Origin of the sequence: Microbacterium nymphoidis, from assembly GCF_021044885.1 — a bacterium.
GTDB lineage: Bacteria > Actinomycetota > Actinomycetes > Actinomycetales > Microbacteriaceae > Microbacterium > Microbacterium nymphoidis.
This window is the reverse complement of record NZ_JAJNOD010000001.1, coordinates 1-57,536: the sequence shown is the minus strand read 5'-3', so window position 1 is coordinate 57,536 and position 57,536 is coordinate 1. Positions and strand designations below refer to the sequence as shown.

The 57,536-nt window shown below is 69.1% G+C and carries 51 protein-coding genes (1 of these 51 running past the window's edge); 15 read left to right on the top strand and 36 right to left on the bottom strand.

Annotated features, from left to right (window positions below; translation table 11 throughout):
• A protein-coding gene (locus LQ566_RS00255; RefSeq protein ID WP_231089545.1) for a serine hydrolase domain-containing protein crosses the window boundary here: on the top strand, positions 1–1,118 show its 3' portion. Its footprint begins 394 nt before the window's first position; the window shows 1,118 of its 1,512 coding nt (coding positions 395–1,512); its start codon lies off the left edge, out of view; the stop codon is at positions 1,116–1,118.
• A 65-nt stretch (positions 1,119–1,183) separates the two neighbouring features.
• On the opposite strand, the gene LQ566_RS00250 is transcribed toward LQ566_RS00255, so the two are convergent.
• Together LQ566_RS00250 and LQ566_RS00245 are read right to left on the bottom strand one after the other, a co-directional pair.
• Complete coding sequence (locus LQ566_RS00250; RefSeq protein ID WP_231089544.1) at positions 1,184–1,552, bottom strand: FKBP-type peptidyl-prolyl cis-trans isomerase; 369 nt, start codon at positions 1,550–1,552, stop codon at positions 1,184–1,186.
• A gap of 145 nt (positions 1,553–1,697) precedes the next feature.
• The gene (locus LQ566_RS00245) at positions 1,698–2,954 is read right to left on the bottom strand and encodes a PrsW family intramembrane metalloprotease (RefSeq protein WP_231089543.1); all 1,257 of its coding nucleotides are present in this window, start codon (positions 2,952–2,954) and stop codon (positions 1,698–1,700) included.
• Between the two features lie 140 nt (positions 2,955–3,094).
• Between LQ566_RS00245 and LQ566_RS00240 the strand changes: the two genes are divergently transcribed.
• Positions 3,095–3,958 carry a fumarylacetoacetate hydrolase family protein gene (locus LQ566_RS00240; protein ID WP_231089542.1) on the top strand — a complete coding sequence of 288 codons (864 nt, stop codon included), beginning with the start codon at positions 3,095–3,097 and terminating at the stop codon, positions 3,956–3,958.
• Between the two features lie 86 nt (positions 3,959–4,044).
• Here the strand turns inward: LQ566_RS00240 and LQ566_RS00235 are convergent, their stop codons facing one another.
• Positions 4,045–4,716 (bottom strand): GntR family transcriptional regulator, encoded by a 672-nt coding sequence (locus LQ566_RS00235; protein ID WP_231089541.1) that lies wholly within the window; start codon positions 4,714–4,716, stop codon positions 4,045–4,047.
• A gap of 119 nt (positions 4,717–4,835) precedes the next feature.
• Here LQ566_RS00235 and LQ566_RS00230 point away from each other — a divergent pair, with 119 nt between their 5' ends.
• Positions 4,836–5,453 carry an ankyrin repeat domain-containing protein gene (locus LQ566_RS00230; RefSeq protein WP_231089540.1) on the top strand — a complete coding sequence of 206 codons (618 nt, stop codon included), beginning with the start codon at positions 4,836–4,838 and terminating at the stop codon, positions 5,451–5,453.
• 47 nt (positions 5,454–5,500) lie between these two features.
• Here LQ566_RS00230 and LQ566_RS00225 read toward each other — a convergent pair whose 3' ends face one another.
• The 5 genes from LQ566_RS00225 to LQ566_RS00205 all read right to left on the bottom strand — a co-directional run bounded on the left by LQ566_RS00225 (position 5,501) and on the right by LQ566_RS00205 (position 11,363).
• A complete protein-coding gene (locus tag LQ566_RS00225) occupies positions 5,501–6,967 on the bottom strand; it encodes an aspartate ammonia-lyase (RefSeq protein ID WP_231091336.1) in 1,467 nt (488 codons plus the stop codon).
• A gap of 140 nt (positions 6,968–7,107) precedes the next feature.
• Positions 7,108–8,004, bottom strand: coding sequence for a phosphodiesterase (locus tag LQ566_RS00220; protein WP_231089539.1), 897 nt, complete (start codon positions 8,002–8,004; stop codon positions 7,108–7,110).
• A 77-nt stretch (positions 8,005–8,081) separates the two neighbouring features.
• Positions 8,082–8,423, bottom strand: a complete 342-nt coding sequence (locus LQ566_RS00215) for a peptidase (protein ID WP_231089538.1) — start codon at positions 8,421–8,423, stop codon at positions 8,082–8,084.
• Positions 8,420–9,931, bottom strand: a complete 1,512-nt coding sequence (locus LQ566_RS00210) for an inorganic phosphate transporter (RefSeq protein ID WP_231089537.1) — start codon at positions 9,929–9,931, stop codon at positions 8,420–8,422. Before LQ566_RS00210 ends, LQ566_RS00215 begins: the two co-directional genes overlap by 4 nt.
• A 208-nt stretch (positions 9,932–10,139) precedes the next feature.
• Positions 10,140–11,363, bottom strand: coding sequence for an OmpA family protein (locus LQ566_RS00205; RefSeq protein WP_231089536.1), 1,224 nt, complete (start codon positions 11,361–11,363; stop codon positions 10,140–10,142).
• A 181-nt stretch (positions 11,364–11,544) separates the two neighbouring features.
• On the opposite strand from LQ566_RS00205, the gene LQ566_RS00200 reads away from it, so the two are divergent.
• Entirely contained in the window at positions 11,545–13,668 is a 2,124-nt protein-coding gene (locus LQ566_RS00200) for a S9 family peptidase (protein ID WP_372459766.1), read from the top strand.
• A 62-nt stretch (positions 13,669–13,730) separates the two neighbouring features.
• Positions 13,731–14,411, top strand: coding sequence for a DMP19 family protein (locus LQ566_RS00195; RefSeq protein ID WP_231089535.1), 681 nt, complete (start codon positions 13,731–13,733; stop codon positions 14,409–14,411).
• Between the two features lie 76 nt (positions 14,412–14,487).
• Here LQ566_RS00195 and LQ566_RS00190 read toward each other — a convergent pair whose 3' ends face one another.
• Both LQ566_RS00190 and LQ566_RS00185 read right to left on the bottom strand, forming a co-directional pair.
• Positions 14,488–15,516, bottom strand: a complete 1,029-nt coding sequence (locus tag LQ566_RS00190) for an ATP-dependent 6-phosphofructokinase (RefSeq protein WP_231089534.1) — start codon at positions 15,514–15,516, stop codon at positions 14,488–14,490.
• Between the two features lie 256 nt (positions 15,517–15,772).
• The gene (locus LQ566_RS00185) at positions 15,773–17,917 is read right to left on the bottom strand and encodes a DEAD/DEAH box helicase (RefSeq protein ID WP_231089533.1); all 2,145 of its coding nucleotides are present in this window, start codon (positions 17,915–17,917) and stop codon (positions 15,773–15,775) included.
• Positions 17,918–18,209: 292 nt separating this feature from the next.
• Here LQ566_RS00185 and LQ566_RS00180 point away from each other — a divergent pair, with 292 nt between their 5' ends.
• The gene (locus LQ566_RS00180; protein WP_231089532.1) at positions 18,210–18,668 is read left to right on the top strand and encodes a carboxymuconolactone decarboxylase family protein; all 459 of its coding nucleotides are present in this window, start codon (positions 18,210–18,212) and stop codon (positions 18,666–18,668) included.
• A 25-nt stretch (positions 18,669–18,693) separates the two neighbouring features.
• Positions 18,694–19,569 carry a sigma-70 family RNA polymerase sigma factor gene (locus tag LQ566_RS00175; RefSeq protein ID WP_231089531.1) on the top strand — a complete coding sequence of 292 codons (876 nt, stop codon included), beginning with the start codon at positions 18,694–18,696 and terminating at the stop codon, positions 19,567–19,569.
• Between the two features lie 58 nt (positions 19,570–19,627).
• Here the strand turns inward: LQ566_RS00175 and LQ566_RS00170 are convergent, their stop codons facing one another.
• The 9 genes from LQ566_RS00170 to LQ566_RS00130 form a co-directional block, all read right to left on the bottom strand.
• Positions 19,628–20,491 carry an aldehyde dehydrogenase family protein gene (locus LQ566_RS00170; RefSeq protein ID WP_231089530.1) on the bottom strand — a complete coding sequence of 288 codons (864 nt, stop codon included), beginning with the start codon at positions 20,489–20,491 and terminating at the stop codon, positions 19,628–19,630.
• Entirely contained in the window at positions 20,488–21,930 is a 1,443-nt protein-coding gene (locus LQ566_RS00165; protein ID WP_231089529.1) for an aldehyde dehydrogenase family protein, read from the bottom strand. The genes LQ566_RS00170 and LQ566_RS00165 overlap by 4 nt, the downstream gene beginning before the upstream one ends.
• Positions 21,931–21,997: 67 nt before the next feature.
• The gene (gene deoC, locus LQ566_RS00160) at positions 21,998–23,008 is read right to left on the bottom strand and encodes a deoxyribose-phosphate aldolase (RefSeq protein WP_231089528.1); all 1,011 of its coding nucleotides are present in this window, start codon (positions 23,006–23,008) and stop codon (positions 21,998–22,000) included.
• Positions 23,005–23,940: a sugar-binding transcriptional regulator gene (locus tag LQ566_RS00155; RefSeq protein WP_231089527.1), complete on the bottom strand. Its 936-nt coding sequence runs from the start codon at positions 23,938–23,940 to the stop codon at positions 23,005–23,007. The genes deoC and LQ566_RS00155 overlap by 4 nt, the downstream gene beginning before the upstream one ends.
• A 109-nt stretch (positions 23,941–24,049) precedes the next feature.
• A complete protein-coding gene (locus LQ566_RS00150; RefSeq protein WP_231089526.1) occupies positions 24,050–24,988 on the bottom strand; it encodes a bifunctional riboflavin kinase/FAD synthetase in 939 nt (312 codons plus the stop codon).
• Entirely contained in the window at positions 24,985–25,386 is a 402-nt protein-coding gene (locus LQ566_RS00145; RefSeq protein WP_231091334.1) for a hypothetical protein, read from the bottom strand. Before LQ566_RS00145 ends, LQ566_RS00150 begins: the two co-directional genes overlap by 4 nt.
• A gap of 114 nt (positions 25,387–25,500) precedes the next feature.
• A complete protein-coding gene (locus LQ566_RS00140; RefSeq protein WP_231089525.1) occupies positions 25,501–25,869 on the bottom strand; it encodes a hypothetical protein in 369 nt (122 codons plus the stop codon).
• Positions 25,870–25,906: 37 nt separating this feature from the next.
• Positions 25,907–26,815 carry a tRNA pseudouridine(55) synthase TruB gene (truB, locus tag LQ566_RS00135; protein ID WP_231089524.1) on the bottom strand — a complete coding sequence of 303 codons (909 nt, stop codon included), beginning with the start codon at positions 26,813–26,815 and terminating at the stop codon, positions 25,907–25,909.
• Positions 26,815–27,450: a nucleoside/nucleotide kinase family protein gene (locus LQ566_RS00130; RefSeq protein WP_231089523.1), complete on the bottom strand. Its 636-nt coding sequence runs from the start codon at positions 27,448–27,450 to the stop codon at positions 26,815–26,817. The genes truB and LQ566_RS00130 overlap by 1 nt, the downstream gene beginning before the upstream one ends.
• 40 nt (positions 27,451–27,490) lie before the next feature.
• On the opposite strand from LQ566_RS00130, the gene LQ566_RS00125 reads away from it, so the two are divergent.
• Positions 27,491–28,354, top strand: a complete 864-nt coding sequence (locus LQ566_RS00125; RefSeq protein WP_231089522.1) for an HhH-GPD family protein — start codon at positions 27,491–27,493, stop codon at positions 28,352–28,354.
• A gap of 38 nt (positions 28,355–28,392) precedes the next feature.
• On the opposite strand, the gene LQ566_RS00120 is transcribed toward LQ566_RS00125, so the two are convergent.
• The 5 genes from LQ566_RS00120 to nusA all read right to left on the bottom strand — a co-directional run bounded on the left by LQ566_RS00120 (position 28,393) and on the right by nusA (position 34,219).
• On the bottom strand, positions 28,393–29,103 hold the full coding sequence (locus LQ566_RS00120; RefSeq protein WP_231089521.1) for a hypothetical protein: 711 nt from the start codon (positions 29,101–29,103) through the stop codon (positions 28,393–28,395).
• 293 nt (positions 29,104–29,396) lie between these two features.
• On the bottom strand, positions 29,397–29,831 hold the full coding sequence (rbfA, locus tag LQ566_RS00115) for a 30S ribosome-binding factor RbfA (protein WP_231089520.1): 435 nt from the start codon (positions 29,829–29,831) through the stop codon (positions 29,397–29,399).
• A 199-nt stretch (positions 29,832–30,030) separates the two neighbouring features.
• Positions 30,031–32,742, bottom strand: coding sequence for a translation initiation factor IF-2 (gene infB, locus LQ566_RS00110; RefSeq protein WP_231089519.1), 2,712 nt, complete (start codon positions 32,740–32,742; stop codon positions 30,031–30,033).
• 54 nt (positions 32,743–32,796) lie between these two features.
• Positions 32,797–33,069 (bottom strand): YlxR family protein, encoded by a 273-nt coding sequence (locus tag LQ566_RS00105; RefSeq protein WP_231089518.1) that lies wholly within the window; start codon positions 33,067–33,069, stop codon positions 32,797–32,799.
• Positions 33,070–33,229: 160 nt separating this feature from the next.
• Positions 33,230–34,219, bottom strand: a complete 990-nt coding sequence (gene nusA / locus LQ566_RS00100) for a transcription termination factor NusA (protein WP_231089517.1) — start codon at positions 34,217–34,219, stop codon at positions 33,230–33,232.
• Positions 34,220–34,364: 145 nt separating this feature from the next.
• On the opposite strand from nusA, the gene LQ566_RS00095 reads away from it, so the two are divergent.
• The gene (locus LQ566_RS00095) at positions 34,365–35,039 is read left to right on the top strand and encodes a hypothetical protein (RefSeq protein ID WP_231089516.1); all 675 of its coding nucleotides are present in this window, start codon (positions 34,365–34,367) and stop codon (positions 35,037–35,039) included.
• A gap of 20 nt (positions 35,040–35,059) precedes the next feature.
• Here LQ566_RS00095 and LQ566_RS00090 read toward each other — a convergent pair whose 3' ends face one another.
• The 5 genes from LQ566_RS00090 to ispG all read right to left on the bottom strand — a co-directional run bounded on the left by LQ566_RS00090 (position 35,060) and on the right by ispG (position 40,420).
• The gene (locus tag LQ566_RS00090) at positions 35,060–36,142 is read right to left on the bottom strand and encodes an LOG family protein (protein WP_231089515.1); all 1,083 of its coding nucleotides are present in this window, start codon (positions 36,140–36,142) and stop codon (positions 35,060–35,062) included.
• A 55-nt stretch (positions 36,143–36,197) separates the two neighbouring features.
• Positions 36,198–37,037 carry an alanyl-tRNA editing protein gene (locus tag LQ566_RS00085; RefSeq protein ID WP_231089514.1) on the bottom strand — a complete coding sequence of 280 codons (840 nt, stop codon included), beginning with the start codon at positions 37,035–37,037 and terminating at the stop codon, positions 36,198–36,200.
• 69 nt (positions 37,038–37,106) lie between these two features.
• Complete coding sequence (locus LQ566_RS00080; protein WP_231089513.1) at positions 37,107–38,093, bottom strand: DUF3558 domain-containing protein; 987 nt, start codon at positions 38,091–38,093, stop codon at positions 37,107–37,109.
• Positions 38,094–38,153: 60 nt separating this feature from the next.
• Positions 38,154–39,065: a serine protein kinase RIO gene (locus LQ566_RS00075; protein WP_231089512.1), complete on the bottom strand. Its 912-nt coding sequence runs from the start codon at positions 39,063–39,065 to the stop codon at positions 38,154–38,156.
• Between the two features lie 224 nt (positions 39,066–39,289).
• Positions 39,290–40,420 (bottom strand): flavodoxin-dependent (E)-4-hydroxy-3-methylbut-2-enyl-diphosphate synthase, encoded by a 1,131-nt coding sequence (ispG, locus tag LQ566_RS00070; RefSeq protein WP_231091333.1) that lies wholly within the window; start codon positions 40,418–40,420, stop codon positions 39,290–39,292.
• A 274-nt stretch (positions 40,421–40,694) separates the two neighbouring features.
• Between ispG and LQ566_RS00065 the strand changes: the two genes are divergently transcribed.
• A complete protein-coding gene (locus LQ566_RS00065; RefSeq protein WP_231089511.1) occupies positions 40,695–42,620 on the top strand; it encodes a chorismate-binding protein in 1,926 nt (641 codons plus the stop codon).
• Positions 42,620–43,072 carry a DUF3592 domain-containing protein gene (locus LQ566_RS00060; protein WP_231089510.1) on the top strand — a complete coding sequence of 151 codons (453 nt, stop codon included), beginning with the start codon at positions 42,620–42,622 and terminating at the stop codon, positions 43,070–43,072. Before LQ566_RS00065 ends, LQ566_RS00060 begins: the two co-directional genes overlap by 1 nt.
• A 210-nt stretch (positions 43,073–43,282) precedes the next feature.
• Here LQ566_RS00060 and LQ566_RS00055 read toward each other — a convergent pair whose 3' ends face one another.
• Entirely contained in the window at positions 43,283–44,608 is a 1,326-nt protein-coding gene (locus tag LQ566_RS00055; protein ID WP_231089509.1) for a M50 family metallopeptidase, read from the bottom strand.
• A 162-nt stretch (positions 44,609–44,770) separates the two neighbouring features.
• Between LQ566_RS00055 and LQ566_RS00050 the strand changes: the two genes are divergently transcribed.
• Positions 44,771–46,393 (top strand): Mur ligase family protein, encoded by a 1,623-nt coding sequence (locus LQ566_RS00050; RefSeq protein ID WP_231089508.1) that lies wholly within the window; start codon positions 44,771–44,773, stop codon positions 46,391–46,393.
• Between the two features lie 69 nt (positions 46,394–46,462).
• Here the strand turns inward: LQ566_RS00050 and dxr are convergent, their stop codons facing one another.
• Together dxr and LQ566_RS00040 are read right to left on the bottom strand one after the other, a co-directional pair.
• Positions 46,463–47,545 carry a 1-deoxy-D-xylulose-5-phosphate reductoisomerase gene (gene dxr / locus LQ566_RS00045; RefSeq protein ID WP_231089507.1) on the bottom strand — a complete coding sequence of 361 codons (1,083 nt, stop codon included), beginning with the start codon at positions 47,543–47,545 and terminating at the stop codon, positions 46,463–46,465.
• A gap of 87 nt (positions 47,546–47,632) precedes the next feature.
• On the bottom strand, positions 47,633–48,595 hold the full coding sequence (locus tag LQ566_RS00040) for an FKBP-type peptidyl-prolyl cis-trans isomerase (protein WP_231089506.1): 963 nt from the start codon (positions 48,593–48,595) through the stop codon (positions 47,633–47,635).
• Between the two features lie 222 nt (positions 48,596–48,817).
• Here LQ566_RS00040 and LQ566_RS00035 point away from each other — a divergent pair, with 222 nt between their 5' ends.
• Positions 48,818–49,537: a lysophospholipid acyltransferase family protein gene (locus LQ566_RS00035; RefSeq protein WP_231091332.1), complete on the top strand. Its 720-nt coding sequence runs from the start codon at positions 48,818–48,820 to the stop codon at positions 49,535–49,537.
• Positions 49,538–50,171: 634 nt separating this feature from the next.
• Here LQ566_RS00035 and LQ566_RS00030 read toward each other — a convergent pair.
• Positions 50,172–50,636, bottom strand: coding sequence for an OsmC family protein (locus tag LQ566_RS00030; RefSeq protein WP_231089505.1), 465 nt, complete (start codon positions 50,634–50,636; stop codon positions 50,172–50,174).
• Between the two features lie 76 nt (positions 50,637–50,712).
• Between LQ566_RS00030 and LQ566_RS00025 the strand changes: the two genes are divergently transcribed.
• The gene (locus LQ566_RS00025) at positions 50,713–51,708 is read left to right on the top strand and encodes an asparaginase (RefSeq protein ID WP_372459785.1); all 996 of its coding nucleotides are present in this window, start codon (positions 50,713–50,715) and stop codon (positions 51,706–51,708) included.
• A gap of 44 nt (positions 51,709–51,752) precedes the next feature.
• Here LQ566_RS00025 and LQ566_RS00020 read toward each other — a convergent pair whose 3' ends face one another.
• The gene (locus LQ566_RS00020; protein ID WP_231089504.1) at positions 51,753–54,671 is read right to left on the bottom strand and encodes an FtsK/SpoIIIE domain-containing protein; all 2,919 of its coding nucleotides are present in this window, start codon (positions 54,669–54,671) and stop codon (positions 51,753–51,755) included.
• 147 nt (positions 54,672–54,818) lie between these two features.
• On the bottom strand, positions 54,819–55,574 hold the full coding sequence (locus LQ566_RS00015) for a PP2C family protein-serine/threonine phosphatase (protein ID WP_231091330.1): 756 nt from the start codon (positions 55,572–55,574) through the stop codon (positions 54,819–54,821).
• A 296-nt stretch (positions 55,575–55,870) separates the two neighbouring features.
• On the opposite strand from LQ566_RS00015, the gene LQ566_RS00010 reads away from it, so the two are divergent.
• Positions 55,871–56,656: a DUF4870 domain-containing protein gene (locus LQ566_RS00010; protein WP_231089503.1), complete on the top strand. Its 786-nt coding sequence runs from the start codon at positions 55,871–55,873 to the stop codon at positions 56,654–56,656.
• 58 nt (positions 56,657–56,714) lie between these two features.
• On the opposite strand, the gene LQ566_RS00005 is transcribed toward LQ566_RS00010, so the two are convergent.
• A complete protein-coding gene (locus LQ566_RS00005; protein ID WP_231091329.1) occupies positions 56,715–57,461 on the bottom strand; it encodes a YaaA family protein in 747 nt (248 codons plus the stop codon).
• Between the last annotated feature and the right edge of the window lie 75 nt (positions 57,462–57,536).

Genomic DNA, 57,536 nt, shown 5'->3' with positions numbered 1-57,536 from the left:
TCCGTCTTCCCCTCGACACGGAGCCGGGATCGATCTTCAGCTACGACAGCGGAGCGACCTACGTGCTCGGCGCACTGGTACGGCACGTGACGGGAGAATCGCTCGCCGAGCGCGCACGCACGCGCGTCCTGGGCCCGATCGGGATCGGCGAGTTCGCCTGGTTCCGCGCCGCCGGCGACGACGAGGGCTTCAGCGGATTGCATCTGACGATCGAGGACATGGCCCGCATCGGCATGCTGCTTCGCGACGAGGGCATGGCCTCGGGCACGCGCATCGTGTCGGCGGCACTGGTGGCGGAACTCACCCGCTCGCAGATCGACAACCACGATCCGGCCGCACCGGATTGGAGCGCGGGCTACGGTCTGCAGCTGTGGCGATCACGCCACGGGTTCCGCGCCGACGGCGCCTACGGCCAGTTCGTGCTGGTGCTCGCGGAGCACGACACGGTGATCGCGCTCACCGGCGAACAGACCGATGGTCTCAGCCAGGATCTGCTGGAGCGGGTGTGGCGGCACCTGCTGCCCGCCCTCGACGCACCGATCGATCACACCGTGCGGCGCGAGATCGATCTGCCCCTCCCGGCGCAGGCACAGCTCCCCCGCGACGGGGCGACGCACCTCGGCACGGGGAGCACCTACGAGCCGCGCGCCTCTGCGGCTGCCGACGGGGCGTGGGAAGGCTTCGGACCCTCCCGGGTCGCCCTCACCGCGCTCCGGGTGGAGGGCGGCGAGGGGGACCTGCGCTTCGGCCTCGTCTTTCCCGATGGCGAATCGGCGACTCTCGCCGGTGGCCGCGGCCACTGGATCGCCGGCGCCCTCCCCGGCCTCGGCGGTGGGAACCTGCCGGTCGATCCGTCCGATCGACGTGGGACCGTCGCCGTGACCGCTCGTGCGGTCCTCACGGACACCTGCGTGATCTGCGATGTGGTGCTGCCTTCGACCCCGCACCGCTTCCGGATCGTCGCCGATCCCGAAGCGGGCACGTTCGACGCGCGGTGGCGTGCCGAGCCGCTGTACGGCCCCGACCCCCGGACACTCGTGACCGATGCGGTGCGCCATGCCGCCGGCGAGGCGAGCGATCCCCTCCCCCGTCTTCCGCGTGAAGCCGCGCCTTCCTGATCCTCACACGTGAAAGGCGCAGGGCCCAGAGCTGATGCCCCGGGCCCTGCGCTGCGTCATCGGTCTCAGCCGACGGCGAGCAGGTCGATGATGAAGATCAGCGTCTTGCCGCCGAGGAAGTGACCTCCGGCAGGACCGTAGGCCAGGTGCGGCGGGATCACCAGTTCGCGTCGACCGCCGACCCGCATGCCGGGAATGCCGTCCTGCCAGCCCTGGATCAGGCCGCGAAGCGGGAACTGGATGGACTCTCCGCGCCCCCAGGACGAGTCGAACTCCTCGCCGGACTCGAACTCCACGCCGGCGTAGTGGACGGTGACGTTGTCGCCGGGCTTCGCCTCGGCGCCGTCGCCCACGATGATGTCGCGGATGACGAGCTCGCTGGGCGCGGGGCCGGAGGGAGCGTCGAATTCAGGCTTCGTGCGGTCTGCAGTCATGTCTCCATCTTTGCGGGGAGGACGGGGCGCGGTCAAAGCCTCTTGACACTCGTTCGCCAGGAGCGCATCATGGCTGCACGCCAACTCAACGCCCGGCAGGTTTCGGAGGCAGTGCCCCGACCCCGGGCGTTGAGTCTGTCCGGGCTCAGCGCGCGAGCAGTGCCTGGCGATCGGCCACCGTGCGGTTCAGCAGCACCCATTCGTCCGCACCGGCCTGCGGATCACGACCGGAGATCGCTCGCTGACGCACGGCGGCGAGTTCGGTGGCGTCGACGATGAACTGCTTCATCTCACGCCCGCGACCGCTGCCGAGGCTGCTGGCCCACGCGAGCGCGGCGCGCCGACCGGGGCGTGTCGCCAGCATGTTGACCTCCTGCGGGGTGAACCAGCCCGCAGCGGCGTAGTCGCTGAGACGCATGCGCGTGAGCTTCGACTCCTCGCGCAGCAACAGGATGATGCCGACGATGAAGAGGATGAACAGCGGGACCTGGATGGCGAAGTACAGCGCGAGCAGGTCACCGAACACCGCGGAGCCGTTCCACAGGGCATGCAGACACGCGGCGCCCACCCAGCCCAGCAGGAACATGCCCACCACGTTTCCCCGGTTGCCCTGACGCACCGCCAGCCCGACGCAGAAGCCGGTGACGGCGGTGAACATCGCGTGCGCGAACGGCGACATGATCCCGCGGAGGAAGAAGGTGAGCGTCAGCGAGTCGACGCCGTCGGCAAGGGCCTGGCCGAAGTACTGGATGTTCTCGGTGAACGCGAAGCCCGCGGCGATCAGCATCGCATAGACGATCCCGTCAACGGGGCCGTCGAACGCGCGCTTTCCCATCACCACGAGGATCAGCAGGCCGAGGCCCTTCGCCAGCTCCTCCACGATGGGGGCCTCGATGACCGTCATGAGGGCGTCTGCCTCCGCGGTGGGCGGAAGCGCGAACGCGACGGCGATCCCCACGATGAGCGAAATCGCGACCGCGGCGATGCCGCCCCAGCCGAGGGCGAACAGCACCAGGGAGCGGGGCTCCGGCTCCCACCGGTCGATCAGAAGGGCGGCCGTGACCACGATGGCGAGCGGTACGAGCGCGAGGATCATTCCCACCACGGCACCCGTGGACCCGATGCCGAGCAGCATGTACGCGGCCACCAGCAGGAGGAGGAATCCGAGGATCACCCACAGCCACACCGCCGTGTGCCGCCCCTTCACGGTGGGCAGGGGCAGCTGCGGAACCGCGGACTGCGGCGCGGGTGCGGCATAGGCGGGAAGCGTGCCGTACCCGACGGGCGCACCGTAGGCGGGAGGGGTGAGCGAGGTTGGTGCACTGTTCGCGTGCGAAGCCGTCGACGGGTACTGCTGAGGCGCCCCCATCGGCGACTGGTGAGAACCAGGGCCGAACGTCATGGCTGACAGCCTAGGGCGTCGCGCCGGAGCGGCGTTACTGCCGCGCGGCAGCATCCGTCGCATCGGTGCTCTTTCGCGCGACGGAGCGGATCGTTTGTGGAATCCACCCGGGTTCCACGACCGGCCGGTAACGTGGAGACATGCGCTTCGCCCACATTCAGCTGCCGGCGAGCCCCGAACCGACGCTGTGCGTCATCGACGAGGACGATGCGATCATCCTCTCCGAGCTCTATCCCGGCGCGCCCTCCGATCTGACTCGCCTCATCGAGGGGGGTGACGATGCCCTCACGCGCATCCGCGAGGCACTGCCCGGGGCGGATCGCTTCCCGTGGGCGGGCCAGGAGTTCGCGTCGGCGGTACAGCGACCGCCGGTCATCCTCGCGATCGGTCTCAACTATGCGGCGCATGCGGGTGAGCTCGGGCTGAAGGCGGATGCCGCACCGACGGTGTTCACGCTGTGGCCCAACTCCCTCACCGGGCACCACAACACGACGAGCTGGCCGCGTGAGCTGAGCGAGAACGTCGACTACGAGGCCGAGCTCGGCGTGATCATCGGCCGGACGGCCAAGAACGTGACGCAGGACGAGGCGCTGCAGCACGTGTGGGGCTACACGGTGGTCAATGACATCACGGCGCGCAACATCCAGTTCTCCGAGGCGCAGTGGTGCCGGTGCAAGTCCTTCGACGGATTCACCCCCACCGGCCCGTTCCTGGTGACGGCCGACGAGATCGACGACCCGCAGGACTTGCACATCTGGACCATCGTCGACGGTCACATGGTGCAGGACGGCTCGACGGGGCAGATGATCCGTCCGGTTTCCCAGCTGATCTCCCACCTGTCCTCATCGGTGACCCTGCTCCCGGGAACCCTCATCTCCACCGGAAGCCCCGGAGGTGCCGGGTACTCACGGGATCCGCAGATCTTCCTCCGCGATCGTTCCACCGTCACCGTCGGCATCGATGGGATCGGCGAGCTCGTCACGCACTGCCGCATCCACGACTGACGTCGCCTCGCCCCGCGACCCTCACCTGGTCACGATGCGCTCCCCTGGTTACGATGCGCTGAAGGGTGCGAGCGGCACGGACCGGATCAGCGGATGGTGCGGATGACGCCGGTGCGCCTGGCCTCGGTGTGAGCGACACGTTCCCTGCGGCTGCTCTCCAGGTGCTCGGTGGCAAGACGCGCCGCACGATCGCCGTCGCGATCCCGGATCGCCTCGAACAGCGCGACGTGCTCACTGCTGATGTGCTGCAGATCGTCGTGCTGGGTGAGCGCCCAGCGCACGCGGCTGCGAATGCCGCGCATCATCTCCCCGAGCAGACGGTTCTCGCTGAGCTCCGTGACGATCTCGTGGAAGTCTGCGGCGGCGCGACGGGAGGCCACGGGTTCACCCGAGCGCGCCCCCTCCTGCTCCTGCGCCAGCGCGGCCTCAAGCCGCTCCAGTCCGTCCCGGCGGTGGCGTTCAGCCGCCAGACGGAACGCGAGCGGATCCAGCACGGCCCGCACCTCGTCGAGGTCGGCGAGGTCGGCATCGGTGAACTCACGCACGATCGCCCAGGTGTTCGGTCGCGGCTCCACCAGCCCCTCCGTGACCAGTTGCTTCAGCGCGTCACGCACGGGGATACGGCTGACGCCGAATTCGGCGGCGAGATCGCGCTCGATCAATCGGCTGCCGGGCGGACGCTCACCGTCGAGGATCGCGTCTCGCAGCCAGGTGGTCACCCGGACGGATTCGGGCTCGCGCTTGTGGGGAGTGCTCACCCCGCCATTCTCCCAGACCTGCTCGCAGCCGGTCGAGGTCCATACACGGGATCGATCACGAAGAGCTCAGAATGGTATACCATTATCCGCGCCCGGCACCCTCCCGAAGGAGTCTCCCCATGCCCCTCGCCTTCGCACTCCGTGACATCGACCGCGACTACCTGTCGGCGGCGGCTGCGGGTGATCTCGCGAGAGTCCGCGAGGCCCTGGCGGGCGGCGCGAACCGCGATGTCACGGACCACGAGGAGGCCACCGCGATTCTGCTCGCGGCACGCGGCGGTCACCACGACACGGTGCGCGCACTCATCGCCGAGGGCGTCGATATCGATGCGCAGGATCAGATCTGCGCGAACCCGTTCCTGTTCGGATGCATCGCCGGAGATCTCACGCTGGTGCGGATCATGGTGGAGGCCGGCGCCGACATCACCCGACGGACGCGGATGGGCGGCAACGGGCTGACCCCGGCTGCCGAGAAGGGCCATCGCGAGGTCGTGCACTACCTGCTGGAGAACACCCGCATCAACGTGAACCTCACGAACAACCTGGGCTGGACCGCGCTGATCGAGACCATCATCCTCGGCGACGGTGGTCCCGCCCGGCAGGAGATCGTTACCCTGCTGCTGCGCCACGGGGCCCGCTCCGACATGTCCGATCCGTGGGGTGCCTCCCCCGCGGACCTCGCTCGCGAGCGCGGGTACGACGAGATCGTGGAGATACTCGGACAGCACGGCGCGTGAAACGAGGACGGCCGGTACCCGCGGGTACCGGCCGTCCTCGTTTCAGCTCAGGCGTTCGCCGCGTCCTCCACCGTCACCACGTTCTCCGCCGGCTGGATGACGGGGATCGTCCCGGTGACGACCTCGAGACCGGTGAGGCGTGCGGGCGAGATCTGCTTCATGACCTCTTCGCGGGTCATGAGACCCGCCTCGACCACGAGGTCGGCGATGTTGTGCCCGGTCATCAGCGCGGTCTTGGCGAGCGCGGCCGCCGAGGCGTAGCCGATGAACGGGGTGAGCGCCGTCACCACGCCCACGGATGCGCCGACCATGGCTCCGAGGCGCTCGGTGTTGGCGGTGATGCCGTCCACGCAGTTCACGCGCAGCGTCCACATGGCCTGTCGCATCCAGGTGATCGACTGGAAGATGGAGTGGGCGATCACCGGCTCGAAGGCGTTGAGCTGCAGCTGTCCGCCCTCCACCGCCATCGTCACCGTCAGGTCGGAGCCCGCGACGGCGAACGCCACCTGGTTGACGACCTCGGGAATCACCGGGTTGACCTTGCCGGGCATGATCGAAGAGCCGGCCTGGCGGGCCGGAAGGTTGATCTCACCGAGACCGGCCTGCGGACCCGAGGACAGCAGACGCAGGTCGTTGCAGATCTTCGAGAGCTTGATCGCATTGCGCTTGAGCGACGAGGAGAACGACATGAACGCGCCGGTGTCGCTCGTCGATTCGACCAGGTCGGTCGCGGTGCTCACCGGGATGCCGGAGATGTCGCGCAGGTGGGTGCACACGGCGTTGGCGTAACCCGGGTGGGTGGTGATCCCGGTACCGATGGCCGTCGCGCCCATGTTGATCTCGGTGAGGAGGAAGGCGTTCTCCTTGAGACGGCTGTAGTCCTCACCCAGCGTCGTGGCGAACCCGTGGAACTCCTGCCCGAGCGTCATCGGCACCGCGTCCTGGAGCTGGGTGCGTCCCACCTTGAGGATGTCGTGGAACTCCCCCGCCTTGTTCAGGAACGACGTGCGCAGCAGATCCAGTTCGACGAGGAGGCTGCGCAGCGTGAGCGACAGCCCGATCTTGATCGACGTGGGGTACACGTCGTTCGTGGACTGACTGCGGTTGGTGTGATCGATCGGCGAGAGGAACGCGTAGTCGCCCTTCTCACGCCCGGCCATCTCCAGCGCAATGTTGGTGATGACCTCGTTCGCGTTCATGTTGGTGGAGGTTCCCGCACCACCCTGGATGACGCCGACGATGAACTGGTCGTGGAACTCGCCGTCGATCACCCGCTGGGCGGCGTGGTCGATGAGATCGGCCTTCTCCTGGCTCAGCACGCCGATCTCGGCGTTGGCGCGAGCGCTCGCCTGCTTGACCATCGCCAGGGCGATCACGAGGTCCGGATACACCGAGATGGGGCGCGTGGTGATCGGGAAGTTCTCCAGCGCGCGGGCGGTGTGGATGCCCCAGTAGGCGTCGCCGGGAATGTCGAGGGAGCCGAGCGAATCGGTCTCCGTGCGGGTGCGCGTCATTGCGTCCATATGTCAGTTCCTTCGTACGGCCTCGTGGGTCGTGTGTGAACGAGTGGGATGCATCCAGCTTAGTCGGCGGGCGCGTCCGCGACGGCGCCCTGTGAGTGAACCGTCTGGCCGGCCAGACACCAGCGGATGCCTCAGCGTTTGCGGCTGAAGTAGTCCAGTCGTTCCTGCTCGCTCATCGCCGCGAGCTTCGCGTACCACTCCGGCGTGAAGGTGTCCGCGGGCTCCGCCGATGCCACCGGGACGACCGCATGGGTGATGGTGTCGTCCCAGACATGGACGAGGTGGAAGGACTGACCGGCGTCCATGCCGTTCACCCGGTCATCGGGCAGGGCGAGATCCATCGTGTAACACGTGGCAGATGCCACGCTCACTGGAACACCATGGAACGTCCCGCTGGTGGAGTAGTGCAGGTGCCCCGCGAGGATCGCGCGCACGTCGCCGCCCTCGATGGCGGCGGCGAGCGACGGCTGATCGCGCAGCTCCAGGATGTCGAAGAACGGGATGTGGCTGGGCAGCGGCGGGTGGTGCATCGCGAGGATCGTGCCCAGCGGTGCGGGAGTCTTCAGCTCTTCTCGCAGCCACTCCAGCTGCGTCACATCGAGTTCGCCGTGATGCCACCCCGGCACCGTCGAATCGAGGGCGATCACCCGCAGACCGTCCAGATCGTGAACAGAGGTGACCGGTTCCTGCGTGGCCGGCCGGTCGAGCAGGTGCTCGCGCAGAGCGGGCCGCTCGTCGTGGTTTCCCGCCACCCAGATGAGCGTGGCACCGATCTCCTGGGCGAGCGGCTCGAGCAGGACGCGCAGACGGCGATACGACGCGGGCTCTCCCCGCTCGGTCAGATCCCCCGTGAGGATGATCGCGTCGGGATGCGGCTGCATGGCACGGATGCGCTCCAGGGTGCGTTCGAGGTTGGCCACCGTGTCGTAGCGACCTCCGAGGCGCGCCCCTTCGAGAAGGTGCGTGTCGCTGAGGTGCAGCAACGTGCGACGGGCGGGGGCGTGTGCACCGAAGCGGAGCTCGTTCATGCAGACAGTCTAGGAACCGCCACCGACGCGAGGCGCGAGGACCGATCCGTGCGGGCGTCGCGCAGGGAGAGTACGGGTCAGCCGAACAGGGCGTTCTTGAAGACGATCATGAGCACGCCGCCCAGCAGCGCCGCGCCGCACAGCGTGAAGCACGCGTATGCACCGTACAGGGCAAGGCGCTTCTGCGAGAACGTCAGCGGACTCTTGCGCGCGGCCTTGGCCGCGGCCTTCTGAGCGCGCTGCGCCTCCTTCTCCGAGATGACGGTGATCGCGTCGGTGAACTCAGCGGGACCGACCACCGGCGCACGGCCGGCGCGCACCAGCAGGCGCACGCCGCACGCGTAGAAGAGCACCACAGCGGAGGCGCCGATGAGCGCACCGACGAAGACGTTGAGAAAGGCGCTCCACTCGATGCTCATCGTCCCGACTCCTTCTTCTCGCGCGCACCCTGGTGATCCGCGCTCGCTGCCTTCTCGCCACCGGACTTGGCGCGCGCCTTGTCTGCGCGCGACTTCTCGGACTTGTCGCGGACGTCCTTCGCCTTGACCTTCGCGGCGGCTGCCTGCTCCTTGGCCGCCTTGGCCTTGCGCTCCGCCTTGCGCAGCCGCTGCTCGACCTCCTGCGCCCACTCCTCCGCTTCCACGGCACGGCGTTCCGCCGCGCGTGCTTGCCGCTCGACCTCGTCGATCTGCCGCTGGGCCTGAGCCTGAGCACGCTCCTCCGCACGCATGATCATGCGCTGGGTGCGGGTGGGCGGCGGGTTGTCCTCGACGGCGACAGCGACGCCGGAGGCGGCGACATCGCTCATGGCGTTGCCGGCGTGGACCATGTTGCGGCGCGAGTAGAGGAACAGCCCGATGATCACGACCAGCGCGATGACGGCGTCGACGAGCACGCCCCAGTGACCGAACGCCACCACGACGAGCGCCGCGAGCGCGCCGACCAGACCTGCGGCGGGCAGCGTCAGCAGCCAGCCGATCATGATCTTTCCTGCTGTCCCCCAGCGCACCTTCGAGCCGCGGCGGCCGAGGCCGGAGCCGATGACCGAGCCGGAGGCCACCTGAGTGGTGGAGAGGGCGAAACCGAATGCGGACGACGCCAGGATGGTGGCGGCGGTGGACGCTTCGGCGGAGAAGCCCTGCGCGGGCTTGACGTCGGTGAGACCCTTGCCGAGCGTGCGGATGATCCGCCACCCGCCGATGTAGGTGCCCGCGGCGATCGTGAGCGCGCAGAGCAGGATGACCCAGAACTGCGGCTCGTGCTGCGACTGCCAGCCGACCGTGAGCAGGGCCAGGGTGATCACACCCATGGTCTTCTGGGCGTCGTTGGTGCCGTGGGCGAGCGCCACCATGGAGCTGGTGACGATCTGGCCCCAGCGGAAGCCGTCGCGCCCGTCGGGTTTGCCGTCATAGCGACGGGTGACGCCGTACGCGATCTTCGTGGCGACGAAGGCGATGATGGCCGCCGTGAACGGCGCGATCAGGGCAGGCAGGATGATCTTGGACATCACCGCGCCGAAGTTGATGGCCGACATGTTGACGCCGACGATCGTGGCGCCGATGAGGCCGCCGAACAGCGCGTGCGAGGAGCTGGAGGGAAGGCCGAGCAGCCAGGTGAGCATGTTCCAGGTGATCGCGCCGATCAGGGCGGCGAAGATCAGCGAGGGGAACAGCGTGTGACTGTCGTCTGCTGCGAGGATGTCGGCCTCGTTGATGATGCCGCCGGAGATGGTCTTCGACACCTCGGTGGACAAGAACGCCCCCACCAGGTTCAGCACGGCCGCCAGGAGGACCGCGGTCTTGGGCTTCAGCGCACCCGTGGCGATGGGCGTCGCCATCGCGTTCGCGGTGTCGTGGAAGCCGTTCGTGAAGTCGAAGAACAGCGCCAGGAGAATGACCAGGACGACGATGAGGGCTGCGAGTTCCACCGGCCGCTTTCAGATGGATGTACGAGGAATGGCGTCGACGTGATCGACCTGGTGAGCGAAGAGTTCACCTCGTTTTCAAGAACCGGCAACCGGCCATTCAGAATCCTACACGCGGCCCCGGGGACGGATAAAACGCAGCGGTGCCGCAGACGGGTCGCCTCCCCGTCGCGGCGAGGCGACGGGGAGGCGAGGAGACGGTGAGGCCGGCTCAGAACGCGGGGACGAAGATCTCGACGCGCCGGTTCAGCTGACGCCCCTCGGGGTTGTCTGCGCCGTTGATCTCGTTGAGCGCGACCGGTGCGCTCTCGCCGTAGCCGACGGCGGTGAATGAGGTCGCGACGCCGCGCTGCTGGAGTGCGGCGACGACCGACTGCGCGCGTTCGTCGGACAGGGTGAGGTTGTACGCGTCGTCGCCGATCGCATCGGTGTGACCGCCCACCTCGGCGGCCGGCACGCTCAGCGCGGTCAGCGCCTTCGCCAGCGCATCCATGGTGGCCGCGGCGTCCGGGCGGATGTCGGAGCGGTCGAAGTCGAACAGCACGCCGTCCTCGAGCGTGATGGTGGTGCCGCAGTACTCGATGGGAGCGAGCGCGCCCATCTTGGGGAACAGGCCCACGGGCGCAGCCTTCACGAGCGGTTCCATGTCGATGGTGGCCCCGTCGAACAGGCCGGTGCCGTCGCCGTGGTTGACCACCGTGTGCTCGCCGTCGCTGTACGAGCCCGAGCCGTCGCCGTTGTTGACGATGGTGGTGGTCTGCGTGGAGAACGAGCCCGAGCCGTCGCCGTTGTTGACCAGTGTCGTGCCCCGGTTCGCGTCCGACGAGGAGCCGGAACCATCGCCGTTCACCACGACGGTGAGGTTCGCGTCGCTGTAGGAGCCGGAGCCGTCACCGTTGCTCACGATCGTGACATCGCCACCGCTGAACGAGCCCGAGCCGTCGCCGTTGACGACGCCCACCCCGTCGCCCACGGTGAACGAGCCGGAGCCGTCACCGTTGTTGACCGTCGTGCCGCCGTCGCCGGAGACCGAGCCGGAACCATCGCCGTTGAGCACCATGACCCCTCCCGCGGTGGCGCGAGCGACGGCGTCGCCGCAGGCTGCGGGCGTGATGCGGATGCCGGGGATCTGCGGGATGTCGGAGGCGAACCGGGTGGCCACCCCCGCGAGCGCTTCGTCGGCCATCGCGATGGACGGAATCACCAGCGCGGGGATCGGCGGGATCTCACCCGGGGCGTACCCCGCGATCGCGGCCGCCGCGTCGTCGGTCGCGGAGGCGCTCGGCGAGGGCGCGGTAGTCGTCGGCTTGTCGGCACTCGACGAGGTGGCACTCGCGGGCTGCTGGACCTCAGCCGCGCAGGCGGCGAGCGGAAGGGTGAGAGACGTGGCGAGGAGCAGCGCCCCCCAGGCGCGTGCTGTCCGATCTGCGTTCATGATTCGACCCTACGGTGAGCGGGTGAACCGGCGGTGGCGCATCTGTCGCGAAGCTGTCTCAGGTCTGCGACAACCCGGCCGGCGGGCGCAGCGATCCCCTGGTCCCCCGGAACGACCGTTGCGCCAGGAACCGCCCCGGACGACCGCCGTGCCGTGCCCGGGGGCGCGATAGCGTGGAGCAGTGACAGAGATTCAGGCTCCCCGGGCCGAGCAGCGCCCGATCGACCGCGTCCACCACGGCGACACCTTCTCCGACCCGTACGAGTGGCTGCGCGCCAAGGAGGACCCCGAGGTCATCGCGCATCTCGAGGCCGAGAACGCCTACACCGACGCTCGCACCGAGCACCTCGCGGCGTTGCGCGCGCGCATCTTCGACGAGGTGAAGGCGCGCACCCTGGAAAGCGACCTGTCCGTTCCCAGCCGACGCGGCAACTGGTGGTACTACGGCCGCACGATCGAAGGCAAGCAGTACGGCGTGCAGTGCCGCGCACCGTTGTCCTCCCCGGACGACTGGACTCCCCCGCAGCTCACCGCGGACGCACCGGTCGACGGCGAAGAGGTGCTCTTCGACGGCAACGTCGAGGCCGAAGGGCATGAGTTCTTCTCCGTCGGCAGCATGGACATCTCGCGCGACGGCACCCACATGCTGTGGGGTATCGACGTGGAGGGCGACGAGCGGTACACCATCCGGGTGCGCAACCTGGTGGACGGGGTCACCTACGACGACGTGATCGAGGGCACCGCGGGCGGCGCCGAGTTCGTCCCCGACGGCTCGGGCTTCATCTACACCACGGTCGATGACGCCTGGCGTCCCGACACCGTCTGGCTGCACCGGATCGGCACACCGCGCGCCGAGGACGTCCGGTTGTTCCACGAGGACGACGAGCGGTTCTGGGTGGGTGCCGGCTTCACGCGCAGCGATGCGTACCTGGTCATCGAGAAGGGCTCCTCCATCACCAGCGAGGTGGCGCTCGTCCCGGCAGCCGACCTGACCTCGGCGCCCGCGGTGGTCTGGCCCGCCGTGGAGGGAGTCGAGTACGGCGTCGACCACGCGGTGATCGACGGCGAAGATGTGCTCTTCATCACCCACAACGCCGATGCTCTCGACTTCGAGCTGGTCCGGGTGAGCGCCGATGATCCTCGCGGCGAGCGCACCCCTGTGCTTCCTCATGAGCCGGGAAGGCGCGTGCTGGGCATCGAGTGCTTCCGTGACTTCGCCGTGGTGGAGTACCGCCGAGCAGGGCTCGTCCGCGTCGGACGGCTCGACTACGCCACCGGCGCGATCGATGAGCTGGGCTTCGAGGAGCCGCTGTACAGCGTGGGCGTCTCGGGCAACTCCGAGTGGGCACCGCCGCAGGTGCGACTCGGCTACGGCTCGTTCGTGACGCCCTCCAGCGTCTACGACTGGGAGGTGGCAACCGGACAGCTGCACCTGCGCAAGCAACAGCCGGTGCTCGGCGGCTACGACCCCGACGACTACGAGCAGGCCCGTGTCTGGGCCACGGCCGACGACGGCACGCAGATCCCCGTCTCCCTGGTATGGCGACGATCCTTCGGGCCGGTGGGTCCGGGAGCGCCCGTGCGACCGCTGCACCTGTACGGCTACGGATCGTACGAGCACTCGATCGATCCCGGGTTCTCCTCGATGCGGCTGTCGGCGCTCGATCGCGGTGTGATCTTCGCGGTGGCTCACGTGCGCGGCGGCGGTGAGATGGGGCGCGCCTGGTACGAGGACGGCAAGATCCGCAACAAGAAGAACAGCTTCTCGGACTTCGTGGCCGTCGCCCGGCACCTCGTCGCGGAGGGATACACCTCTCCGGAGCGCATGGTGGCCGAGGGCGGCTCGGCGGGCGGGCTGCTGATGGGCGCGGTGGCCAACCTCGCCCCCGAGCTCTTCGCCGGCGTCCTCGCCTCGGTGCCGTTCGTCGACGCCCTCACCTCGATCCTGGATCCCTCGCTCCCGCTCACGGTGATCGAGTGGGACGAGTGGGGAAACCCGCTCGCGGACGCCGAGGTGTACGAGTACATGAAGTCGTACACGCCCTACGAGAACGTGCGAGAGGGCGTGGACTACCCCCGCATCCTCGCCGTCACCTCGCTCAACGACACCCGCGTCCTGTATGTCGAACCGGCCAAGTGGGTGGCCCGACTGCGCGACGTCGGCGCCGACGCGCTCCTCAAGTGCGAGATGGTGGCCGGGCACGGTGGCGTCACCGGCCGCTACAACTCGTGGCAGGAACGTGCCTATGAGCTGGCCTGGTTGTTCGAGGTCCTCGGCGTGGCGGAGGTCGAACCCGCGGTCTGAGGCCAGTCGCCACACACGGGGCGGAAGGGATCCTTCCGCCCCGTGTGCTGCATCATGGGTCTGTGACACCGCATTCCGCCGATCACGTCCGCGCCCGCATCGTGGATGTCCGCTTTGACACCCGCCGCGTGCTCGTGGACCTCGATGACGGCCGCACCCTGGGCGCACCACTCTCCTGGGCCTCCCGTGCGGCCGAGCTTCCCGCGTCGCAGCAGCGGCGCTGGGTGCTCGTCGACCACGGTCGTGGTGTCAACTGGCCCGCGCTCGGTCAGGAGGAACCCGAGGGGGCGCTGTCCCTCTGGATCATCGAGCAGGACCGGCTCTACGAGGGAGCGCTCGGTGTGCTCCAGCGCGCCGGCTGGGACGCCGCCGCCCTCAGCGCCCGCGATCGGGAACTGGTGGCGCTCTGGCGACTCGAGGCGGACGTCTACAACGGCGGCTTCCTGCAGTTCCTCGGCAACTGGGGTCAGCAGGACCTCGCAATCGCCCGCGATGCCGCCGGGCTGATCGGAGCGCAGCGCACCCACCGAGCGGTCATCTCGCTCCAGGAACTGCTCGGGCCCCTCATCGAGCGTGAGGACGTCACCTCCATCGATGACGTCCACCGCCTCATCGCCGCCGCGGCACCGTCCGATCCCGCCGCCCGGTTCGAGGAGCTGGAGGCCGAACTCACCGAGGCCATGGAGCAGGAGCTGGTGCGGTGCGTGGTCACCGCCTACGGCCCGGCCCCGTCAGAAGCCTGACCGATCCACCACGGCCTCACGGAACGGCGCAAGGCCGGGGCGGGGTGTCCCGCAGCCCGGCCCTGCTCGTCGCGGCTCAGCCGAAGAGAGCAGCAGCCTCGTCGTAGCGGTGCTTCGGCACCGTGTTCAGCTCACCGAGCGCGTCGGCGAACGGAACGCGAACGATGTCGGTGCCCTGCAGGGCCACCATCTGTCCCCAGGCGCCGTCGACGATCGCGTCGGCGGCGTGCAGGCCGAGGCGTGTGGCCAGCACGCGGTCGAAGGCGCTGGGCGCTCCGCCGCGCTGGATGTGGCCGAGGATCGTGGCGCGGGTCTCGATTCCGGTGATGCGCTCGATCTCCGGGGCGAGCAGGTCGCCGATGCCGCCCAGGCGCGGACGGTTGAACGCGTCGAGGCCCTTGTCGCTGTACGCCTCGTCCATGCCCTTGAGAGTGAAGCCCTCGGAGACCACCACCAGCGGCGCCCGGCCCCGGTCGTGCGCGGAGGTGACGAGCGCCGCGATCTCGTCGAGGGTCATCGGGTGCTCGGGGATGAGGATGGCGTGGGCGCCCGCCGCCATGCCGGCGTGCAGCGCGATCCAGCCGACGTGGCGGCCCATCACCTCGGCCACCATGCAGCGCTGGTGGGAGTCGCCGGTGGTGCGGAGGCGGTCCATCGCGTCCGTCGCGATGTTGACGGCCGTGTCGAAGCCGAACGAGTAGTCGGTCGCCTGAAGGTCGTTGTCGATGGTCTTCGGCACGCCGATCACCTTGATGCCGTCCTTGGACAGCCGATCGGCCGCCGCCAGCGTCCCCTCGCCGCCGATGGCGATGATGCCGTCGATCTTGTGCCCGTACAGCGTCTTCGCGATGTTCTCCGCGCCGCCGCGGTCGCCCTCGTAGGGGTTGGTGCGGCTGGTACCGAGGATCGTTCCGCCGGTCTTGGACAGGCCCTTCACCTCGTGACGGGTGAGGGGCATGAAGTCGCCCTCGACCACACCACGCCAGCCGTCACGGATCCCCACGAACTCGAGGTCGTAGGTCGTGGTGCCCTTGAGCACGATGCCGCGGATCACGGCGTTCAGTCCGGGGCAGTCGCCGCCGCTGGTGAGGATACCGATCTTCATGGTGAATGCTGCCTTCGCGCGTTGGAAAGGAGGGGGAACGAGGCGACGGTGCCTGCATCGAATCTAGCGGTCTCCCACCCTCCAGCGCCATTCAGGACGATGAGAACGGGTGTTCTTGACGCAAATCAGGCGGAATTTCCCCGACGACCTCAATTTCTCCGGCATCACGCGTGAAGAATGCGAATTCCTTACATCTGGCTGCCGAGAACGACGCAGCCCCCGCACACCGGGTGCGGGGGCTGCCTCGACGAGCGTCTCAGGCGCCGAGAGCCTCGCGCAGCAGGTGCATGAGAGCCGCCAGCTGCACGGAGTCCTGGGAGCCCGGCTCCACGGACACGCCGTCCAGCGCGCGCAGGGACAATCCCTGTTTCTGATCGATCAGCTCGGCGATCTTGGAGTCCAGCGTGTGTGCCGCGATGATGCGCCATGCGGTGACCGGCTCGTCCTGGCCGATGCGGTGCACGCGGTCGATCGCCTGCGTCTGCTCCGCGGCGGTCCAGCTGAGCTCGGCCAGCACCACGTTGGATGCGGCCTGCAGGTTGACGCCGACGCCTGCCGCGGTCAGAGAGCACACCGCGATCGAGACAGCCGGGTCGTTGTTGAAGGCATCAATCGCCTCCTGACGCGTCGTGGACGTCTGGTCTCCTCGGATCGACACCGCCTGCAGACCATTGGCCGCGAACAGCGCCTCCGCCTGGTTCATGACGTCGATGTGCTTGGCGAAGAACACCACCTTGCCCACCGACCGCTGCAGCTGGACGGCGTAGTCGGCGGCAAGACCCGCCTTCGCCTGACCGATGCGGCGCACCATCGTGAAGACGTTGTCGCCGCCGGCATCGGCGTTCTTCGCATCGTCGAACTCGTGCTGCGCGACAAGCCGCACGATGTCCTCGTCGATGCCGTCGGTGACGCGTCCGCGCGCCTCGATAATGCGGCGGTATTTGGCTGCCATGCGCTCGCCGAGCTCCCGCTCGGCCTGGCGGATGGAGCGGCCGAACTCGTCGTCCAGCTGCACCGGCATATCGGCGATCAGCTTGTCGGGAAGGTCCGCGGCCACGTCCTTCTTCTTGCGGCGAACGATGCCCATGGAGATCACGGCGTCACGGGCCTCGGGGTAGAACGCCTTGTCGGCGGGGGTGAGGCCGGTGGCGTCGAGCTTGTCGGCCAGGACGGGACCCGGGCGCTCCCCGTTGGTCCATCCCAGGAAGCGCCAGATCGCGTCGAAGTCCTCGACGTCGTTGATCAGCGGCGTACCGGTGAGGGCCATGAGCAGCGGGTTGCCGCCCGGGGTGGTCTCGCGAACGCGCGACGCCAGGGCCAGCACGTTCTGCGAGCGCTGCGAGCTGAGGTTCTTGATGAAGTGGGCCTCATCCACCACCAGCCCGCGCAGTCCCACCTTGCTCAGCCACTCGAGGTGGCGGTCGAGGATCTCGTAGTTCACGATGAACACGTCCGCGAAGGCGTCGATGTTCTCGCCGTCGCCCTGGATGACGGTGGCGCGGCGCTGAGGCGTCCAGCGCTCCACCTCGCGGGCCCAGTTCATCTTGACGACGTTGGGGACCACCACGAGGAGGGGGTAGGCACCGGCGACCGACGCGGCCAGTACCGACTGCGCGGTCTTGCCGAGACCGGGCTCATCGGCCAGCAGGAAGCTGCGCTTGCCGGCGCGGACGGCTTCGATGAAGCGCATCTGGTGCGGCATCACCTCCAGCCCCTTGGGCGAGATGTGATCGAACTCGGGAACCGGCGGCAGTGCCATCGTCGCAGCCCCACCCCCGGCGCCCGTCTCGAAGGCCTTGTACAGCGGCCCCATGAGGTCCCAGCCATCGAGACGGCGCCGTGGTGTCTCCTTCGGGATGACGACGGAGGTGTCCGGTGCGAGGAACGGGTTCGACTCGAGACGAGACTCCACCATGGGCGGCGTCACCTGGCGCTCGGCGATGGCGGCCGAGACCACGGGCGTGGCCGCGACGGGCACCACGTCCGTGATGATCAGCTCGTCCGGAGCGAGCTCGGCGCCGGACTCGAGCAGCCAGTCGCGGCGCATGCGCTTGGCCACCGGACTCGTGGCCTGGTCGGCCTCCAGCAGCGGGATGATCGAGGTGTCCCGGGCCGCGGTCTTCGCGAGGATCTGCGCGACGCCCTCGAGGCGCTTAAGCAGCTCGGCGCGTGCGGAGTCGGTGAGATCAGGGTCGGCCTTCACGCGGGTGCGCTCCTCGCGCACCAGGAACGCGATGACCTGGAACTTGACGCGATTGGTGGGGCCGAGTTTGCCCTTCTGCGCCTTGGCCTCCACCTCGCGCACCTTGCGAGCGAGGATGGGGATGATCGGGGCCTCGTCATCACGACGGGAAGACGAGGACTTCCTGCGCCGTGAAGCGGCGGTTGCCGTGGTCGGCATGCTCCTCCTGAGCGAACGTCCGGGATTCCTCCCGGGGGGCCGGTGTGCACCGGTGCGATCTCGCGGAGGCTTCCGCTGCCCGCGCCACAGATTCCGCTTCAGCGGCCAGCGACACGGGGCGAAAACGCCCGCACACGCATTTTACCGCATCACCCCCTCCCCCGCCATCGCTGTGGGACGCGAGTCGATGTCACACTTTCACGCGCTCGCACGACACCTCTGTGACACCACTCATCGCCATCGGTCCCCGTCCCGTGAGACGTCGGGGGCCATTCCCAGAACAGGACGACACATGACTCGCATCGACATCAACCGCACCAACCGCCTCGGCTACACGGCCGTCATCGGGATGGAGGCCTACGCGCGCACGAACGTGGACAAGCGTCTGTTCGAGTTGCTGAAGATCCGCGCCTCCGTCCTCAACGGGTGCACCTTCTGCGTGGACATGCACATGACCGATGGGCTGAAGGCCGGTATCCCCCAGCGTGTGCTCACCGCCGCCACCGCGTGGGAGCACGCCGGCGACCTGCTGGATGAGCGGGAGAAGGCGGTTCTCGCCCTGACCGATGCCGTCACCCGCCTCGGCGAGAACGCCGTGGACGATGCCGTCTGGAACCGGGCCGCCGCGTTCTTCGACGAGGGCGAGCTCGGCGCGCTGGTGCTCGCGATCGCCACGATCAACGTGTGGAATCGCATCGCGATCGCCACGCGCATGACGCCTCCGGTGGACGCCGCGCACCCGGTGGCATGAGGATGGAGCGCAGGAAGGAGCGCGGATGACGACCCTCTCCCCGGCGGCGACGGCGTGGCAGCGCGAACAGGGTCGTCTGCTGGGCATCGCGTACCGGATGCTCGGCGACTACTCCGAAGCGGAGGACGTGGTCTCTGAGGTGGCCGAGCTGGCGGTTCACGCTGAGCGGGAGGCGTCGGAGATCCGGTCCTGGCCCGCCTGGCTCACCACGGTGTGCGTGCGCCGCTCCATCGACCGGGTGCGAGCGATCGCGGCCCGGCGCGAGAGCTACCCCGGTCCGTGGCTGCCGGAACCGGTGGCCACGGACCGGCTGCCGGACGATGTCGTCGCCACGCGCGAGATGCTCTCGATAGCGCTGCTGCATCTGGCCGAACAGCTCCCGCCACGTCAGCGTGCGGCCATCGTGCTGCATCGCGCTTTCGCCATGTCGGCGCCAGAGATCGCGGAGATCCTCGAGACCACGCCGGCCGCGGTTCGCCAGCTGATCTCCCGCGGGGAGCGGCGTCTGGACATCCACCCCGATCAGCCGGTGTCGACGCGGGTCGACGCCGCGTCGCTCGACCGGCTGATCGGCGGGATCGAATCGGGCGACATCACCCTCGTCGCCTCGATGCTCGAAGACGACGCGGTCCTGTGGACCGACGGCGGCGGCGTGGTCAGCGCGGCGCTGAATCCGATCTTCGGCGCCGCCGCCATTGCGCGCTTCGTCATCGGCGTCTTCGAGAAGGCACGGCGCGCGAACGACGAGATCCTGGTCGGATGGCTCGACGTCAACGGGGACCCCGCGATCGACTTCCGCCGTCGTGTCCGCCGCGACGTCGTCACGCTCCAGTTCGGCTCCACGGGGCGCATCGCCGGGATCCGTCAGATCGCCAACCCCGACAAACACTCCCGGCTCTGACGTGAAACGACGCGGGCCGGCTCTCCCGTGAGGAAGAGCCGGCCCGCGTCCGAAACCGTCAGATCATCGACTTCGTGTGCCAGACGGTCTTGGTCTCGGTGAACGCGGTGATCCGCTGCAGCGAGGGGGCCGCCGCATCCGGGCCGTCCTCCGGCGTGAGCACGCGCTTGAGCGTGCCCGCCGCGGACTGCTGCAGCGAGATCCAGTCCAGCGCGCCCGCGCCCACCAGGTCGAGGGCGTTGACGTCGTCGTGCGATGCGAGCCAGGGAGCGATCTCCGCAGGCGAACCCGTGAGCACGTTCACGACGCCCGCGGGGACATCGCTGGTGGCGAGGACCTCGGCGAAGGAGATCGAGGACAGCGGGAACGCCTCGCTGGCGATCACGACGACGGCGTTGCCCGCCACGAGGGCCGGGGCGACCGCCGAGACGAGCCCCAGCAGGGCGTTGTCCTGCGGGGCGATGATCACCACGACACCGGTGGGCTCGGGTACCGAGATGTTGAAGTACGGACCCGCCACCGGGTTCGCGGCGCCCGAGACCTGCGAGAACTTGTCACACCATCCGGCGTACCAGACCCAGCGATCGATCGCCTCATCCACCTGCGCGGCAGCGGCCGCCGCTGACACGCCCTGCTGTGCGGTGATCTCCTCGACGAACTGCGCGCGCCGTCCCTCGAGCACCTCGGCGATCCGGTACAGCACCTGGCCGCGGTTGTACGCGGTGGCGCCCGACCACCCCTTCACGGCTGCCCGCGCGGCCTTCACGGCATCGCGGGCGTCCTTGCGGGATGCCTGGGCCGCATTCGCGAGGAACTCGCCCGACGGCGAGCTGACGGCATAGGTGCGACCGGACTCGCTGCGCGGGAAGGCGCCGCCGATGGCCAGCTTGTACGTCTTGGGCACGGTCAGTCGCTTGCTCACGCCGCTCCACCCTTCAGGTAGGCGAGGAGGCCGTGCCGGCCGCCCTCGCGTCCGTAGCCGGACTCCTTGTAGCCGCCGAACGGGCTCGACGGGTCGAACTTGTTGAACGTGTTGGCCCACACCACACCCGCGCGCAGGCGGTCGGCCACGGCGAGGATGCGTGAGCCCTTCTCGCTCCAGATACCGGCCGACAATCCATAGGGCGTGTTGTTCGCCTTCTCGATCGCCTCCGCGGGAGTGCGGAAGGTGAGCACGGACAGCACCGGGCCGAACACCTCCTCGCGGGCGATGCGGTGGCTCGCCTGCACGTTCGTGAAGATCGTCGGCGCGAACCAGAAGCCGTTGTCGGGGATGTCGCAGTCCGCGCTCCAGCGCTCGGCCCCCTCCGCCTCGCCGATGTCGCTGAGCGCGCGGATGCGCTCCAGCTGGGCCGCCGAGTTGATCGCACCGATGTCGGTGTTCTTGTCCAGCGGGTCGCCCAGACGGAAGGTCGACAGGCGCGACTTGAGGCGGTCGACGAAGTCCTCGGCAATCGACTCCTGAACGAGCAGACGGCTTCCCGCGCAGCAGACGTGGCCCTGGTTGAAGAAGATGCCGTTCACGACGCCTTCGACCGCCTGGTCGATCGGTGCGTCGTCGAAGACGATGTTCGCCGCCTTGCCGCCGAGCTCGAGCGTCAGGCTCTTCCCGGTTCCGGCGACGGACTGCGCGATCGATCGGCCGACCGCGGTGGAGCCGGTGAAGGCCACCTTGTTGACGTCGGGGTGATTCACCACGGCGGACCCGGTGGCACCGGCACCGGTGACGATGTTGAGCACGCCGGCCGGAAGGCCCGCCTGCTGCACGATCTCGGCGAACAGCAGCGCGGTGAGAGAGGTGGTCTCCGCGGGCTTGAGCACGACGGTGTTTCCGGCAGCCAGCGCCGGGGCGACCTTCCACGCCAGCATCAGCAGCGGGAAGTTCCACGGGATCACCTGACCGGCGACGCCGAGAGCGCGCGGGTTGGCCCCGAGCCCGGCGTAGTCGAGCTTGTCCGCCCAGCCGGCGTAGTAGAAGAACCACGCCGCCACGAGCGGCACGTCCACGTCGCGGCTCTCCTTGATCGGCTTGCCGTTGTCGAGGGACTCGGCCACGGCCAGCTCGCGGGCGCGCTCCTGGACGAGACGAGCGATGCGGAACAGGTACTTCCCGCGGTCGCGTCCGCTCATCTTCGACCACACCCGGTCGTAGGCGCGGCGGGCGGCGGCGACCGCGCGGTCGACGTCGCTCTCGTCCGCGGTCGAGATCAGCGCGATCGTCGACTCGTCGGCGGGGTTGATGGTGCGAAACGACGCGCCGTTGCCATCGACGAACTCGCCGTCGATGAACAGGCCGTACTCGTCCTTCAGGTTCAGGATCGCGCGGGATTCCGGCGCGTCGGCGTACTCGAGAAAGCTCATCGTGCTTCGTCCTTCAGATCCGGGCTCGCATCCACGCGGGACGCGAAGTAGTCGGGGGAGCTCATCGTCAGTCGATGGTCACGTAGTCGGGGCCGGAGTAGTGTCCGGTGGTCATCTTCTGCCGCTGCAGCAGCACGTCGTTCAGAAGGCTCGACGCACCGAAGCGGAACAGGTGCGGCTGAAGCCACTCCTCGCCCACCGTCTCGGCGACGGTCACGACGTACTTGATGGCGTCCTTCGACGTCCGGATACCGCCTGCAGGCTTCACGCCGATCTTCTCGCCGGTGAGGCGGTGCCAGTCGCGCACGACCTCCAGCATCAGAAGGGTGACGGGGAGCGTGGCTGCCGGTGTCACCTTTCCCGTGGAGGTCTTGATGAAGTCGCCGCCTGCGAGGATGGCCAGCCACGAAGCGCGTTTGACGTTGTCGTAGGTGTTCAGCTCACCGGTCTCCAGGATCACTTTGAGCGACGCAGACGTTCCGTCCGCGCGACGGCACGCGTCCTTCACCTGGACGATCTGGTCGAACACCACCGAGTAGCGGCCCGACAGGAACGCACCGCGGTCGATGACCATGTCGATCTCGTCGGCGCCGGCCGCCACAGCCTCGCGGGTGTCGGCCAGCTTGATCGCCAGCGACGAGCGGCCGGAGGGGAATGCCGTGGCGACCGCGGCGACAGAGATCAGCCCGTCATCGGGATCGCCGTGCAGCGCACCGAGGGCCTCGACGGCGTACGGCACCATGTCGCCGTACACGCACACGGCGGCCACGCGCGGGCACGTCGGGTCGGAGGCGTCGGGGTGCACAGCCTTGGCGACGAGGGATCGCACCTTTCCGGGGGTGTCCGCGCCTTCGAGCGTGGTGAGGTCGATCAGCTCGATGACCCGATCCAGAGCCCATTTCTTCGAGGTGGTCTTGATCGAGCGGGTGCCGAGGTCGGCCGCGCGCTGCTCCAGACCCACGGCATCCACGCCGGGCAGTCCGTGCAGGAATCGGGCCAGGGTGATGTCGTCGGGCTCACCGCCGATCATCTCGCGCGCTCGTGCGGCGCGCTCTGCGGTGTCCGCCACAGCGGTCATTCGTCCTCCAGCAGGTCTCGGGCAGTGCCCTCGTCGGTGATCAGGATGGAACACAGTCCGTTCACGACCACCGCGCGGGCGATGTCGTGCTTGTCCTCGCCCGCCACCACGAAGATCGCGGTCTTGGCGGCACGCAGGGTGCTCAGTTCGACGCCCACGGTACGGCCGTCCAGTTCGGGATCGACGATGTTCCCGTTGGCGTCGATGTAGCGGCCGAGGACATCGCCGACGGCGCCCTTCATGGCCAGCTCCTCCAGGTCGCTCGCCCGGAGATATCCGGAGTCGACGAGGGCGGAGTTCTTGTCGCCGAGTCCCGCGCTGTACAGGTACGCATCAGCGCGCTGCGCGAGATCGAGCACGGCCGCCACGGTGCGGTCCGATGCGATGGCATCCTTCGTCTCGCGACGCTCGAGCACCGCCGGTGAGGGCAGGAGGACCACCTGCCCTCGTCCGCGATTGGCGATCGTGGATGCGAGCGTCGCCGCGGTGGAGGCGCGACGGTTGAGGCTCACGCCCCCGTTGATCTGCACCACCGTCACACCGGTGGCCCAGCCGTCGGGCAGCTTCTCCGCCACCTCGGTGAGCGTGTGACCCCAGCTCACGCCGAGTGTCTTCGGAACCGGGCGGAGTGCGGTGAGGAAGTCGGCAGCCGCCTGCGTGACGACGGAGGTGACGGAGCCGTTCTCGTCCGGCACCGGGACGACGATCGCGTCACTCAGCCCGAAGCGGGCGCACAGCTCGCGCTCCAGGGCGAGCCGACGCGCACGGGGGTGGACGATCTCGATCCGCACGATACCGCGCTCACGCGCCTGCGTGAGCAGCCGGCCGGCCTTCCAGCGGGAGATCCCGAGGAGCGCGCCGATCTCGTCCTGCGTCTTGTTCTCCTCGTAATAGAGTTCCGCGACGCGGACCGCGAGCAGTTCGTCATCCACCCCTCGACGGTACCGCCGCCTCCGGGCCCTGACAACATCTGCGCCTCCATGTGCTCACATGAGCAGGAGCCCCTGCGCTGATGCGCATCCCCCGCATCCCGCCTCGCCGTCAGGACAGGATCACGCGAGTGCGGGCGACGTCGTCCGTCATCTGCTCGATCAGCGCGGGGATCCCCTGGAAGGCCACCATGCCGCGGATGCGGTCGACGAACTCGACCACCACGTGCTGCCCGTACAGGTCCAGGCCCGTCTCATCGAGGACGTACGCCTCCACCTGACGAAACTCGACGTCGTCGAACGTGGGGTTCACACCCACGGAGATCGCCGACTTGTGATGAACGCCGTCCGGTGTCACGAGCCATCCGGCGTACACACCGTCTGCGGGCACGTCGCCTTGCGACTGCGGCGAAAGGTTCGCCGTGGGAAAGCCCAGCTCGCGGCCGCGCTTCAGCCCGTGAACGACCTCACCCTCCACCCGGTGCGGGCGGCCGAGCAACTGCGCCGCGCGCGCGACGTCGCCCGCCGAGAGCAGTTCGCGGATCCAGCTGGAAGACACCCGGCGTTCCTCACCGGCGACCACGACGTCGTCGACCACATCGGTGGTGAAGCCGAGTTCCGCGCCCATCCGCTCGAGGAGCTGCGCGTCGCCGGCACCGCGGTGCCCGAACCGGAAATCCGTGCCGAGGAGGACGACCACGGCGCCGAGAGCGCCCACCAGGATCTCGCGGACGAAGTCCTCTGCCGAGACGTGGGACATCTCCTCGTCGAAGCGCAGTACCACGGCGGCGTCGAGTCCGGTGCCGGCGAGAAGGTCGATCTTCTGGCCGAGGCTCACCAGCTCGTTCGGGCACAGTTCGGGACGGATGGTCGCGAGCGGGTTGCGGTCGAAGGTCACCGCGACGACCTTGGCCCCGAGGCGCTCGGCATCGGCTCGAGCGCGCTCGAGCACTCGCCGATGACCGGTGTGCACACCGTCGAACTTGCCGATGGCGACGACGGATGGCCCGAATCCGTCGGGGATCTCCGCGGGATCGGAGAACACGATCACGACCGCACCTCCGGCGAAGCGGCGGGCTTGTGGGTGATCAGATACCAGAGGCCGATGAACGGCAGGACGAGCGGAATGAACACGTATCCCTGGCCGAACACGCTCCATACCGTCGGATGCGCGAAGAGGTCAGGCAGCACGAGGCTCAGCGTGCCGATCACGAGAACGCCCGCCAGCTCGAAGCAGATGGCGATCCACGCGACGGTGTACCACCCGGGCCGACGCGAGAAGATCAGCGCCAGCGTGGCCACGATGTAGACCGCCGCCGATGCGGCGGACAGCGAGTAGGCCAGCGGCGCCTCGGCGAACTTCTCAACGATCTGCACGAACGAACGCGCCGTGGCGCCGAGGGCGAGCACCGCGTACACCGCGACCAGCACCTGACCGATGCCGCTCATCCGGCGCGGGTTCTTCGCACGCCGTGGGGTCCCGGATTCCCGGGGCGTCTGCCCGGTCTGAGCCTGTGTCATCACTCGGACGATTCTACCCGCGGCACGGAAGCGGCCCGGCGCTCAGGCCACCTGAACCGTCCAGATGACCTCCATGCGCCACACCATGATCGCAACGGCCAGCGCACCGACGCCCATCACGACCGTTGACCACCGGGAGCGGTCGACGAACGCCCACACGACGACGCCGACGGGGATGAGCGCTGCGGAGATGAGGTAGGTCCAGAACTCCAGGAGGCTCCCCGACGGCGGGTTGCCGGCGAAAGGTGCAGCGATGGCGATCACGATCTGCGCGATCAGCAGCAGCTCCAGCACCGCAAGCGCACCGACGCTCCAGTCATCGGGCACACGTCCGATGAGGCCCAGCACGATGCACAGGAGCGCGGCGGCCACCGCCACCGCCACGACGGCGATCGTGAACCCGAGGATCATGCGCTGGTCCTTGGCGTCCGGTTCATCGTGCGGGTGCTCATGGCTGCTCCTCCGGCATGTTCATGGCGCTCTTGAGGTCGGCGCCGCGCCGTTCCAGAACGCCGATCAGCGAGCCGTCCGGGGCAATCGCGGCTACGGGAAGGGACGCGACACGTTCGGCCGCACCGGCCAGCTTCTTGCCGTGGCGAAGATCGGTGGCTTCCTGCTCGGTCACGGTGAGAGCTCCGAGCACGTCGGTGGCGACCCGGGCGGGTGTGAGCACAGGGGCCGCGCCGATGTCGTCCGTCAGAGCCACGGCGTCCGACACGAGGAACGGACCGATCGCGCTCCGCCGCAACGCCGTCAGGTGTCCGCCGACGCCGAGCGCAGCGCCGAGGTCCCGGGCAAGCGCGCGGATGTAGGTGCCGCTGGTGCAGTCGACCACGACGTCCAGATCGATGACCCCGTCACCGCGTCGGGTGTCCAGCACATCGAAACGAGAGACGGTGACCGGACGCGACTTCAGCTCGACGCTCTCCCCCGCCCGCGCCAGATCGTATGCGCGCTTACCGTCGACCTTGATCGCGGACACGGTGCTCGGCACCTGGAGGATGTCGCCCGTGAGCGCGGCGATCCCTGCGGAGATGGCCGCGTCGGTGACGCCATCGGCCGATGCGGTCGCGGTGACCGTTCCGTCGGCGTCGTCCGAGTCGGTGCTAACACCCAGCCGGATGGTGGCGGTGTATGTCTTGTCCAGTCCCACCAGGAACGTGAGGAGCCGGGTGGCCCCCTCGATGCCGATGAGAAGCAGGCCGGTGGCCATCGGATCCAGCGTTCCGGCATGGCCCACCTTGCGAGTGCCGAAGCCCCGCCGCACGCGGGCCACGACGTCGTGGCTCGTGATCCCCTGCGGCTTGTCCACCAGCAGCAGCCCCGCCGCGGGGCGGGGTCCGTTCGCGCGGGCCATCAGCAGGAGTCCTGGAAGAACTCGACCGGACGATCCGGCCAGGAGATATCGATGAGTGCCGACGCGGCTGCGCGCGGGCGGGCATCGCGCAGGTAACGGAACTCGGCTTCGCTGTACGGGGCGTCCGTCGAATGACCGGTGCGCTCGGCCAGACGGCTCTCCGGCGTCTCCAGCCAGAGCGCGAACGCCGCCGTGCCGCGAATTCCCTCCTGCTGGGCGAACACGCCGTCCAGCACCAGGACGGCGTCCTCGGGTGCCGTGACCCACCGCGCCTCGACCGGCTGATCGCGTCGCTCATCCCACACGCGCAGTTGCACGCCCGCCGTGGCGGAGGCCTGAGCCCCCTCACGGAAGGGGTCCAAGAGCACGCGCCGCAGCGTCTCGACGTCGACATCCCCGGGAGCGGGTTCCGCGCCACGTTCGGCGCGGGGGCGCACGAAGTCCGTGAGGGACGCGCGCAGCACAGCAGATCCGTCCTCCCCGATGATCTCGGCGAAGGAGTCGGCGAAGGACCGTGTGCTCTCGGGGTCGAGCCCGTCGACGAGCACCACCACGCGCCCCGCGGGACTGTTGTGCCGCAGTTGCTCGCGCAGCTCGCGCTGCAGCGTGGTGACGGGTGTGATCGGGAGCCGCATGCCTCCAGCCTACGGGTGGGGGCGGATAGGCTGGTGCCTCGTGTCCGAGATCGCCGATGCCCTGCAGCCGTGGTACCTCCGAACCGCGCGCGATCTGCCGTGGCGTCGTACCGGCTTCGGTGCGTGGGGCATCCTCGTGAGCGAGTTCATGCTGCAGCAGACACCGGTCACGCGGGTGATCCCGATGCTGGAGGCGTGGCTGGAGCGCTGGCCCTCCCCCGCCGCACTCTCCGAGGCGACGCCGGCGGAGGCGGTGAAGCAGTGGGCCAACCTCGGCTACCCGCGCCGCGCGCTGTGGCTGCACCGGGCAGCGGTGGAGATCACCGAGCGCCACCGGGGGGTTGTCCCGGACGACGTCGACGCTCTGCTCGCGCTCACCGGCATCGGGGACTACACCGCGCGTGCGGTGGCGGTGTTCGCATACGGCCGGCGCGCGCCGGTGGTCGATACCAACACCCGGCGCGTCATTGCTCGTGCCGTGCACGGCCGCTCACAGCCCGGCGCCGCCGCGAAACGAGACCTCGCCGACATGTCGGCGCTGCTTCCCGAAGACGATGCGGCCGCCGCGGTGGTGAACGCGGCCGCCATGGAGCTGGGCGCCCTGGTATGCACCGCACGCATTCCGCGGTGTGAGGAATGTCCGCTGCGCGCGCTGTGCGCCTGGCGTGCGGCGGGCTATCCCGATACGGGCGACGAACGCCCGAAGCAGGCGAAGTACGAAGGCAGCGATCGACAGGCCCGTGGCGCTGTCATGCGGGTGCTGCGCGACGCCGAGCACATCGTTCCGCTGAGCGCGTTGATCCCCGATTGGCCGGACGCTCGGCAGCGAGACCGTGCGATCGACTCCTTGATCGCCGATGGCCTGATCGAGATCGATGGCGAAGGGGCTCGGCTCCCCCGTTGAGGAACGCCGGGTCCTCGCAGGCGTGCGAGATACCCGCGTCAGCCGCAGAACTCCGGCAGCGGCCGCTCCAGAAGCGTGACCGTGACGCCGCTGATGACATCGTCGCCCCCCGCACCGAAGTACATCGTTCCGCCGGCAGCCGGCACTCGAAGCGCCATCGTGTAGTTCGCGAGCATCGCGTTCTGTCCCTCGGGATAGGCCGCCTGGGCCTCCGCAAGCGTCGAGCCGATTCCGATGCCTTCCGCCGTCTTCGGGCTGCTTCCCGCTGACCCGGTGACCGAGACCTGGTTCAGCGTCGTGTTCGGCTCCCCGGAGACGGCGTAGCCCGCTGCGGCGAAGATCGAGAGCTGGTCCGCGCCGGAATAGCTGATCACCGGTGCGTCGGGCGACGGCGCGTCCGGGCCACAGCCGATCGTCCATCCGTCAGCGCCGACCGTTCCGGCCAGTGTGGCGAAATCCGCTCCGAGTTCGAGCGGGCCGATGCCGGCGCCGCTCACCACCCATCCGGCGGGGTCCTCGGCTGATGCGGTCTCGGTGGGCGACGGCTCCGGGGTGGGCGCCGTGGTCTCCGGCGGCGTCGTCGCAGGGGGTGTGGTGGCCGTGGCCGTGGGCTCGGGCGCAGCCGAGGACGAACCGCCATCCCCGCCGGATGATGTCGCGCAACCGGAGAGCGTGAGAGCCCCTCCGAGCATCAGCGCCGCCAGAGCCGCGGCGGTGCGAGTGCGTGCGATGGCCGTTGAGCGCATCATCTCCCCTTTCTCGTCCAGGCTGTGACGGCCCGGATCGCCCACACTACGGCAGACCGCCGACACGCCACGCCGGGCCCCGCCGTTTCTGCGACGAACGTGGCCGGACCGAGATGAACACCGGCGAACACGCCCGTGTTCCACCGTGGTGGGGCTCCCGCCGATGGGCGTCGACGCGCCCGTCAACCAGGAGGGCACGTCCGCCGGATGACAGGACGAGACCCCCTGTCGTCACCGTCGCGGTGGGCCAGGGGGTCTCGTGCTCGTCCGTGAGCAAGCGCTCACGGGACGATCGCTCAGTCCTCGTCGTCGTCCTCGCGCGGCTTCACGTACGGGTCCGCCTCACCGGCATACGACGCGCCCGAGGCGGTCTGCGCCACTTCGGCGTCGCGCTGGTGGGCCTCGCGCAACAGCGCCGAGATGTGGTCGGCGTTCTCCGGAAGCGCGTCGGGAATGAACTCCAGCGTGGGCACCAGTCGCACGCCCAGTCGCTTGCCCACTTCGGAGCGGAGCATTCCGGTGGCGGCCTTGAGCGCCGCGGCGCTGTCTTCACGTTCCTGATCGCTGCCGTACACGGTGTAGAAGACGGACGCATTCTGCAGGTCGCCTGTCATGCGCACATCGGTGATGGTGACGAAACCGAGGCGCGGGTCGCGCAATCCCTTGTCCAGTCGCTCCGCGATGATCACGCGGATGCGATCGGACAGGCGACCCTGTCGTTCTCCGGCCATGATTGCCTCCTTGCTCGGGGGTGCGGCAGGTGCACTCTCCCCATGGTAGTTATCGAAACGGATCGAGCCGGCACGGACGGACCGCGAGCTGCGGCACGATGGGTTCCCGGCCGCAAGCCTGCTCCGAACGGCCACCGCCCGCCCCACGAGGTGAGGCGGGCGGTTCCGCGATGACGCTGCTCCCGAGGGAGCGCGCCCATCAGGAACGAGGCTTCTCGACCATCTCCGTGGTCTCGATCTCGTCGCCGATCTGGATGTCGTTGTACTTGCCGAGGCCGATACCGGCTTCGTAGTCGGTACGCACCTCGGTGACGTCGTCCTTGAACCGGCGCAGCGACTCGATGGCCAGGCCATCGGCGATGACGATGCCATCGCGGATGACGCGTGCCTTCGCGTTGCGGGTGATGGTTCCCGAGCGAACGATGACACCGGCGATGTTGCCGAACTTCGAGGAGCGGAACACCTCGCGGATCTCGGCGACACCCGACTGGACCTCTTCGTACTCCGGCTTGAGCATTCCCTTGAGGGAGCTCTCGATGTCCTCGATCGCCGCGTAGATGACCGAGTAGAACCGGATGTCCACACCCTCGCGCTGAGCGCGCTCGCGCGCCTTCTGGTCGGGGCGGACGTTGAAGCCCACGATGATCGCGTTGTCGATCGTCGCGAGGTCCACGTCGGAGGCGGTAATGGCACCGACGCCGCGGTGGAGGATGCGCAGCTGCACCGAGTCGTCCACCTCGATCTTGAGCAGCGACTCCTCGAGCGCCTCGACGGCACCGGAGACGTCACCCTTGATGATGAGGTTGAGCGATTCGACCTTGCCCTCTTCGAGAGCACGGGTGAAGTCCTCGAGCGAGATGCGCTTGCGGGCCTTGGCCAGCTGGGCGTTGCGCTCGGCGGCCTCGCGCTTCTCCGCGATCTGACGAGCCGTGCGGTCCTCATCGGTGACGATGAAGGTGTCTCCGGCGCGCGGCACCGAGTTCAGACCCTGCACCTGAACCGGACGCGACGGGTACGCCTCTTCGACGGCGTCGCCGTTCTCATCGAGCATCGCGCGGACACGTCCGTACGCGGTTCCGGCGACGATCGCGTCACCGACGCGCAGCGTTCCGGACTGGATGAGCACGGTGGCGACCGAACCGCGGCCCTTGTCGAGCTTGGCCTCGATGGCCACACCACGAGCGGCCTTGTTCGGGTTCGCGCGCAGGTCGAGCCCGGCGTCTGCGGTCAGCAGCACGGCGTCCAGGAGCTCCTGGATACCCATGTTCTGACGCGCGGAGACGTCGACGAACATCACGTCGCCGCCGTACTCCTCGGCCACCAGGCCGTACTCGGTCAGCTGCTGACGCACCTTCGCCGGGTTCGCCTCGGGCTTGTCGACCTTGTTGACCGCCACGACGATCGGCACATTGGCCGCCTGTGCATGGTTGAGGGCCTCCACCGTCTGCGGCATGATGCCGTCGTCGGCGGCCACCACGAGGATCGCGATGTCCGTCACCTGCGCACCACGGGCACGCATGGCGGTGAACGCCTCGTGACCCGGGGTGTCGATGAAGGTGATGGCGCGCTCGATGCCCTCGTGCTCGGTCCAGATCTGGTAAGCACCGATGTGCTGGGTGATGCCACCGGCCTCACCCGCGACCACGTTGGTCTGACGGATGGCGTCGAGCAGTCGCGTCTTACCGTGGTCGACGTGACCCATGACGGTCACCACCGGCGGGCGGATCTCCAGGTCGTCGTCATCCTCATCGGCGAGCTCGGCGTCCAGGTCCAGACCGAAGCCCTCGAGGAGCTCCTTGTCCTCGTCCTCGGGCGAGACCATCTGGATCTTGTAACCCAGCTCGGCGCCGAGGACCTCGAAGGTCGACTCGTCCAGCGACTCGGTGGCCGTGGCCATCTCGCCGAGGTTGAAGAGGATCGTCACCAGCGTGCCCGGCTGCACCGTGTAACCGGTGATGGCCTCGATCTTGTCGGCGAAGTCCGCGATGGAGGAACCACGACGGAGGCGAATGGTCTCGCCATTACCCCGCGAGACGTTGACGCCGCCCACCATCGGGGCATCGCGCATCTCGAATTCCTGGCGCTTGGCGCGACGCGACTTGCGCTGCTTCGACTTGCCGCCGCCCTTGCCGAACGCACCGGCTGTGCCGCCACGACCACGGCCACCGGGGCCGGGACGACCGGCGAAGCCGCCGCCACCGGCGGGACGCTGGAAGCCGCCACCGGCACCAGCACCGGCACCGCCGGGACGACCGGGTCCACCCGGACGCTGCTGGAACGGAGCACCACCCGGACGACCGCCGCCACCGGGACGCTGCGGACGCGGGGCGCCCGGACGGGGCGAACCCGGACGGGGAGCCTGGGGGCGCGGGATGTTCCCAGGCGTCGGGCGCTGTCCCATGCCCTGCGAGGACGCGAAGGGGTTGTTGCCGGGACGCGGGCCGGCGGGACGCTGTCCCATGCCCTGCGAGGACGCGAACGGGTTGTTGCCGGGACGCGGGCCGCCGGGGCGGGGTCCGGGCGTGGGTGCACCGGGCTTCGGTGCACCGCCAGCGGGCTTGTCGCCGGCCGGCTTCTCAGCCGCCGGAGCGGCAGGCGCGGCCGGAGCAGCGGGCGCGGGAGCCTTCTCAGCGGCGGGCGCGCTCGGCTTGGGGCCCGGCTTCGGGCCGGGCTTCGGTCCGGGGGTGGCGGCCGGCTTTGCCGGGGTCGCCTTCGCGGGCGCGGCGGCGGAAGCTCCACCGGCAGCGCGCTCGGACTCCAGCGCGGCACGCAGCTTGCGCGCGACCGGAGGCTCGATCGTGGACGACGGGCTCTTGACGAACTCGCCGAGTTCCTTCAGTTTCGCAAGGGCGACCTTGCTGTCGACACCGAGTTCGGATGCGATCTCGTGTACGCGTGGTTTGGCAGCCACATTTCTCCTGTCTGGGTCCACCCAGGCAGGGCAGACCGTATCAGCGGACGGGTCTCATTTCGAGCCGTTCACTTTGTTTCCATAGCCGTTCAGCCGTTTCTCGATGGTCTGCGTGTCAAGTGGCCCCGACACACGGAGTGCTCGCACGAACGCCCGCCGCTGCAGCGCCTTCTCGAGGCACTGCGCATCGTCGTGCACCCACGCACCCCGCCCGGGCATCGAAGCCCGCTCGTCGAAGACGAGGGAGGTTTCGGAGGCCACTACCCGCAGAAGAGCGGAGCGAGATGCACGGCTGCGACATCCGACGCACGTCCGTACGGGTTCCATGTTACACCTCCCCGGTGCCTGCTCGCTCTCATCGCCATCGGCCGCTGCGACCCTCCTGGCGCGGGATCACGGTGCTGGAGCGGAATCCGGCATCGCTGCCCCGGCCAGGCAGTGGCGCGCGGCTCCGGCGTTTCGCCGTCGCCTGCGCCGCCTCAGCGGATCACTTGTCGTCGAGAATCGAGTCCGGCTGGATATCGATCTTGGCGCCCGTGAGCTTCGCCGCCAGGCGGGCGTTCTGCCCCTCCTTGCCGATCGCCAGGGACAACTGGTAGTCGGGCACCAGCGCGCGGACGGCCTTGGTGGTGGCGTCCAGGACGAAGCTGGAGCTCACCTTCGCCGGCGACAGCGCGTTCGCCACGAACGTGGGCAGGTCAGGGCTGTAGTCGACGATGTCGATCTTCTCGCCCGAGAGCTCCTCGGTCACCGCGCGCACGCGACGGCCCATCTCGCCGATGCATGCACCCTTGGCGTTGACCTGCGGGTCGTTCGCGATGACGGCGATCTTGGTGCGATGCCCCGCCTCGCGAGCCAGGGACTCGATGGTGACCAGGCCGTTCGCGATCTCCGGGACCTCCAGCGCGAAGAGCTTGCGGACCAGGCCGGGGTGGGTGCGCGAGACCGTGATCTGCGGACCCTTGTTGCCCTTGGCCACGGTGGTGACGTACACGCGGATGCGCGACCCGTGCGTGTACTCCTCGCCCGGGACCTGCTCCTCGGGAGGAAGGATGGCTTCGACGGATCCGAGGTCCACGTGGATCATCTTGGGGTTGGGGCCCTGCTGGATCACTCCGGCGACGATGTCGCCCTCTTTGCCACGGAACTCCCCCAGCACGGCGTCGTCGGCGATGTCGCGCAGACGCTGACTGATGACCTGCTTGGCGGCGAACGCCGCGATGCGCCCGAAGTCCTCGGGCATGTGCTCCTCTTCGCCGATGACGGCGTCCTCATCATCGAGCACCGGGATGTAGACGGCGACGTGACCGGTCTTGCGATCCAGCGACGCGCGGGCGCCGGCGGGCAGCGATCCCTCCGGCGAGGTGTGCTTGGCGTAGGCCGTGAGCACCGCCTGCTCGATGATGCGAACGAGTTCGTCGAAGGGGATCTCCTTCTCTCGCTCGATGTTGCGCAGCAGTCCGAGATCGATCTCCACGGTGGGCCTCCCTATTCAGCTCTTCACCCGCGAACGGGCATCCTCTCCAGGATACTCGCTCGGCGAGGCGCGGCGGCACATCGGGATCCCACCGAGATCGCCCGCGACCATGGGAAGCTCGGAGGAACGACACCGAGGAGGACTCATGATCTCTCGACGAATGGCAGCGCTGCCGGCTGTACCCGCCATACCCGTGCCCCCGTTCGCGACGCGCGAGGACCATGATCGCTACCTCCGCATGCTGCAGCTCCACCTGGCGCTTCTCGACGACGGTGGTCCCGCGCTCGGGACCATCGCCTTGTCGGCCGCGCTGGAGGCAGGACGCCGCGATGGGCGAGCGTTTCCCGCGGGGCTCAGTGCGCTCGAGCTCACGGCGACGCTGACGTCGTGGTTCCCCGTCGCGTGGACCCTGGACGCGCTCGCGGCGGAGCTCGTCCACCATCTCGGCCGGGACGCTCCCACACTCCACCGCGGGCGGTGGCACTGGTTCACCGACCCCGACTTCCTCGCGGAACCGGCTGGCGCCGGCTGGCGCATCACCCGCCATGAGCGCGGCGGCCGGGAGGAGAAGACGGTGTCGGACGACCAGGTTCTCATCGCGGTGTGGGTCGAGCACTTCCGCGCCTGGCACAGCTACCCACTGGCGTGGCGGGTACCCGCCGAGGACATGGCCAACCTGGCACCGGCGACAGCCGCCGTGCGCCGCATCGATGCTGCGGACGCCGCACTGCCCTACCGCGCGATCTGGCGCGCCGCGGCCCGCGAGGCACTGCGCAGCGCGGGCGACGAGCGAACCGCGTCCGGTACACAGCCTCGCTGAGACGAGAGCGATACCGCCCGCTACTCCGAAGGGTTCTTCGTTCCCGCAGGCACGCGTTCGGGCGCGGAATCCAGCTCGTTGATCGCCCGGATCAGGTGGAACAAGTGCCCCACCTTGAACGGGTTCAGGATCATCGTCAGTCGCGGCAGCTCGGGAACGTCCTGGTCGGCGATCTCCACGGGCAGCGCCGACATGCTCTCGATGCGCCCGGAGACGAGCAGGTGGCCGAAGCGTTCGTTGAGCGATTCCAGCTCCTGCGGCGTCGGCGTCGCTCGGATGCGGAGCACAAGCAGCTCGTCGATCCACCGGAGCGAATCGTAGTTGCGCCAGAATCCGGTGATCTCCGCCTCGGCCTCCGCCACGGAATCCGTGATCAGAACGCGCTCCAGGTCGTCGCCCGAGACCACGCCCGCGGGAATCATCTGTTCGTCGACGAAGCGACGCAGACCCGACCAGAACTGTCCTCCGGGCTCGTCGAGCAGGACGATCGGCATCGGCTCCGCCTTCCCGGTCTGCTGGAGGGTCAGCAGCTCGAACATCTCGTCCATCGTGCCGAAGCCGCCCGGCACGCACACGAAACCGCTGGACTCCTTCATCAGCATGAGCTTGCGCGTGAAGAAGTACTTCATCGCCACCACGTTGTCACGATCGGCGAAGATCGCGTTCGGTCGCTCCTCGAACGGCAGCCGGATGGACACGCCGATCGCCCGATCGGGTCCCGCTCCCTCCGCGGCCGCCTGCATGATGCCCGGGCCCGCTCCCGTCACCACCATCCAGCCGCGTTCGGCCAGACGTTCGGCGATGTCGTGCGCCTGCCCGTAGAGCGGATCATCCGACCGCGTGCGAGCGGAGCCGAAGATGGTCACCTTCGGCACGCCCGCGTACGGAGCGAAGATGCGAAACGCGCGGCGCATCTCCGCCACTGCGGACGCCGTGATCTTCAGATCGAGCCGCTCGGTGCCATCGCGGCCCAGCTCGATGGCCGTGCCGATGATGCGGCGGATGAGCTCCCGGTTCGCCGTGATGCCGGCGTCGTGCAGCATGCGATCCATCTCGGCGCGCAGGGTCTCGTCGGGTCCGGGTGTGACGGTGGCTTCGGTCATGCCTCCACCCTCCCATGCCCCGGGGAACGGCGCCTGAACGGTTGCGCGCGCCGGTTCAGACCGCCGTCGCGGTGGTCGTCATCACCAGCGTCTGGGCGTCGGGCTGCGCGAGCTGCACCGTGATGGAGCGGAAATCGGCGAGGGATGCCACGTGGGTGCCGCCGCACGGGAAGGCTGCCTCGCCCTCCGGGAGCGTGCAGTGCCAGGTGCGCATGTCGGTGATCCCCGGCCCCGCTGTCTCGATGCGGCTGGCCGATCCCGCCGCGACCCACGCGGCCAGCTGGACGTTGGCCCGCTGCTCTCGCTCGGCCAGCGTCGCCGCCAGCGTCTCGCTGTCGAACCCCGCCTTGCGCAGGCTCTTACCGAGACGGTACCGGTCGACGCTGCCGTTGGCGTGGATGAAGCTGGACTCGTTGGCGCGGCCCTCGAAGTCGGGGTTGCCGAGCGGGTCGGGACGCACCTCCTTGTGCCAGAGGTCCGCGAGCGCGGCGTCCAGGGCGAGCGAGGCGAGGTGACAGGCGGTGTGTCCCCGGCTGAGATCCAGGCGCCGGCCGGCGTCGACCAGCGCGTGAACGGCGGAGCCCTCGGCCAGGGAACTCCCGGCGCCGATGACGTGTGCCACCAGCCACGTCCAGCCGTCGGTGCCGCGCTTGACGGGGATGTCGGCGCCGATCAGCAGGTCGGTGCCGTTCTCCGTCGCGGCCATCATCGTGTCGATCACGCGTACTTCCTCGCCCGCGGAGATGATCGTTCCGGTGTCGCCCGGCTGATCCGGCCAGGTGTGATCGACCGGATGGAATGGCGTGGTGTCCAGCACGACCACGGCGCCGTCGGGGTGAGGCCGCACCGCTGTCACGGTGGCATCCCCCGTGATCGCACCGGAGGGAAAGGTCACGAGCGTCTCATTCACGCAGGCAACTCTCTCACGGCGGAGGGACGTGGGAGCTGAGCGCAGGGGCGCGCTTCAGAGATCCGTGCGCTCGGTCAGCACCGACAGGATGGAGCCGAGGAGGTCGTCCTGCATGTCGATGTAGCCGTAGCTGGCGAATGCCAGACGATTGACCCCGACGTCCACCACGCCGGTGGTGAGTCCGGCGTCGTCGACGGTGATCCACCCGCGATCGGCGCCCTCGACCTCGAAGTCCTCTCCGCTCGGCTCCCGCCCACGGTCCGCGCCGCCGGGATAGAAGGTGACGGCGATGCCGTCCTCCTCCGGCTGATGAGCTGCGCACCACCCCGCTCGCCCATCTGCCGCCAGCACGTCCCAGAGCGGTCCGTGGGGCTGCGAGTCGTTCTGGACGCCGGGCTCCGCGTCCGGCATTCCGCCATCGCGCGTCGCGTCGACGATCACCGAGCAGTCCGGCACCGCCCAGGATCCCGGAGGGAGCGGGGCGGCCACGGGGCGCTGTCCGATGAGACGTGCACCGACACGACCCACCACGGCCGACAGGGCATCCTCGCTGCCCGCACCGGCGATCAGCCAGGAGTCGCCGACCGCGAGCTCGGCCATGCAGAGGTCGGGGCCGTCGGTCTCGGGGCAGGCGACGATGTCGGGCGTGGCCAGCGCATCCTCGGAGACCAGGGACAGCGGGAGGATGTCCACCGAGACCGCCCCGGCACCCCCCGCGTCCCAATGACAGCTGAGAGCGCCGGCGAGATCGGAAGCCGGGTCGGTGCCGCGCAGATCCGTCGCCGTCCAGACCGCGGGCGCGATCGCGCTCAGGTCCTCGTCCGTGAGCACCTGGGCGCAATCGCCGGCGAAGGCCATCTCCGGCGCGGCCGGCGCGGCATCGTCCGTGCTCGTCGGTTCGGTCGTCGGGTGCGCCGTCGCCGACGGCGAGGGAGTCGCCGGGGCGCTCGTGGTCGCCGATCCGGGACCTGTCATCGTGCACCCGGTGAGCACGAGCGTCGCCGCTACGGCGGTGAGGAATCGAGCGAGCGGAGAGCGCATCCTTCGATCATAGGGAAGGCCCACACCGGCAGCCGCAACGATTCGGCCACGCCGACCGGCTCACCACAACTGGGCGATGACGTCGGCGAAGACCTCTTCCGCCTCCACCTCGACGCCGCGACGCTGGAACCACGTGCACACGTTCAGGACATCGCGGTGCAGGAAGTCCGCACCCGCGGGATTCGCCGCGAGGTCCACGATCTGCGGGAGATCGATCACCACCACACGCCCGCGATGCAGCAGCAGGTTGTAGGCGGACAGGTCACCATGCGCGAGGCCCGCCCGGGCGAATGCGATCAGCAGCGCGCGCACCTGCTCGAACGGATCGGCCAGCTCCGCGCCGCGCAGCCGCGTCTGGGCGAGCCGAGGCGCCGCCTCTCGTCCATCACCGATGAACTCCAGCAGGACTTCCGTTCCCGACACCTGCACGGGATACGGCACCGGGATCCCGGCTTCGTAGGCGGCGCAGAGCGCGGCGAACTCGGAGCCCGCCCAGTGGCCGGCGGAGACGGATCGCCCGTACGTGGACTTCTTCTCGACTGCTCGCACGTCGCGGGAGCGCCGCAAACGCCTTCCCTCCTCGTACTGCCCGGACCGATGGAAGTCGCTGGTGTCGGTGCCGCGGTAGCGTTTCGCGGCCAGCAGGCAGCCCTCGCGGTCGGGGACCGCACGCTCGATCAGGTGGACGTCGGCCTCCTTGCCGGTCTTGACGACGCCGAGCTCGGTATCGAAGGCCGCAGCACTGGTGACCAGCCAGGCAGGGTGCGGAAGCGGTCCGCGCTCCGTGGGCGACGCGGACGGCCAGGTGCTCCACCGCTGACCGGGACCGGGTTCGCGCTGGTCGAAGGCCTGGCCGCCCAGGACGTCGTCGTCGAATCCGCCGAAGGACGGGGACGAAGAAGGATTGGGGTGAGCGGGGGCGGGCTGAGAGGTGGATGCAGATGCGGAGTCGATGAAGGACTCGAAAGACATGAGGAAGATCTCCGGACAGGAGGCCGCCGCTCAGTCGATGCGGAACGTCAGAATGCGGCCTCAGAGAGGTGAGAGGGTACGGATGACACCGTGATCGTGTTCATCGGTCATCACTCCTCTCCCTCGTTCCGGCCAGCCGGGTCGCGCGCATCGCGACCCGTTCACGCTAGCGCCTCCGCTGCGCGCAGACAAGGGTGCACGGCCCGGAGCGCCAGTCCGCCGTGTCAGCTCGTGACGACCTGCGCGGTGCCGAGCGGCGCATCGGGGCCCATCTCAGCGGCGATCCGGTTGGCCTCTTCGATGAGCGTGGCGACGATGTCCGCCTCGGGAACGGTCTTGATGACCTGACCCTTCACGAAGATCTGCCCCTTGCCGTTGCCGCTGGCGACACCGAGGTCGGCTTCGCGCGCCTCGCCGGGACCGTTCACGACGCAGCCCATGACGGCAACGCGCAGCGGAACGGTCATGTCCTTGAGACCCTCGGTCACGTTGTCGGCCAGCGTGTAGACATCGACCTGCGCACGCCCGCAGGACGGGCAGGAGACGATCTCGAGCTTGCGCTCGCGCAGGTTCAGCGACTGCAGGATCTGATGACCGACCTTCACCTCTTCGGCGGGCGGGGCCGACAGCGAGACGCGGATGGTGTCGCCGATGCCCTCAGAAAGCAGGATGCCGAACGCCGTCGCGGACTTGATGGTGCCCTGGAACGCCGGCCCTGCCTCGGTGACGCCGAGATGCAGTGGCCAATCCCCCCGCTCCGCCAGTTGACGGTAGGCCTTGACCATCACGATCGGGTCGTTGTGCTTGACGGAGATCTTGAAGTCGTGGAAGTCGTGCTCCTCGAACAGGCTGGCCTCCCACACCGCGCTCTCGACGAGAGCCTCCGCGGTGGGCTTGCCGTACTTCTGCAGCAAACGCTTGTCGAGGGATCCGGCGTTCACACCGATGCGCAGAGACACTCCCGCTGCCTTGGCTGCGGCGGCGATCTCTCCCACATTGCCGTCGAACTCGCGGATGTTGCCGGGGTTCACCCGCACCGCGGCGCAGCCGGCGTCGATGGCGGCGTAGATGTAGCGCGGCTGGAAGTGGATGTCGGCGATCACCGGGATCTGGCTCTTCTGCGCGATCGCGGGAAGGGCGTCGGCGTCGTCCTGGCTGGGAACGGCGACCCGAACGATCTCGCAGCCAGACGCGGTCAGCTCCGCGATCTGCTGCAGCGTGGCATTGATGTCGGTGGTCTTGGTGGTCGTCATCGACTGCACCGAGACGGGCGCGTCTCCGCCCACCAGCACCTTGCCGACACGGATCTGTCGACTCTTACGACGCGGGGCAAGGACTTCGCGGGCGGCGGGCATACCGAGATTCACAGCGGGCACGACTCCAGCCTACGGCCTGGTGCCTGCACGGCGGCCGTGTCCGGCCGGTGAATCGGCCACGCACCGCACGCGTCACACGACGTGAGAGCAACGCGCACGCTGTGATAGGTTCGGCGCATGCACGCGAACCAGTCCTGGTGGCCCGCCTCCTGAGGCGGTGTTTCGCGTAGCCACGATTCCAGACCGCCCCGCAATGGGCGGTCTTTCTTGTTTCGAGCCCTCGAATCAGACTCCGCCCCGAACAGGAGAACACATGACCGGGTCGCTGACGCCCGAGACCGATCCGTCCGTGGAAGCCGAGCACGAGTCGGCGATTCCGGCATCCGGCGCCTTCGTGCTGCTCGCCCGCCAGGGCTCACCGGATGTGGAGATCCTCACCGGCGAGGTGTCCGACGTCGACCTGCTCTCGGACATCCCGCTGGTGGTGGACGGCACGCCCCGCGAGGTGTTCGCGCTGGTGCCCTACCGTCAGGTGCGCGAGCGGGGCTTCTCCGCCCACGACGACGATGCACCGCTTCGCACCCTCGTGATCGATGAGCACGTCCGCGTGCCTCGGGCAGAGCTCATCGCCGAGCTTCCGACAACGCCCGTCCCCCTGACCGACGCCGGTTTCGACATCTCGGACGACGAGTACGCCGAGATCGTCCGCACGGTCATCCGCGATGAGATCGGCCGCGGCGAGGGCGCCAACTTCGTGATCCGCCGTGACTATGTCGCCGGTGTCGACACCGATCCCCGCGTGGCCGCGCTCACCTGGTTCCGCGCCCTGCTCGAACACGAGCGAGGCGCCTACTGGACCTTCGCCGTCGTCACCGAGGGCCACGTCGCCGTCGGCGCCAGCCCGGAGGCACACGTCTCCGCGCAGGGTGGCGTGGTGACCATGAACCCCATCTCGGGTACGTTCCGCCACCCGGCGGGCGGCGCCACCAAGGAGTCCCTCAGCGAATTCCTCCGCTCCACGAAGGAGACCGAGGAGCTGTTCATGGTGGTGGACGAAGAGCTCAAGATGATGTCGGCCGTCTGCAGCGATGGCGGACGCATCACCGGCCCGCACCTCAAGGAGATGTCGCGGCTCACGCACACGGAGTACATGCTCCGGGGTACGAGCCGGATGGACCCGCGCGAGATCCTCCGCGAGACGATGTTCGCCCCGACCGTCACCGGCTCCCCGATGCAGAATGCCTGCACGGTGATCCAGCGTCACGAGCGCACGCCGCGCGGCTATTACTCCGGCGTCGCGGCGCTGTTCACACCCAACGACGACGGTGGCCACGACCTCGACGCGCCGATCCTCATCCGCACCGCGTACCTCGTCGAGGGCCGTCTGCGTGTCCCGGTGGGTGCGACCCTCGTCCGCCACTCCGATCCCGCCGGTGAGGTCGGCGAGACCCACGGCAAGGCGGCCGGAGTGCTGGGTGCGATCGGTGCGATCCCCCGGGACGTGCCCACCACCGCGGCCGACGAGGACCCCGACGCACCGCAGCCCGAGCCGATCTCGCTCGCCGCGGATCCGGAGATCGCCGCGCTCCTCGCCTCGCGAAACGGCCGCCTCGCGCCGTTCTGGATGAACCCCCAGGACGGCGCCGACGACGCCATCGCCGGGCCGTTTTCCGGTTCCGGCGCCCTGGTCGTGGACGCCGAGGACCGCTTCACCACCATGCTCGCGCATCAGCTGCGCCACCTCGGCCTGAACGCCACGATCGTGCCCTGGAACGAGGTCACCGACGAGCAGGTTGCCGCAGCCGATCTGGTCGTCGCCGGCCCCGGCCCCGGCGACCCGCGCGACGATGCCAGTGCACGTATCCGGCGCATGCGCGATGTCGTCACCGCCCGCCGTTCGGCGCATCAGCCTCTGGTCGCGGTCTGCCTCAGCCACCAGATCCTCGCCGACTCGGTGGGCATCGACCTCGGCCCGCTCGATTCGCCGCACCAGGGTGTCCAGAAGACGGTCGACGTCTTCGGCGAGCCGGCATCGGTGGGCTTCTACAACACCTTCACCGCCCGCGTCTCCCCCGGCACCACCGCCGTCGGCGATCTGGAGGTCTCCGCCGACGACCGCGGCGACGTGTACGCGCTGCGCGGCCCCCGGACGGCGTCGGTGCAAGGGCACCTCGAGTCCATCCTGTCCAGGGACGGTCTGCACACGCTGGAGCGGCTCGTCGCTCAGGCCCTCGCCTGATGCCCCGGGAGGGCTCGCGGGGATGGGGCTGGCCCTGGTCGGTGCTCTCCCTCGCGATCGGCCTGGCGGCTCTGGTGTTCGGTGGGGTTCAGATCGGCGCCGACGCCGTCGAGGCCTCGCGTGCCTCCTCCCCGATCGAGGCGACCGTCACGCAGGTGGACTACGCGTCGGGCACTGGAATGGGCAAGCGGTACTTCCCCACCGTCGAGTACACGGTGGACGGAACCCGCTATGAGGAAGGCACCGCGAACCACCGCGGCAGCGAACCGCAGGTCGGCGAGACGCTGACCGTGACGTACGACACGGCGGATCCTCGACGCGTGTCGCTCACGGGTGAGAGCGGTGGCGGTGGTGCGGACTGGGCTGGGTCGATCGTCCTGCTGGTCATCGGCGCAGGACTCATTGCCGCCGCGGTCGCGCTCAGCCCCGTCGCACGCTCGCGCCGCCGCTGACGCTCGAGGCTGGTCGGCCCCGTCGCATGGGTCTCACAATCCGCACCGCCGACCGGATGGTGGTACCGAAAGTGAGACCGGAGCCCCGAGCGGTCTCAGGAATTGTCGAGCGGATGACTGCTCGGCGCGGATGGTGAGACCACAGCACGGGCCGCACACCGCCCTGGCCGCGCCCCGGGGCACGCACCAGGCGCCAAGTGGGTGGGAGCCTCAGCCTCCGAGGATGCTGATCGGGTTCACCACATCGGTGACGACCAGCAGCGCACCCATCGCAATCAGGAACACCACGACGACGAACGTCACCGGAACAAGTTTGGTGGCATCGACCGGCTTCGGCGCCGGGCGGCGCAGCAGCTTCGCCCACGTGCGCTTGAGACCGTCCCAGAGAGCAACGGCCACGTGGCCGCCGTCGAGCGGGAGCAGGGGGATGAGGTTGAAGACGAACAGCGCGACGTTCAGTGAGGCGACCAGGCTGAGCATGCCCGCCACGCGACTGGCCAGCGGCGCGTCAGATGCGGCGACCTCGCCGGCGATGACGCCGACCCCGACGGGCGATATCGGCCCGTCCGGGTCGCGCTCGGCGCCGGTGAAGAGCGATACCGCGGTGCCGTAGAGCTTCTGCGGCAGCTGGACCATGACCCCCGCGACCGCGCCGACGTTGTTCATCGCCTGCTGCGGGCCCGCCCACAGCGGCTGCGGCACCATCGCGGTCTGGGCCACCACGCCGATGAAGCCCGCGGGCTGCGTCTTCGTGGTGCCATCGGTGTTGGTCTCGACGTTGCCGTCGGATCCCACCACGGGCCGCTCCGTGAGCAGCGGCGTGAGCTGGACCGTCTGCTCGGCGCCGTCCCGGCGGATCTCGACGTCGAGCTGCTTGCCCGCCGATGCGGCGATGATCGCAGACACGTCCGAGAACTCGTGCACGGCGGTGCCGCCGATGGCGAGGATGGTGTCGCCCGGCTGGAGGCCAGCCTGCGCCGCCGGGGCGACCGGGTCGCTGGGTGCGCAGGTGTTTCCGGCGACATCCGACTGCTGGACGCACTGGCTGACGCTCGCGAGGGTCGTGGTGGCCGTCTGCACACCGAACCCGCTGAACACGATGGTGAACAGCACGATCGCGAGGATGAGGTTCATCACCGGACCGCCGAGCATCACGGTGATGCGCTTCCAGGTCGCAAGCGCATAGAAGGTGCGGTCTTCGGAGCCGTCGAGCGTCTCGTCGTTGGCTGCGCGGGCATCCTGCACCATGGTGGCGAAGAAGCCGGCACCGGCCCGCCCCGCCCGGCTTCCCTTCGGAGAAGGCGGATACATTCCGGCCATCGAGATGTAGCCCCCGAGGGGCAGCAGCTTGAAACCGTACTCGGTCTCACCGAAGCGGCGCGACCAGATGGTCGGCCCGAATCCGATCATGTACTGACCGACGCGCACCTTGAAGAGCTTCGCGGGGGCGAGGTGGCCGATCTCGTGCAGCGCGATCGACACGGCCAGCCCCACGAGGATCACGGCCATACCGATGATGAAGTAGACGACGCTCACATGTGGAGGCTACCGCCCGCTGCCTTTGAGTTGGCTCATGAATCCACCCGACGCCCGCAGCTCACGACACCGTGCTGAGTGGTGTGTGCCTCGGTGCAGGATGCGTCTCGCATCGGGCGCGCCGCCTCGCGAAACGCGCCCGCGTGGAATGATGGATGAGCCATGAGCAGCGACATTTCCACCCCGAACCTTCCGCCGGTCCTCCGCCCGGAGAACCCGCCGCACCGCGCCCTGCGCGAGCTCGCCGACCGCTTCGGCGTCGGCACTCGCGGAGACGTCGCGGATGTGGTCCTCACCGGTATCACCCTCGCCACCGCCGATCTCCGCCCCGGCGAGGCCTTCGTGGCGATTCGCGGCGTCAACCGGCACGGTGCGGAGTTCGCTCCCATCGCAGCGGAGAAGGGCGCCGTCGCGATCATCACCGACGAGGAAGGTGCGGCGATCGCCGCCGATGCGGGCCTTCCGATCGTTGTCGTCGACGATCCTCGCGGCACGCTCGGCGCACTGTCGGCGTGGGTGTATTCCACCGGTGCCGACGACGAGCTCCCCCTCCTGTTCGGGACCACGGGGACGAACGGCAAGACGAGTGTGTCGCACCTGCTGGAGGGCATCCTCCGCCAGATCGGTGTCACCACGGGTCTGTCCTCGACCGCCGAGCGGCACATCGCCGGACAGGTCATCGTCTCCCGCCTCACGACGCCCGAGGCCAGCGAGTTCCATGCGCTGCTGGCGCTGATGCGTGAGCGTCATGTGGAGGCCGTGGCCGTGGAGGTCAGTGCGCAGGCGCTCAGCCGGCACCGCGTCGACGGGCTCATGTTCGATGTCGCGGGCTTCACGAACCTCACGCACGACCACCTCGACGACTACGCAGACATGGCCGAGTACTTCGAGGCGAAGCTGCCGCTGTTCACGCCGGAGCGTTCCCGTCGCGCGGTCGTGAGCCTGGATTCCGCCGCGGGAGCGCAGGTGGTCAAGCGCGCCGGGGTTCCGGTGGTCACCATCGGCACCCCCCTGATCGCTCCCGATCCCGAGGCGGCACGCGCCGCCGACTGGGTGGTGGACATCGTCGAGGAGCGCCAGTCCGGCACCCGCTTCACCCTCACCGCGCGTGACGGGCGCAGCCTCACCACCGTGGTTCCCGTGATCGGCCCCCACATGGCCGCCAACGCCGGTCTCGCGATCGTGATGCTGCTGGAGGGCGGCTACGACTGGGATCGCATCGTTGCAGCGCTCGATCGTGACGGCGGTGTCACCGCGTACCTTCCCGGCCGCACCGAGCTGGTCTCGGGAGAGCGTGGTCCGGCCGTCTACGTCGACTTCGGGCACTCCCCCGATGCCTTCGAGAAGACTCTCGCGGCCGTGCGGCGCGTCACGCCCGGAAAGGTGCTGATGCTGTTCGGCGCCGACGGGGACCGTGACGCCACCAAGCGTCACGACATGGGACGCGCCGGTGTGCTGGGCAGCGACATCCTGGTGATCACCGACCACCACCCGCGCTTCGAGGAGCCGAGCGGCATTCGCCGCACCCTGATCGAAGGGGCCCGGCTCGCACAGCCGGACGCCGAGATCCACGAGTTCTCACCGCCCGAGACGGCGATCGTGGAGGCCGTCAAGCTGGTCGGCGAGGGCGACGCGATCCTGTGGGCCGGTCCCGGTCATCAGGATTACCGCGACATCCGCGGGGTCCGAACCCCGTACTCCGCGCGCGAGCTCGCGCGCCGCGCCCTGCGCGATGCCGGCTGGCCGGTCCCCGCGCCGCGCTGGCCGGTGCCGTACACCGACTGACCCGTTTCATTGCGCGCAGTTGGCTCCTATCCCGGCGCGGAAGGAGCCAAGTGAGCGCAATGAGACTGACTATGCGTTCGCGATGAGGGCATCCGCTGTCCGGCGGGCCCAGGCCTCCGCCTCCGCCAGCGACTCACGCGTGAGCGCCGCCGGGGCATCATGCGCATCCACGACCCGATCGATCAGCTCGACGATGCCGAGGAACGGCAACCGACCCTGGTGAAACGCATCGACGGCCTGCTCATTGGCGGCGTTGAAGACGGCGGGGAAGGTGCCCCCGGCGCGACCGACACGCTTGGCCAGCCGCACCGCCGGGAACGCGTCGTCATCGAGCGGTTCGAACGTCCAGCTCGTCGCGGTGGTCCAATCCAGCGGCTGACCGACTCCCCCGATGCGGTGCGGCCAGTCGAGGCCGAGCGAGATCGGCAGGCGCATGTCGGGCGGCGAGGCCTGCGCGATCGTGGAGCCGTCGATGAATTCGACCATCGAGTGGACGACCGACTGCGGGTGCACCACCACGTCGATCCGGTCGTAGGGGATGTCGAAGAGCAGGTGCGCCTCGATCACCTCCAGACCCTTGTTCACCAGGGTCGCGGAATTCGTCGTGACGACACGACCCATGTCCCAGGTGGGGTGCGCCAGCGCCTCGGCGGGGGTCACGTCCGCGAGTGAAGCCCGATCGCGGCCGCGGAACGGGCCACCGGAGGCCGTGACGACCAGGCGCCTGACCTCCGCGGACGTACCCGAGCGCAGTGCCTGGGCAAGCGCAGAATGCTCCGAGTCGACCGGGACGATCTGTCCCGGCTCGGCGATGGAGGTGACCAGTTCGCCGCCGACGATCAGAGACTCCTTGTTGGCCAGCGCCAGCGTTCGCCCGCTCTCCAGCGCCGCGAGCGTCGGTCCCAGGCCAACCGAGCCGGTGATGCCGTTGAGCACGACGTCCGCCTCGACATCGCGCACCAGTTGCTCGGCCTCCACGGCACCCATCGCGGTGTGCTCGACATGGAACTCGGCCGCCTGCGCCGCGACGGCCTCCCGATTCGTCCCGGCCGCGAGCCCCGCGACCTCGAATCGTCCGGGGTTGGCCCGGATCACATCCAGTGCCTGCGTGCCGATCGAGCCGGTGGAGCCGAGTATGAGGATACGACGCATGTCCTCAGCCTAACGAGGCACGCCACCCGCCCCACGAGAAGCGCGCCGCCCCCGACCGGGACGGCGCGCTCTCACGGAAGATGCCGATCAGCCCGCCGCAGGGGTGGCGGACTCGATCTTCACCACGAACACGAGGGTCTCGTTCGCGAGCTCGTTGCCGGTTCCGGCGTAGCCGCACTTGGGCGGCATTGCGACGAGCACGGTGGAGCCGACCTTCTGGCCCTCCAATGCGCGCTTGAATCCGGTGACCACGCCCGTGGTGGCGAAGGTCGCGGGCTCGCCGCGGTCCCAGCTGCTGTCGAAGGTGGTGCCGTCCGACCACTTCACACCGGTGTAGTCGACCGTCACGCTGTCGCCCTCGCCGACGACGTCGCCGTCGCCCTCGGTGAGCACGCTCAGCTCCACCTCGGTGGGTGCGGCGGTGCCGGCCGGGATGGTGATGGTGGGCTTGCCGGCAGAATCGAATGCCACCTCAGGCAGCTTCCCGGGCTCCTCCGAGACGGTGCACCACTGGGCGCCGGGAGTAGCACCGAGCACATCGAACACCCAGTAGCCGGCGGAGCCGTCCTGCTGCGGCGCGGTGATCACGATGCGGCTGCCGACCGTCGCGCAGCCGAAGATCTGGCCGATGCCGGTGGTGGACGTGAGCTGCTCGTTCAGGCCGGTGCCGTCGTGGCCCTGGTCCGAGGTCTGCTTGCCCGCCGCATCGAACATCGTGACGGCATAGTTCACATAGTCGCCGTCGGCGAGCTTGTCGCCAGTGCCCGCGACGGCGACCGTGCGCTGGATCTCGGTGGGAACGGTGGCATCACCGATCGTGATGGTGGGGGCGGCGGCGAGGTCGTCGCCGGTGACCGTGACGGACTTCGAGATGTCGCCTTCGGCCGCAGGCTGCTCGCAGACGTCGGTGGCGGCGGCGGTCCCGGCGGAGGCCGACGACGAGGCTGACGCGGACGAACTGGCGCCGGGCGTGGACGTTCCCGCACAGGACGTCAGCGCGAGGGCCGCGAGGCCGAGGGCGATCAGGGGGAACAGGCGGCGTGAGCGCACGAAGGCACCTCTCTTGTTCGGACGGATTCCTCATTCTCGCGCATCCCCATACGGATCTGCTGAGAGCTCCGGGCTTCGAGCAGCCCCTGCCGGGACGCGCGCGGGCAACGGGGCATGCCTGCTTCGGAATGCGCGCCGCGTTAAAATCTCCCAATGACCTCTCACGAGTCCGAGAACGCCGACGCGCCCGTAGTCGACACCCGCACGGACTCTGCCGGCACCATGAACCGGGGTGCGTACTTCCTCGGGCGGCTGGCCATCGGCCCCATCGCGCGGCTCATCTATCGGCCGCGCATCGAGGGTCGCGAGAACATTCCGCGCTCGGGCGGTGTGATCCTGGCGAGCAACCATCTTTCGTTCATCGACTCGATCGCGATTCCGGTCGCCGCTCCACGCCCCGTCCACTTCCTCGCCAAGTCGAGTTACTTCGACGGCACGGGATTCGGCGGGTGGGCATCACGCACGTTCTTCACCTCCATCGGGGCAATCCCCGTGCGACGCGGCGCGGGCCAGGCGGCGCTGGACGCGCTGGATCAGCAGCGACAGATCCTCGACCAGGGCCGTGCGGTCGCCCTCTATCCGGAGGGCACGCGTTCGCTGGACGGGCGCCTGTACAAGGGGCGCACGGGTGTCGCCTTCCTGGCTCTGCAGACCGGCGCGCCTGTGGTCCCGGTCGGCCTCATCGGGACGGACAAGGCCCTGCCGAAGGGAGCGAAGTTCCCCTCCCGCAAGGAGCGGATCACGGTGCGCTTCGGCGAGCCGATCGACGTCACCCGTCACGGTGCCGCCGACTCGGGGCGTGCGCGTCGCCTCGCCACGGATGAGATCATGGCGGCGATCCACGCCCTGTCCGGCCAGGAGCTGGCTGGCGTGTACAACGAGGCCCCGGCTCAGAACCCGATCGAGCGCATCAAGCAGGTCCTCCCCCACGAGCGACGCTGAGTCACGAGCCGGGCTGAGCCACGAGCCGGGCTGAGTCACGCGCCGCGCTGAGCCATGAGCCGCGCTGAGCCACGAGCCGCGCTGAGTGACATGCCGGCACCGACATACGACCGGCGCTGAGTCACCACTGTGGTGATTCACGAACGTTGCCGACCCGCCAACGACCCGACTCACGAACAGTCCCCATACACGAGCGGTGCTGAGTCACGAACAGTGCCGACACACGAGTGGTGCTGAGCCACGAACAGTGCCGACATACGAGCCGTGCTGAGCCACGAACAGTGCCGACACACGAGCGGTGCTGATTCACGAACAGTCCAGACACACGAACGACGCCGGCTCACGAACAGTGCCGATACACGAGCGATGCTGAGTCACCAGCCGCGCCAACTCGCGAGCCACACTTCTTCACGAGCCCGCGCGACACACGACCGGAACCGACACACGACCGGAACCGACACACGACCGGAACCGACACACGACCGGAACCGATACAGGACCGGAGCCGACACTCGACCCGCGCCGACACACGACCCGCGGCGGCCATGCCGGCGGCGGACACCAGCCACACCCGCGCTGCTGATCCCGCGAGGGGCGGCGACCAGGCGTCGCGAGGCGGTGGCGATTCGCTCCGTCAGGCGACGACGATCTCCGGTTCGACGCGAACGGGGAAGTTCACCGAGTTCGCGATGAAGCACCATTCGTGCGCATCGTGATGGGCGGCTGCGGCGCGCTCGACCATGTCGGCATCGCGCACGGTCACACGCGGGCGGAGCACGACCTCGGTGAAGCGTCCGCCGTTGCCCTCGGTCACCATCGTGCCCGAGGCGTCGTCCGTATACGCCACCACGACCACCCCGGCGAGGACGCAGGCGTGCAGGTAGCTGAGCAGATGGCAGGAGACCAGCGATGACAGCAGCAGGTCTTCCGGGTTCCACCGCTGCGGATCGCCGCGGAAAGGCTTGTCCGCGGAGGCGAGCAGATCTGCTTTCCCGTCCACGCGGACGGTCACGGAGCGCTCGTAGTCCCGGTAGCCCGTGGTTCCCGTTCCGGTGTTCCCGGTCCACTCCGCGTTCTGACGGTACTCGTGCTCGCTCATGCTGGCAGTCTCTCACGCCGACGGTTGCGCACGCCGCGGAAGCGCTGCCGTGCGCCGCTAGGCTGGGACGGTGACGGTGATGGAAACCTTCGGTGTGCAGGATGCGGTCGAGCTGGCCGTGGTGGACCGCAACGGATTCGTGGAGTCACGGCACGCCGGCGCGGCGATCGTGCTCTCCCCGGACGGCGAGGTGCGCGCCTCGTTCGGCCCCTCGGACGCGCTCATCCTGCCGCGCTCGACCCTGAAGCCTCTGCAGGCGCTGGGTTCTCTCACCGCCGGCGCTCAACTGGCCGGCGAACAGCTCGCGATCTCCACCGCCAGTCACGTCGGAACCGACCTGCACGTCGAAGTGGTGACGGAGATGCTGCGAGGTGGCGGATTTTCGCCCTCCGCACTGGAGTGCCCGCCGTCGTGGCCCGCCGACAACGCCACACGCGACAACATGATCCGCCGCGGCGAGGACATCTCTCCCCTGCGGATGGCGTGCTCCGGCAAGCATGCCGCCATGCTGCTCGCCTGCCGGGCATCGGGATGGGAGAGCGCCGGCTATACCGACCCCGCACATCCGCTGCAGGCGCACACGCGTGACGTGATCGAGCGCTTCGTCGGTGAGAAGATGCAGATCACCACGATCGACGGATGCGGGGCTCCCGTGTACGCGATGACCATCGCGGGGCTCGCTCGTGCGATTCAGCGGGTCGGCACGGCGTCGGAACGATCGCCGTTCGCGCTGTACCGCCTCGCGGGCGAACTCATGCGAGCGGTACGCGAGAACCCATGGACCATCGAGGGTCCGGGACGACCCGACAGCGCACTCGTCGAGAAGCTCGGGGTCTACTCCAAGTTCGGGGCCGAGGGCGTGCAGACCATGGTCGCCGCTGACGGGACCACCGTCGTCGTGAAGACCCTGGATGGCTCGACGCGCGTCGGGCATACTGTCGCCGTGCATCTGCTCGGCCAGGCGGGGGCGCTCTCTGCGGCACAGGTGGCTGAGGCGGATTCCGTCCTCGGACTGGATGTGCGCGGCGGCGGGCGCCCGGTGGGCAGGATCCGCTCCACAGTTCATCTCTGATCCTCGCTCGGCCACAGGCGCGTCACGGCACCGCTGCATCCCCCTCATTCCCACGAGACCCGCGTCAGCGCGCCGCCCATACGACAGAGCCAGGCACGCCCGGGGAGCGCGAACGGCGGCAGGGAGCGGTCACCCGTCAGCGTGCGTACATCGCCCGAGCACTCCGCCGCGATCACCAGCTCCCCCTCCCGCCGCACGGCCTCGAGAACCCGCCACGCGCGCTGCCACTGCTCGGGGTCTCCCACCAGCACGACTCCGCGCGGTGGGTCCAGGTCGGTGGCGGGGACCTCGGACACGCACAGGAGTGTCGCCGCCCAGATCCGCTCCAGGTGACGATGGCGCTCGGCCGAACCGCGCAGCACGACCCCGGTGAGGATGTCCGCTCCGGGCCGCCATCGCGTGGGGGCCCCGGGCTGCACGGCGGAGTCGTGTCGTCCTGGCCGCGGGTTCGAGGTGTTCCCCGGGTGCTCTCGCCCGGGCGACCGCAGCTCGCCGCCCGTCCGGCGCCGCACCGCACCGGGTCCACGCTCACCCACATCAACGGCACTCACCGGTGGTGCCGCAGCCCGCTCGACTCGGCGATCCGGCTCGGTGTCGTCACGGCACAGCAACTGCACCTCCATTCCATCGAGCGTGGCCCGTCCAGGAGGTCGGTTGTGGCGAAAGCCGGATGATTCCCCGCCAGCCAGCAGATGGTCGGATCGATTGGCCTGGGCGAGAACGGCGCGCCGGGGAATGAGGTCGATGATGCGAGCGCACGGGCCGGAAGCGCGCTGCGCGGTGACCACCACCGTCGTGCCCGTCATCCCGGCCCGGCGCACCAGGCTCTCGACACGGGCCGCGGCGTCCCCCGCCCAGGGCTCGGGCCACATCGTGAGAAGCACGTCCAGGTCATCAACGAGCACGAGCTCGGGAGAGTCCGCCTCCCAGCGCGCGAGGGCGTCCCACGCCGCCTCGGGCTCGGATGGGATCCGGAGCGTGTGCGCCACATCGGCGTCCACGAGGTCGACGAACGTCGTCTTGCCCGACCGTGCCTTCCCCAGCAGCACGAGTCCCCGCTCGCCGACACGCAACCACACCGGCAGTCGCCGCTGGTGATCGGGGTCGTCTGCCACAGCGATGAGGAGGTGGCCCGCGTGGCCGGACGCCTCGCTCCCGATGAGAGCATCGGCGTCGCTGACGGCGATGTGCTCCGGCAGCGGAGGCAGCCAGGGCCGTGCATGGGGGCGTTCACCCTGGGGCGTGCTGGCAAGCCGATCGAGATCGGCGGGCGACGTCAGCGCGATGCGGGTGCGCACCGGGACGGCGTCTCCACTGCGGCGCACATACGCCAGACCGCGTCCGTCCGGCCCCCCGGGGATACGCGCGGCGCTGTCCTCACCGATCACGGCGCGGCTGTCCTGCTCGCTCGACACGCGCAGGGCGATGCGGAGCGGACAGTTGGCGAGGGTGGCATCGCGCACCACTCCGGCCACTCGCTGCGCACCGATCACGAGGTGCATGCCGAGCGCCCGGCCGCGAGCGGCGATATCGGTGAAGACGGGTTCGACCTCGGGGTGCTGCGCGATGAGCGCGGGGAACTCGTCCACCACGATGACGAGGCGCGGCAGTTCCACGCGGCTGTCGCCGATGTCTCGCGCCCCGGCCGCAGCGATCACCGCCTCCCGGCGTCGGATCTCCGCCACGAGCGAGCGGACGGCGCGTTCGGCGAGTTCGCCGTCGAGATCCGTCAGCACACCCACGACGTGAGGAAGCACCGCGAGCGGCTCGAACGCGGTCCCGCCCTTGAAGTCCGCGAGCAGCAACTGCACGGCCTGCGGAGAGGACGCGCGGCAGAGACCCGCGACCCAGGTGATGAGGAACTCACTCTTGCCCGCGCCCGTCGTACCCACCACCACCGCGTGCGGACCGTCCGTCACGATGTCCAGCGAGGCATCCTGTCCCGCCGATCTGCCGATGCAGGCCGCGAGCTCACCCTCGGCATCGCCCAGCTCCGCGAAGCGCACGAACGGATCCTCGGAGGACGCCTCGCTGCGAGCCCGTTCCCGCAGCGAGTGCGCGGTGCTGACGGCCTGGGCCTCGGAGACCGCTTCGCATCGCAGCGGGACGCTGACAGCGCCGTGGCCGACGACGGCGTTCAACGCGTCCTGCAGCTCGATCACCGTCGGCGTGCCGGTGGGAACGCTGCTCTGGCGATCCACCCAGCTGATGGTCACGTCGGCCGGTGGACGAGGATCCGCCGGCCCGACGAGCGCCAGCGTTCGCGCGTCGGCGGCGCCGAGGGCGTGGGGAAGGTCGCACGCCCACGCCTCTCCCCGCGCGAGCACCTGCCAGCGCCCCGGCGGATGAAGCAGGCAGGCCTGCAGCACGATCGCCCGGGCCACCGCCGCCGCGGCGACCGGGTTGCCGCGCACACAAATGTCCCCGTTCAGGGGTACCGCGACCGGTGACCGGGCAAGGGACTGCGCCCGGGCACGCAGCTCTCGCACCTCCGGTCGATCGTCGCCCCGCCCGATGGTGCTCGCCACGTCCACCGTTCCGCTGCCGAGAGTCACCGTACCGTCCCTCTGCGGGTGGGCGCGCCAGATGGTCTCGGGCGCAGCGAGCAGGTCCGCTGAACTCGGATGCGCCGCCCACCGGGCACGGCGCTCCCGCGCATGCTGTTCTGCGACGGTGTCTGCGGCGGCGTCGACAGCCGAGAGGAAAGCGGCGCGCTCGCGTCGGCTCTCCCGCCTCTGCCCTCGAGCGCGATCCGCGAGCCCCGCGGCGAGCATCAGCGGCCCGAGCGCCGCGAACCACAGCATGAGAGCGGAGCCCGTCATCAGCCACATGCCCATCGCTCCGACGATGGGTACCACGGCCGCCACCAGGGGCAGAGGTGCGCGCGGCTGTGGCGATGGGGCGGGCGGCAGCGCGACTGGCTCATCCCCGGGGGATGTCTGCGCGGCGAGGAGGAAGCTCATCCCCCGACGATGGCGGATCGCTGCGGCGGACGTGCGCCGCTCACCGGCGATCGGGATGACATTCCGACGCTGGGGCGCTGGGGAGGAAGCCCACCGCCCGTTCAGCCCCTCATGCTCGTACGGCGACGAGATGCCGGAGTGACGGTGTCAGTGCGAGGAAGGCGTTCGGGCGACGTCCAGCACGATGATGGTCACGTTGTCCCGGCCACCGTTCTCCAGTGCCGCCTGCATCATCGCTTCGACCGCATCGCGTGGGTCGGGGTTGGCATTGAGGAAGTGCTGGATGCCGTAGTCGGTGAGCTCTTTGGTGAGCCCGTCCGAGCACACGACGAAGCGGTCGCCGTCACAGATCTCCACGCGCACGTAGTCGGGGACGACCTTGTCGCTGGGGCCGACGGCTCGGGTGATGACGTTGCCGTAGGGGTGGTTCTCCGCCTCTTCCGGACTGAGTCGTCCGGCGGCAATGAGTTCCTGAACCACGGAATGGTCCGTGGTGAGCTGGTCGAGCTGATCGTCTCGCAGCAGGTACACACGAGAGTCGCCGATGTTGAGGGTCACCCACGATTCGCGCGCAGCGTCCGTATCGAGGTAGAGACCGGTCAGCGTCGTTCCGGTGCCTTCGTCGGTGGTCTCCGGATGCGACATGATGTCTGCCACGGCGCGCGTCAGTGAGCGTTCGATGGCCTTCGCGGTGACCTTGCCCTTTTCCACCATCGCGCGCAGTCGCTCCACCGTGCTGGCGCTCGCGATCTCGCCGCCGATGTGCCCGCCCATGCCGTCTGCCACGACGAACAGCGGGTAGCTCGTGAGGAACGCGTCCTGGTTGACCTCCCGCCGCCGACCCGTGTCGGTGGCGCCGTACCAGGTGAGCGTGACGTCATCACCGCTCGGCAACGCGACCACGAGGGATTCGGTCGTGCCGCGCTCCGTCACGCCGGGCCTCCCTCAGGTTCTGACACCTCGCATCGAGGCTGTGATTCATCCTAGTAGACGAGGGCGACATCCTCCCGCGCGCGCCACGAGTCTGCGGGAATCGCATCCCCCGTTCAGCGCGTGTGCGCAGGCGGCGCCGAGAACGACAATTGCGGTGTCCCTCGTTGCCTCGCGGGGGTGTGCATACTACCTTTATTGCTTGCGGACCTCGCATTCCGCGCCCCGCCTGATTTTCTGCGCGGAACGAAACAGAAGGAAGGCCCCACATGAGCGATCCGAACGGCTCACAGCCGCAGCAGCCCCAGGAGCCCTACGGCGCTCCGCAGCCGCCGGCTCAGGACCCGGCAGCGGGTCAGCCGCAGCCCGGTGCCTACGACCCGAACGGCGGACAGCCGCAGCCCCCGCAGTACGAGGCCCCCGCTGCGCCGCAGTACGGCGCACCCCAGGCTCCGCAGCCGGGCGCGCCCCAGTACGGCGCTCCTCAGGCGCCCCAGTACGGCGCACCTCAGGCACCCCAGTACGGCGCACCCCAGGCACCCCAGTACGGCGCACCCCAGGCACCCCAGTACGGCGCACCTCAGGCTCCTCAGCCGGGCGCACCGCAGTACGGCGCCCCGCAGGCCCCTCAGTACGGCGCGCCTCAGCCTGGATATGGCCAGCCCCAGTACGCCGCGGGGGGCAATGCCCCCTACACGCCCCAGCAGGATCAGACGATGGCGATGTGGGCGCACCTCAGCGGCATCCTGTCGATCATCCCGCCGCTCATCATCTGGCTCATCGGCAAGGATCGCGGTCCCCGCACGAGCGTCGAGGGCAAGGAGGCGGTGAACTGGCAGATCACCGTCATCATCGGCCAGGTCGCTGTGGCCATCGTCGCCGCCATCCTGTCGGCGATCCTCTGGTCGACTGGCGCCTGGGGCGTCGCAGGCCTGGTCAGCAATCTGCCCTGGCTCCTCTGGGTCGCGAACGTGGTGTTCTGCATCATCGCCGCGCTCAAGGTCAACAGCGGCGGCAGCTACCGCTACCCCGTGAACTTCCGCTTCATCAAGTAAGCGTCACGAGAAGAAGGGGCCGGAGCATCTGCTCCGGCCCCTTCTGCGTCCGCGGATTTCAGACGACGAGTTCCAGTTCGGTGTTGCGTTCCCGCAAGAGCACGCCGGCCCCAGCTGCCCATCGCAGCAGGCCGTCACGCGAGCGCACCCGGGGCCGGTCCTCGGCCAGCCGGCGCACCAGCTCACCCTTCGCATGCTTGTTGAAGTGATTCAGGGCGCGGACCGTGCCGTCCTCCCCCGCGGTCACCACGCGCACATAGGCGTGGGGAACCTCCGCGGGAATCGGACCCAGGGCCGCGTAGGCCTCCGACCGCAGATCCAGGACAAAGGCCGGGGCATGAACGGCGACGGCGGCGGAGACCGCCGACCCCCACAGACGCTTGAGCGGACCGAGCGCCGGAAGAGATGTGCCGGCAGCGAGGCGGTACGCGGGGATCGCGTCCAGAGCGCCCACGGGCCCGAACGGCGCGCTGTGGATCATCACGTGTGCACCGAGCCAGCGACGAGCGGTCCGGTCCAGCTCCCCTGCCGCCAGCGCATCGAAGAGGACTCCGGTGTATCGATCCACTGCGGGCAGTGTCGGAGACTCCCGCAGCGCCGCGTTGACGGCGATGTCGCTACGCTGGCGCTCGCTGAGCTTGAGCACGCGGGCGGCCTCGTCCGGGTCCGCGGACAGCGCGACGAGGGCGTCGACGGTCCGCTCCCGCTGTGGCTGGAGGGCACCGAGCGCAAGCCGGGTGAGGTCCAGCGGCGCGCCCGATCCGCCGGGACGCTTGGTCTCGGACGGTGGCAGAAGAACCAGCACGATGTCCTTTCCCGATGACACCGAGGTCATCACACGACGAAGCGCGCCGGCAACCCGAGGGCTGCCGGCGCGCTT

Bases quoted from the DNA above. Each gene is read 5' to 3' on its own strand.
- LQ566_RS00250 (WP_231089544.1), bottom strand. From the start codon at position 1,552: ATGACTGCAGACCGCACGAAGCCTGAATTCGACGCTCCCTCCGGCCCC.
- LQ566_RS00230 (WP_231089540.1), top strand. From the start codon at position 4,836: ATGCCCCTCGCCTTCGCACTCCGTGACATCGACCGCGACTACCTGTCG.
- LQ566_RS00165 (WP_231089529.1), bottom strand. From the start codon at position 21,930: ATGAGCTTTCTCGAGTACGCCGACGCGCCGGAATCCCGCGCGATCCTG.
- truB (WP_231089524.1), bottom strand. From the start codon at position 26,815: ATGGCCCGCGCGAACGGACCCCGCCCCGCGGCGGGGCTGCTGCTGGTG.
- LQ566_RS00075 (WP_231089512.1), bottom strand. From the start codon at position 39,065: ATGTCTTTCGAGTCCTTCATCGACTCCGCATCTGCATCCACCTCTCAG.
- LQ566_RS00090 (WP_231089515.1), bottom strand. From the start codon at position 36,142: ATGACCGAAGCCACCGTCACACCCGGACCCGACGAGACCCTGCGCGCC.
- LQ566_RS00205 (WP_231089536.1), bottom strand. From the start codon at position 11,363: ATGAACGCAGATCGGACAGCACGCGCCTGGGGGGCGCTGCTCCTCGCC.
- LQ566_RS00010 (WP_231089503.1), top strand. From the start codon at position 55,871: ATGAGCGATCCGAACGGCTCACAGCCGCAGCAGCCCCAGGAGCCCTAC.
- LQ566_RS00120 (WP_231089521.1), bottom strand. From the start codon at position 29,103: ATGATGCGCTCAACGGCCATCGCACGCACTCGCACCGCCGCGGCTCTG.
- LQ566_RS00050 (WP_231089508.1), top strand. From the start codon at position 44,771: ATGAGCAGCGACATTTCCACCCCGAACCTTCCGCCGGTCCTCCGCCCG.
- ispG (WP_231091333.1), bottom strand. From the start codon at position 40,420: ATGCCCGCCGCCCGCGAAGTCCTTGCCCCGCGTCGTAAGAGTCGACAG.
- LQ566_RS00080 (WP_231089513.1), bottom strand. From the start codon at position 38,093: ATGCGCTCTCCGCTCGCTCGATTCCTCACCGCCGTAGCGGCGACGCTC.
- LQ566_RS00215 (WP_231089538.1), bottom strand. From the start codon at position 8,423: ATGAGCATCGAGTGGAGCGCCTTTCTCAACGTCTTCGTCGGTGCGCTC.
- LQ566_RS00060 (WP_231089510.1), top strand. From the start codon at position 42,620: ATGCCCCGGGAGGGCTCGCGGGGATGGGGCTGGCCCTGGTCGGTGCTC.
- LQ566_RS00180 (WP_231089532.1), top strand. From the start codon at position 18,210: ATGACTCGCATCGACATCAACCGCACCAACCGCCTCGGCTACACGGCC.
- LQ566_RS00035 (WP_231091332.1), top strand. From the start codon at position 48,818: ATGAACCGGGGTGCGTACTTCCTCGGGCGGCTGGCCATCGGCCCCATC.
- LQ566_RS00225 (WP_231091336.1), bottom strand. From the start codon at position 6,967: ATGACGCGCACCCGCACGGAGACCGATTCGCTCGGCTCCCTCGACATT.
- LQ566_RS00140 (WP_231089525.1), bottom strand. From the start codon at position 25,869: ATGATCCTCGGGTTCACGATCGCCGTCGTGGCGGTGGCGGTGGCCGCC.
- LQ566_RS00220 (WP_231089539.1), bottom strand. From the start codon at position 8,004: ATGAACGAGCTCCGCTTCGGTGCACACGCCCCCGCCCGTCGCACGTTG.
- deoC (WP_231089528.1), bottom strand. From the start codon at position 23,008: ATGACCGCTGTGGCGGACACCGCAGAGCGCGCCGCACGAGCGCGCGAG.
- LQ566_RS00065 (WP_231089511.1), top strand. From the start codon at position 40,695: ATGACCGGGTCGCTGACGCCCGAGACCGATCCGTCCGTGGAAGCCGAG.
- LQ566_RS00245 (WP_231089543.1), bottom strand. From the start codon at position 2,954: ATGACGTTCGGCCCTGGTTCTCACCAGTCGCCGATGGGGGCGCCTCAG.
- LQ566_RS00105 (WP_231089518.1), bottom strand. From the start codon at position 33,069: ATGGAACCCGTACGGACGTGCGTCGGATGTCGCAGCCGTGCATCTCGC.
- LQ566_RS00190 (WP_231089534.1), bottom strand. From the start codon at position 15,516: ATGAAGATCGGTATCCTCACCAGCGGCGGCGACTGCCCCGGACTGAAC.
- LQ566_RS00030 (WP_231089505.1), bottom strand. From the start codon at position 50,636: ATGAGCGAGCACGAGTACCGTCAGAACGCGGAGTGGACCGGGAACACC.
- LQ566_RS00020 (WP_231089504.1), bottom strand. From the start codon at position 54,671: ATGAGCTTCCTCCTCGCCGCGCAGACATCCCCCGGGGATGAGCCAGTC.
- dxr (WP_231089507.1), bottom strand. From the start codon at position 47,545: ATGCGTCGTATCCTCATACTCGGCTCCACCGGCTCGATCGGCACGCAG.
- LQ566_RS00130 (WP_231089523.1), bottom strand. From the start codon at position 27,450: ATGCGGCTCCCGATCACACCCGTCACCACGCTGCAGCGCGAGCTGCGC.
- rbfA (WP_231089520.1), bottom strand. From the start codon at position 29,831: ATGGCCGGAGAACGACAGGGTCGCCTGTCCGATCGCATCCGCGTGATC.
- LQ566_RS00145 (WP_231091334.1), bottom strand. From the start codon at position 25,386: ATGAGCGGCATCGGTCAGGTGCTGGTCGCGGTGTACGCGGTGCTCGCC.
- LQ566_RS00095 (WP_231089516.1), top strand. From the start codon at position 34,365: ATGATCTCTCGACGAATGGCAGCGCTGCCGGCTGTACCCGCCATACCC.
- LQ566_RS00240 (WP_231089542.1), top strand. From the start codon at position 3,095: ATGCGCTTCGCCCACATTCAGCTGCCGGCGAGCCCCGAACCGACGCTG.
- LQ566_RS00185 (WP_231089533.1), bottom strand. From the start codon at position 17,917: ATGCCGACCACGGCAACCGCCGCTTCACGGCGCAGGAAGTCCTCGTCT.
- LQ566_RS00175 (WP_231089531.1), top strand. From the start codon at position 18,694: ATGACGACCCTCTCCCCGGCGGCGACGGCGTGGCAGCGCGAACAGGGT.